The following is a 57,123-nucleotide window of genomic DNA, read 5'->3' as shown; positions in this document are numbered from 1 at the left end:
GTCATCCCCTTCGGGCACTTCGGCGGCATGCCGCTGGACTACACCGTCGTGCCGGGCGGCAACTTCGGCGTGCGGGGCGTCCCGCAGGCGTTCACCGAGGCGATCCTGCACGCCTGGGCCACCGGCCTGGGCGCCGAGGTCCGCCGCGGCTGGGAACTGACCGCACTGACCGCCGGCGACGACGGCGTCGAGGTCCGCGCGAACACCCCCGAGGGCGAACGCACCCTGCGCGCCGCCTACGTGGTGGGCTGCGACGGCGCCCGCAGCGCCGTGCGCACCCTGTCGGGCATCGACTTCCCCGGCTACGAGGCCACCATCGAGATGCTGATGGCCGACGTCACCGACGTGAAGGTACGGCTGCGCCCGACCGGTGAACTCGGCGACGCGGGCATGGTCGTCGTCCTGCCCGTCGGCCCCAACACCACCCGCGTCGTCGTCTTCGAACGCGGCGCGGGCGTACGGCCGACCGCGCAGCCCCCCACCTTCCAGGAGGTGGCCGACGCCTTCAAACGCGTCACCGGCGACGACATCCACAGCGGCAACCCGCAGTGGCTGAGCTACTTCACCGACTCCAGCCGCCAGGCCGCCGAGTACCGCAGGGGCCGCGTCTTCCTGGCCGGGGACGCCGCGCACATCCACATGCCGATCGGCGCGCAGGGCATCAGCGCGGGCGTCGGCGACGCCGTCAACCTCGGCTGGAAACTCGCCGCCGAGATCCGCGGCACCGCCCCCGAAGGCCTGCTCGACACCTACCACAGCGAGCGCCACCCCGTCGCCGCCCGCATCCTGGCCAACACGCTCTCCCAGCGCAGCCTCTACCTCGGCGGCCCCGAGATGGACCCGATGCGGTCGGTCTTCGCCGAACTGCTGGCCTACGAGGACGTCCAGAAGCTCCTGGTCGGCATGGTCACCGGACTCGACATCGCCTACGACACCCCGGGCTCCGGCCACCCGCTGCTCGGCCGGCGCCTGCCGGACCTGAAGCTCACCGCCGGGACGTCCGGCGAGGTGAGCGCCTACGGACTCCTCAACGGCGGGCGCGGCTTCGTCCTGGACCTGCGCGGCGACGCCGCCCTGAGCGCCGCCGCCGAGCCGTGGACGGACCGGATCGACGTCGTCGTCGCACAGGTCCGCCCCGAGGGCGAACTCGCTGACGTCCAGGCGCTGCTGGTCCGCCCGGACGGCTACATCGCCTGGATCGGCGCGGACGGATCCGGGACGGACGGTCTCACGGACGCCCTCGGCCGCTTCTTCGGCACGCCCCGCGACCCCCGCTAGGACACGACGCCCCGCCGGCGCGGGCACTCAACTACTACCCAGGAGGAACCATGCCGTTCATCAACCCCGAAGACGGGCACCTGACCGTCCTCAACCTGTTCAAGACCGACACCCGCGCCCGGGTCGACACCCTCGTCAAGGAGATGAAGGCGATCGTCGACACCGCGGCGTTCCCCGGCTGGATCTCCAGCACGGTGCACCGCGGCGAACAGAACCCGGGAACCGCGAACTTCATCCAGTGGCGCGGCATGCAGGACCTGGAGACCCGCTACAACGACAGCGAGTTCAAGCACCACACCGTCCCGGTCTTCCGCGAGATCACCACCTTCGTCCGCCTGATGCAGACCGAGGTCGACTCCAGCCGGCGCCACCCCGCGCTGGGCGGCGTCACCGAGGTCTCGCCCGGGCGCGACGACTACACGGTCATCGAGATCCTCGGCGTGGACCCCGCCGAGCAGGGCGCCCTGACCGCCACACTGGCCGGCGCCCACTCCTGGCTCGTGGACGTGCCCGGCTACCGCTCGCAGAGCGTGCTGCGCGGCATCCGCTCGCGCAACCTGGAGGGCGGCGAGGGCACCCTGGCCACCGTCGGCGCGGACAACGACTTCGTCGTCGTCTACTCCCAGTGGGACGGCAAGGACTCCTACGACGCCTTCCGCACGCAGGCCGACGCCCAGTGGTCCTCCGCGCGCCGCGGCTTCCAGGACCGGCGCAACTCCCTGATCACCAGCGCCGACTGGAACAGCTACCGCGCCGTGCACACCCGCTCCGCCGAGCAGCCCGTGACGGTCTGACCGTTGCTGAGTCCGTAGTCAGGTCTCAGCCGTCCGGGCATTTCTGCCCGGACGGTCCGTCACATCATCAAAGCGTGAGGGCTTCGATGTGAGGACGGTCTCTCGTTTCTGTCTGCTGCTGTTGCGGCAGGGTTGCGCCACCTGCCCGCCCCCGCCCGGCTTTGCGGCCGGGCGGGGTGGTGCGGGTCTTCCGGTCGGCTCCACGAGGCTTCAACGCCTTGACGGCGTCCGGGTCTCCGGCCACTCCGGTACCCGTTACTGCGGCTGCCGCGAGTGCGGCGAGGTTGTGTGCGGCGTTGGCGTCCCGGTCGATGACCAGGCCGCAGGCGTCGCAGTGGTAGGTCCGGTTGTGCAGCGGCAGTTTGGCTTTCACCGCGCCGCACTCGGAACAGGTCTTGGAGGAGGGGTACCAGCGGTCGGCGGCCACAATGCGGCAGCCGTTCCACTGCGTCTTGCAGGTGAGCTGTCGGCGGATCTCGCCGAATGCGGCGTCGGCGATACGCCGGGCCAGGCACCGGTTGCGGAGCATCCCGGCAATGTTGAGGTCTTCGACCACCACGGTGCCGTACTCGGCCGCCACGGCACTGGTCAGCTTGTGCAGGGCATCTTCCCGAAGATTCGCGACGCGGTAGTGCACCCTGCTACGCGCCTTGTTGGCCTTCTCCCACCGGCGGGACGGCTGCTGCCCGGTACGGCGGTCCGGGCCCCGGCGTCGGGACACGGTACGGGATACGCGGCGCAGCCTTTTCAATGCGGCATCGAGGTGCCGAGGGTTGGACACCTCGCGGATCTCGCCGGTGCTGTCGGCCATGACCGCCAGGGTCTTGATGCCGAGGTCGATGCCGACCGCGACGCCCGGGCGGGCGACCCTCGCCAGGTCACGTTTCACCTCGGCGTGGAAGGATACGAACCAGCGTCCGCGTTCGTGGCGGACGGTGGCGGACAGGATGCGCGCGGTCCCGGCCTGGACACGGGCGAGGAGCCCGGCGACGGGCTCGTGCGTACGGATCGTGCCGAGTCGGGGCAGTGTGACGTGCCGTCCGTCGGCGTCCACCCGGATGGTGCCGGTGGTGAACCGGCAGGACAGGCGCGCCTTGCGCTTCGACTTGAAGCGCGGCGCCCCCATCCGCCGGCCGCACCGCTTGCCGTTCTTCGACTTCGCGTAGTTGTCGAACGCAGCCGACGCGTTCGCCAGACCGGTGGAGTACGCCTCCTTGGAGTTCTCCTCCCACCAGGAGGCGAACCGCGGATCAGTCCTCTTGGCCTCGTTGAACGCCTTGCGCAGCGATGGCAGCGACCACGGCCGCCACTCGGTCAGCTCCGCCCCGGCGACGCCGTACGTCTCCTCGGCCCGGCGCTGCCACCAGGACGCGGTCACCCAGCCCACCGCCCAGTTGTACGCCGCGCGCGCCGCACCGCAGTGCGACCCAAGAGCGGCCTCCTGGGCGGCGTTCGGGTCCAGCGCGAAGCGGTACGCCTGCACCACGAACCCGGGCTGCGGCCGGAACTTCTTCACTCGGCGGCCTCGCCGGTCGCCACGGCCACCGCGCGGGCGGCCCGGTTCTTCGCCGCCCGCGGCCCGTACAGGCGGGCGCACATGGAGGTGAGCACCTCGGTGATGTCCCGCACCAGATCGTCGGCGGTCTCGGCAGGGTCGAGGACGACCAGGCGCCGGCCGGACGCCGACAGCGCGGCCTCCAGGTGCTCGACGCCGAACCGGGCCGGCCGGTCACGGTGCTCGACCACGATCACAGCCGTGTCCGGGTCGGCGAGAAGCCGCTGCAGCTCGCGGCGTCGCCCGTCCAGCCCCGACCCGACCTCGGTCACGACTTCCGCGACGGCCAGGCCAAGTCCGTTCGCGCCGGACACCACCCGCGCGGCCTGGCGATCCAGGTCGGCCTTCTGTTCGGCTGACGACACACGGCAGTACGCCACTACGCGTCCGGACGGCTGGGCGGCAACCTCGTCGACCAGCCACGTCCCGGACGGCGCCTGGTGGACCGGCACGGGCATCTTCCCGTCCCTCACCCACGCCAGGCGGTCTGGTAGCTCACGCGCTGCCAACGCGCCCACTCCGAAAGCTTCACACAACCAAGCTACGTGAGATGCCTGACTTGAGACGACTATGAACAATCAGGAAATCCGTGGCAGTTGTCGCCCCCGCGGACACCGACGGCACGACGAGGCCCCCTGACCGGCACGGTCAGGGGGCCTCGTCGTGCCGTCACCGGCGGCTATCCGGCGATCTCGTTCCAGTGCCACGCGGAGTCGAACGCGGTGACCTCGATGTCCGTGCCACCGGCGACCAGGCCGGCCGCCAGGGTCGTGGCCCCCGCGATGAAGGCGGAGGTTCGGTGCGCCGCCAGCAGGTCCTGCTCGTCGAACGGCAGCCCCTCGCAGCGCAGCAGCCGCAGGTCCATGAACCCGTTGAACCGCTGCCCCAGCACCTGGACCGGCTGCGGACTGCGGACGGTGAAGCGCACCCTGGCCGCGACATGGCCGTTGTGGTGCTGATCGGAGTAGTACGCGATGTCCGGGATCGCCGGCGGCACGAAGTGGTCACGTGCCGCGATCTCGGGAACCTTGGGCAGGTTGCCGACCAGGAAGTGCCAGGAGTTGTACTGCATCCGCGAGGAGATCGCCCACGCGGTGTCGGCCAGCCGGCCCGCCGAACCGCCGAACAGCCGCGCCGCGTCCGGCGAGGGCACCACACAGCAGAAGAAGTGCGGGATCTCCCAGCCGGCGATCTCGGGATACGCCCCCGCGCGCAGCGCCGCGATCAGCGCCGGCAGCGACCGCATCCCGCGGCTCATCGCGAAGTCGGCGTCGAACACCGCCGCCGCCGCGCACACCGTCTCGTGCACCAGGGACTCCAGCCCCGTGCCGAACTGTCCGTGCGCCCCGGCCAGCCAGCCCGGCGAGGACTCCACGCCCGCGGCCAGTTCGGCGAGGGTGTCACCGGTGACGGGAAGCCGCTCGCGCAGGCGCGCGCACACCTCGGCCTCCAGCCGCTCGGCGTCGCTCTTGACCGGACCGGCGACCCGCTCGATCTTGTGCATCAGCGGGCCGTAGATCTCGCGGTAGAGCTGCACGCGCTGCATCAGGTCCCGGCGCCGTACCGCCAGGGACCCGGCGAGCTCGCCGAGCGCGGCCACCGTGTGCGAGGCCGGTTCCGGCACCGGGTCCAGCGCGGGAGCGGCCGCGTTGTAGGCCCTGCGGGTGCGCTCCAGCAGGAGGGCGACGTGGTCCAGCGTGAGCTGGGTGCCGTTCGCCTCCTCGATGCGGGCGTACCCCGCCGAGCGCACCAGCAGCGTCAGGCAGACCACCAGCAGCACATCGCTGTCCGACCACAGCTCCAGCGGCAGCCCGGCCAGACTGCTCAGCGCGCAGTCGGGGTGCCCCGGGGGCAGCGTCTTGCCCGTCAGGGTGTTGGGCCCGCGGAAGTTGGTGTACTGGCGCTTTCCGGCGTAGAGGACGAACGGCGCGGTGCGCAGCGCCGCCTCGACCAGGTCCTGCAGCAGGGCGGCGCGTCCGTCGGGGCCCGCCTGCGCCAGCCACCGGCGGCAGTCGTCCGCCGACTCCTGCCACCGGCCGGCGGCCCGGGCCAGTTCGGTCCGGTAGCCGGCGAGGTCCTCCTCGGACCACGGCACCCGCAGCACGCCGTCGACCAGGTCGGCCTGCGCGCTCAGCGGGCCCTGGGAGGGAACCCGCACGACGACCCGGCCGCTCGTGTCCAGCCCGATCTCGCCGAGGAAGGCGGTGCCGGCGCCGCCGGCCCGGCCGGTGTCGCCGCCCTCGTCGCGCCAGGACCGTCCGGCCAGGGCCTTCAGCGCGGTCTCGGCCTCGACATCCAGCGCCCGCAGCTGGATGTCCGCCGGGACGTGCCCGGCGAGCGTCAGCAGCGTGTCCACGGCCCCCGCCAGGTCCGGCGCGGCACGCGCCTGCTCCCACACCGCCCGGAGCAGGGCCGGGAACCCGGCGTCCCGCACGCCGGTGCCGTCGGGCCCGCCGGTGGCACCGGCGGGCCGGCCGAGCCTGCTGGGCCTGCGGCTCTGCCGCGCCTTGGCCAGGGCCGCCCTGCGGGTGAGGGTGCCGTCCCGCTCGGCGGGCGCCGTCATGCCGGGCCCCTGGCCGTCAGGCCGACGTGGTCCCACATGCGGGCCTCGGTGGCGGTCCACTCCTCGTCCACATAGATGCAGTCGACGGGGCAGACCATCACGCACACCGGGCAGCCCGAGCACAGCTCGGGAACGATCACGACGTTGAGTCCGTCGTCGAAGATCGCCCCGAACTCCGGCGGGCAGCTGCGCAGGCACGTGTCACAGGTGATGCATTCCGACGTCTCGATACGGCGCGGCGGTTTCTTCCAGTTCTCGTCGCGGGACTGCCGCGCGATCCGCTCGGTGCGCTTGGAGGCGGCGGTGGAAGGAGTGTCTTTTACCCTTGGCATGCTGTGCTCACCCTCACCAGTGATGGCCCGTCAGCGGGAGCGCTCGGATATCGCGTCCGAAATGCCGTTCCACAGAACCGTCCTGGCCGCGAGCGCGCGGTCGACGGTCTCCTGGCACTCGGCCCACTTGGCGGCGTCGTCGCCGCACAGGTCGGCGAGCATCTGCATCGCCATCGGCGTGTGCTCCTCGGCGTCCACCTGGATGTGCCGGCGCAGGTAGTCGACGAACGTGGACAGCGAGCCGTGGCCGGCGTTGAGCGCGGCGACCTGGTCGAACATGTCGGGGATCAGGTCCTCGCGGCCGAAGGCGAACGCCGCGGCCTGGCAGTGCACGGGGGAGTGCTCGATGAACTCCCAGGTCGTGCCCACGAATTCGGTCACCGACCGCGGCACGCCCGCCTCCTTCAGCGCGGCCGGGACCGTACGTCCCTGGCGCAGCAGGGCGATGAAGGTGTCGATGCGTGTGGTGTCCGCGCCCGACTGGCGCATGCCGTCGAGGTACAGCTCGAAGTGGCTGATGAAGCCCTCGCCGAGCTCGTCGCTCTCCTCGACCAGGACGATGTCGTTGATGAGCCGGCGGCTGCCGGTGGCGGCGGACGGCAGCCACGGCACCTCCACGCAGGTCAGCCGGCGCTGCAGGGACTTGAGCAGGGACATGAAGTCCCACACCGCGAACACGTGGTGCTCCATGAACGTGACGACCGCGTCCACGCTGTTCAGCTGGTGGTAGACCGGGTGGCCGAGAACCTTCTGACGGGACGGCTCGATGGCTTCCTTGAGCGTCTCGACGCCCGAGTTGGTCCCATCCCATTCGTACCGTGACATGCGGCAACTCCCTTTTCTTCAGGTCTGGTTCGGAGAAATCTGTTCAGAGGTCTGGTTCAGAGGTCTGGTTCAGGGGTCTGGTGGAGAGGTCTGGTTCGGAGAGGTGTGGTTCAAGGCCCGGGCCGGGAGTGGGCCGGTCCGGTGCGCGCCTGCTTTCAGAAGGCGCCGAAGTACTCGCGGTGCTCCCATGCGGTGACCTCGCCCGGCGCGGTCGGGGCGGGCCCGGCCGCGCACCAGGCGTCGAACCGGGCGGCCTCGCTCTCCTTCAGCTTCGTCAGGCAGGAGGCGAGCGGTGCGCCGAGCAGCCGTTCGGCGCTCTCGCTCGCGCGGAAGGCCTCCAGCGCCTCGCGCAGGGTCCGGGGCAGCGGGGCGGGAGCGGGCGCCGTACGGGCGGCTTCGGGGCCGGCGAGCAGCCCTTCGAGGCCGGCGTGCAGCTGGGAGGCGATGGCCAGGTAGGGGTTGGCGCACGGCTCGCCGATGCGGTTCTCGACGTGGGTGGAGCTGCCGCCGCTGAGGACCCGGATCAGGGCGCTGCGGTCCTCGAACCTCCAGTCGACGGCGGTCGGGGCGAGCGTGAACTCCGGGGCCAGGCGCCGGTAGCCGTTGACGGTCGGGACGGACAGCAGGCTGAACTCCCGCGCCCGCGCCAGCAGGCCCGCGATGTAGGCGCGGCCCTCGGCGGAGATGGCGTCCTGCAGGCCGTCGCCCTCGGCGAACAGGTTGAGGCCCGTCTTGGTGCTGGTGACCGACTGGTGCAGGTGCCAGCCGCTGGGGTCGAAGCTCGCCAGGCGAGGCAGGGTCATGAACGAGGCGTGGTAGCCGCGCCGCCTGCACTCCTGCTTGAGCTGGGTGCGGAACAGCAGCATCGCGTCGGCGGCGTCCGCCGCCAGCATCGGGTTGAACGTCGTCTCGAGCTGTCCGGGACCCGACTCGTGCTCGAACGAGCGCAGCGGCAGGCCGAGTTGCTGGAGCATCGCGGCCAGCGGGTCGGCGACGTCGGCGACCGAGTCGTAGGCGCTGTCGAGGTTGAACTGGTAGCCGGGGTTGACCGCCTCCACCTCCGGGGCCGGGCCCTGGAGGCCGAAGCCGTTGCCCGCGTTGCCCACCGGGCCGCCGGTCAGGCGGGTGAGGTACCACTCGACCTCGAGACCGATGACCGGGGACAGGTCCTGGCGGGCGTACTCGGCGCAGACCCGGCGCAGCACGCCGCGCGCGGACAGCGGGTGCGGTGTGCCGTCGCGCAGGTACTCGTCGCCCAGCACCCAGGCGGTCCGCGGCCCGGCCTTGGGCAGCACCTGGAACGTGCGCGGATCGGGGACCAGGACGAAGTCGCCCGCGCCCAGCAGTTCACCGACCCCCACCCCGGCGTCGGCGAGGAAGTCGACGGCCACCGCGTGGCCGGTGTCGAAGAGGAACGGCCCGGCGCTGAAGTCCATGCCGTTGCGCAGCACCGTACGGAACACGTCCGCGGGCACCGTCTTGGACCGGGCCAGTCCGTGCGGGTCGCAGAACACGACCCGCACGAGATCGACCTCCGCCAGCTGCAGTTCGACCTGCTCGGCCGCGGCGGCCTGCCGGTCGTCCCAGAGCCCGAACTCGGCGACGAACGAGGGACGGCCGACGCCGCTCTCGCCGCCGTGCAGGGACCACGACCTGGAAACCATGGTCAACTTCCTTTCACTGTGAGGGCGGGGGGAGTCAGGCTGAGGCCGAGCGCCGTCTCCAGGCGCTCGCCCGCCGAGAGCACGAGAGCGTCCTCGCCGACGCGGCCGACCAGTTGGAGTCCGGCCGGGAGCCCGGCCGGGGTGAGGCCGACGGGCAGCGACAGGGCGGGCTGCCCGGTGAGGTTGAACGGATAGGTGGCCGGCGACCAGGCGAGCCAGCGCAGGTCCCGGGCCGCGGCGGCCCAGGGCGGGGCGATCGCGCCCGCGGCGAACGGCTCGAGGGGGACGGTCGCCATGGCCAGCAGGTCATAGCCCTCCATCACCGAGGCGAGCCTGGTCCGCAGGGCGAGCCGGGTCTGCTCCGCGCGGGCCACCGCGGCCCCGCTGACCGAGCGCCCGTAACGCACGACGGCGAGCCGGCCCTCGTCGCACCACGGCTCGTCCGCGGGCGCGGTGCCGTTCGCCTCGGCGGCGGCGAGGATGTCCACCAGGGCTTCGTAGGGGTCCGGGAACGGGGCCTCGATGCGCTCCACCCGGTGCCCCAGCGCGGCCAGCACCGGCAGGACCTTCTCGGTGGCGTCGCGGACCGCGCCGGACGTCCCCGCGAACTCGATCCAGCCGATGCGCAGCGCGCCGCGCCGCGCGTCGGGCACCGGCGGCGCCGGCACCGACTGGGGGTCGCGGCGGTCGGGACCGGCCAGCACCGCCATCAGCTCACCGACGTCCGCCACACTGCGCGCCAACGGCCCGACATGCGACAGCCGTTCGGCGCAGGGCGGCACGTAGGGGATGTGCCCGAAGGAGGGCTTGAACCCGACCACGCCGCAGAACGCGGCCGGGATGCGCACCGACCCCGCCCCGTCGGTGCCCAGCGAGGCGGTGCACAGGTTCGCCGCGACCGCGGCCGCCGACCCGCCGCTGGAACCGCCCGCCGTCCTGCCGGGCGCCCAGGGATTACGGGTGGCGGGACCCACCCGGCTGACGGTGCTCGCACTCCACCCGTACTCCGACGTCGCCGTCTTGCCCACCACGATCGCGCCCGCCGCCCGCAGCCGGGCCACACAGGGCGCGTCCGCGGCGGCGCGCGGGTTCGCCAGCAGCGATCCCCGCCGGGTGGGCAGGTCCCGCGTCTGGATGAGGTCCTTCACCGACACCGTGACGCCCAGCAGCGGCCGTTCGCGGAAGGCGGCCGCACCGCGACGGGCGATCAGCCGGTCGGCCGCCCTGGCCTCACGCACCGCGCGGGCCCCGGCGACCTCGACATAGGCACCCAGACGCGGGTCCGTCTCACGGATGGCGTCGAGCACGTCCAGCACATGCGCGGCGACCGTGGAATGACCCTCGAGAATAAATTGCCGTGTTTCGCGAATGTTGCGGCAGACCGGCTGCCGGCTCGTGGTTGTGGTGGACTCTGACACGAGACCACTACAAGTCATCGACTGAATTCCGTGCAACTTACGGATTGAGGGTGTTTCATCTGCGCCCGATCCGCAGTTGAACAACAATTTCTTGCGAATGTTTCGGGGCGCCGAGCAGCATGTTTTCCCAGGTAATTCATGCCCGCATATTGCACAGGAGAAGATCCGATGACTCCACGGATGGACAATCCTTCCCTGGTCGTTCCCGGCGCCCTGCAGCCCCTGCTCGACCTGACCGAGGTCATCGGCAAGGTCGGCGTGCCGCAGACGACGCTCGACCTGATCCGGCTGCGCGTCAGCGAGATCAACGGCCGCGCCTACACGCTCCCGGCGGGCCCCGATCAGCCGGCCGGCGTCGACACGCGCCTTGCCCAGGTGGCCGCCTGGCGGACCGAATCCTGCTTCGACGCCGCCGAGCGCTCCGCGCTGGAGATGGCCGAGGCCATCACCTCGATGACCGACCCGCAGGACATGGCACCGGACGAGATCTGGGAGGAGTCCGCCCGCCACTACAACGACGAGCAGCTCGGCGCGCTCGTCATGCACATCGGCCTGGTCAACTTCTGGAACCGGGTCAATGTCGCCACCCAGCAGGAACCCGCGGTCTGGCGCTGAGAAAAGGGGACACCGCACCGTGCTGAAACTCATCAACGCCGGCCTGGGCCGGACCGGCACCACCTCACTGAAAGCGGCCCTGGACCGGCTCGGCCTGGGCCCCTCCTTCCACATGTTCGACATCGTCGGCGACGAAGAACGCCTCACCCGCTGGGAGAAGATCGTCTGCGACGGGCAACGCCCCGACTGGGCGGCCCTGTTCGACGGCTACGACTCCGCGGTCGACGGCCCCTGCGCGGTCTACTACCAGCAGATCAGCCGGGCGTTCCCCGGCGCCAAGGTGATCCTCACGGTCCGCGACGCCGAGAGCTGGTACCGCAGCACCTACGACACGCTGTACCAGTTCGCCCTGCGCAGCATGCAGAACCCGCCGCCGCCCGGATCCCAGCAGGCCCGGCTGTTCCGCGTCACCAGCACCATGGTCTGGGACGGCCTGTTCGGCGGCCGGTTCGCCGACAAGGACCACGCCATCGAGGTCTACCACCAGCACAACGAGGACGTCGTCCGCACCCTGGGCGCGGACAACGTCCTCGTCTACGACGTCCGGCAGGGCTGGGATCCGCTGTGCGCCTTCCTCGGAGTCCCAGCGCCCCGGGAGGAGTTCCCGCGCGCCAACGACAGCGCGTCCATGCGCCGGCGGATCGCCCAGGCGTCCTCCGGAACCGGCCCGGTCCCCACCGGCTGAGACAGCGAGGAGCAAGCGGTGCTGATCTCGGAAATGACGGTCCCCGGCGCCTACCGCGTCCAGCCCGAGCCCCTGAGCGACCGCAGGGGCTACTTCTTCGAATCGGTGAAGGCCAGCGCCCTGCTGGCCGACAGCGGCTGGGACTTCGCGGTCCGCCAGGTCAACTACTCGGTCTCCCGGCGCAACACCCTGCGCGGCATCCACGGCACCAAAGTCCCGCCCGGCCAGGCCAAGTTCGTCACCTGCGTACGCGGCAGCGCGCTCGACATCGCCGTCGACCTCCGCGTGGGCTCGCCGACGTTCGGCCACTACGACGTCACCCACCAGAGCCCGGAGACGGGAACGGCCGTCTACCTGCCCGACGGCGTCGGCCACGCCTTCCTCGCCCTGACCGACGACACCTGCATGAGCTACCTCTGCTCGCAGGAGTACGAGCCGGGAACCATGATCGACGTCGACGCGCTCGACCCGGCGCTCGCCCTGCCGTGGGACCTGAAGGAACCGCCGATCCGCTCGGACAAGGACGCCGCGGCCCCCACCCTGGCCGAGGCGGCCGCGGCCGGCCTCCTGCCGACCTTCGAACAGTGCCTGCCGTTGCTGGGGGCCCTAGAGGCTCTCAGTATTCCGGGCGTTTCTGCCCGGAAGGTCCGTCGCATCACCAAAGCGTGAGGGCTTCGGTTTGGGTACGGTCTCTCGTTTCTGCCTGCTGCTGGTGCGGCAGGGTTGCGCCACCTGCCCGCCCCCGCCCGACTTTGCGGCCGGGCAGGTTGGTGCGGGTCTTGTGGTCGGCTCCACGAGGCTTCGACACCGCTGGGGTGTCCGGGTCTGCGGCCACTCCGCTACCCGTTGCTGCTGCCGCGAGGGCGGCGAGGTTATGTGCGGCGTTGGCGTCCCGGTCGAGGACCAGGCCGCAGGCGTCGCAGTGGTAGGTCCGGTTGTGCAGCGGCAGTTTGGCTTTCACCACGCCGCACCCGGAGCAGGTCTTGGAGGAGGGGAACCAGCGGTCGGCGGCCACGATGCGGCAGCCGTTGCGGCGGGTCTTGTAGGTGAGCTGTCGGCGGATCTCGCCGAATGCGGCGTCGGCGAGATGCCGGGCCAGGCGCCGGTTGCGGAGCATCCCGGCAATGTTGAGGTCTTCGACCACCACGGTGCCGTACTCGGCCGCCACAGCACTGGTCAGTTTGTGCAGGGCGTCTTTGCGGAGGTTCGCGATGCGGTAGTGCACCTTGTTGCGTGCTTTGTTGGCCTTCTCCCACCGGTGGGACGGCTGCTGTCCGGTACGGCGGTCCGGGCCCCGGCGGCGGGACACGGTACGGGAGGCAAGGCGCAGCTCCTTCAATGCGGCATTGAGGTGCCGAGGGTTGGACACCTCGCGGATCTCGCCGGTGCTGTCGGCCATGACAGCCAGGGTCTTGATGCCGAGGTCGATGCCGACCACGACGTCCGGGCGGGCGACACGCACCAGGTCGCGCTTCACCTCGGCCTGGAAGGAGACGAACCAGCGGCCCCCGCTCGTGGCGGACGGTGGCAGACAGGATGCGTGCACTCCCGGCCTGCAGGCGGACCAGGAGCTTGCTCGTGGGATCGTGGACGCGGATGGTTCCCAGCCTGGGCAGAGTGACATGCCGACCGCCGGTCTCGAGGCGGAGGGTGCCGGTGGTGAACCGGCACGACAGACGCGCCTTCCGTTTCGATTTGAACCGCGGCATTCCCGCCGCCCGCCCTCGCCGCTTGCCCTGCTTCGACTTCGCGTAGTTATCGAACGCGGCGGCGGCGTTCGCCAGCCCGGTGTTGTAGGCCTCCTTGGAGTTTTCCTGCCACCAGGACGCGAACTTCGGGTCGTTGTGCTTGACGGCGTTGAACGCCCTGCGCAGCGAGGGCAGCGACCACGGCCGCCACGATGTCAAACCTGCCTCGGTAATCCCGTAGGACTCCTCTGCCCTGCGCTGCCACCACGCCGCCTCGACCCAGCCCACAGCCCAGTTGAATGCCGCCCGCGCCGCGCCGCAGTGCGACCGCAGAGCCCGCTCCTGGGCGGCGTTGGGGTCCAACGAGAACCGGAACGCCTGCACCACAAACCCGGGCTGCGCCTGGAACTTCTTCACTCGGCGGCCTCACCGGTCGTCACGGCCACCGCTCGGGTCGCCCGGCTCTTTGCTCCGCCGCCCGTACAGGGGGGACACATCGAGGTCAGCACCTCGGTGATGTCCTGCACCAGATCGTCAACGGTCTCGGTCGGGTCAGGACGACCAGCCGTTTTGGAGTTGAGCACCTCGAAGCCGCTCTGTCGGCGTCCGGCCGGCCCACGGGCTGGACGGCGTCTGCCGCCCACTCGGAAAGCTTCACGCAAATCAAGGTAACAACTGAGAAGAGAAGGCTGAGACTCACTGATGGATCCGCATCAGTTGTTAGCTACACCGGGTCTCCGTACTGCTGAACAGCGCGGCCGGTCGCATCGACGGATGACACCGAGCCCTTCGCGGTCGAAACCAGGCAGAACGGCAGTCGGCGTCCGCGGACGCTCGCTGCCGTTCTTCGTCGTTGTCCGTCTCTTCGCTGAGGACCTCACCCGCCGCCGTTCATCCGGGCTCCCGGCCCAGGGTGTGCTCGCGGATGCGGGCCATCAGGGCGGCCTGGCGCAGCAGTTCGTGATGGTGCGCCGCCCGCAGGCCCGGATCGCGGACCGCGTCGTGGAAGGCGGTGAACACCCCGAGGAACTGGTCGGAGGCCGGGGCGGTGATCCGGGTCTCGCGGTCCCGCTGCTGCAGCCGCAGCACCGGACGGGCGCTCGGCGAGGGGGTGAACGCCCACTCCAGGACCAGACGCCCCTCGCTTCCCCACAGGTCGTACGTCGAGCGGTAGCTGTGGGACAGGCCGAAGGAACAGTTCGCGGTGACACCGGCGCCGTCCCGCAGCAGCGCCACCCCGGACACGTCCACGCCCCGCTGCGGATCGAACGTCAGATCCGCCCCCAGTACCTGCGTCCGCGGCCCCAGATACTCCTGGGCCGCCCGCACCGGATAGCAGCCGACCTCCCACAGCGCCCCGCCGCCCAGATCCGCCTGGTACTTGATCCCGGCCGGGTCGGTCGGCGGAATGCCGAACACGCCGTTGTAGGACCGCAGTTCCCCGATGGCCCCGTCCGCCAGCAGGGACCGCGCCTGCTCGTGCTGGGGATGGCGCAGGAACGCGAAGTTCTCCATGACGAGCAGCCCGAGTTCCTCGGCGAGCGCGATCAGGGACCGGGCACTGTCCTCGCGGGGTACCGCCGGCTTCTCGAGCAGGACATGCTTTCCCGCCTCCAGCGCCCGGCGCGCCCACCGGGCGTGCTCGCTGTTGGGCAGCGGGATGTAGACCGCGTCGATGTCGGGCAGTTCCAGGAGCCGCTCGTACCCCGCGACGGCCTTGCAGCCGGCCCGGGCCGCGACGCCCTCGGCCTTCTCCCGGCTGCGGCTCGCGACCGCCACCAGACGGAACGGCGACTCCTCGATCGCCGGGAGGGCCCGCCGCACCGCGATGTCGGCGCACCCGATGATGCCTATACCGGCCCTCTGCTCGGATTCAAGAACGGGTGTCAGATCTTCGATGTTCACAGGCCCACCTAAAAGACGACAGAAATTCGCATGCCTGAACCGGGATAAGGCCAGCCTGAGTAAACGGCACCGGGTTTGTCAACATTCACGCCATTCGCGGTCCCGTGACATCCGGGGAGGCTTTTGAACGTGTGTTACCCCAATATAAAGTGCGGACATCGCCTAATGGGCACGAAGTCACTGAGGAGGCGCCACGGTGAAGGGCATCATCCTGGCCGGCGGCAATGGCACGAGACTCCATCCGATCACGCTCGGTGTCTCGAAGCAAATGCTCCCGGTTTACGACAAGCCGATGATTTACTACCCGCTCTCGGCCCTGATGCTGGCGGGAATCACGGAGATCGAGATCATCACCACCCCCGACGACCTGGAGATGTTCCGCCGTCTGCTGGGCGACGGCTCCTGGCTCGGCATCTCCCTGACCTACGCGGAACAGGACAAGCCCCGCGGGCTCGCCGACGCGTTCCTGGTCTCCGCGGACCACATCGGCGACGACTCCGTCGCCCTGGTCCTGGGCGACAACATCTTCCACGGCTACGAATTCGGGCCCATGCTCCAGCGGGCCGCCCAGAACATCGAGGGCTGCGTCCTGTTCGGCTACCCGGTGCGCGACCCCGAGCGCTACGGCGTCGGCACACTCGACGGCCAGGGAAAACTCATCGCCCTCGAGGAGAAGCCCACCCAGCCGCAGACCAACATGGCGATCACCGGGCTGTACCTCTACGACAACCAGGTCGTGGACATCGCCCGGCAGTTGCGGCCCTCCGAACGCGGAGAGCTGGAGATCACCGACCTCAACCGGGTCTACATGGAACGGGGCGAGGCCACCCTGATCCCGCTCGGCCGCGGCTTCGTGTGGCTGGACACCGGAACCCACGACGCGCTGATGGAGGCGGGGGACTACGTCCAGGTCCTCGAACACCGCCAGGGCGTACGCATCGCCTGTCTCGAAGAGATCGCCTGGCGCATGGGATACATCGACCAGGAGGCCTGCTACCGGCTCGGAAGCCGCCTCTCGAACTCTTCCTACGGGCAGTACGTGATGGAAATGGCCCAGGCGGGCTGAGGACGAACGCCACCCCGGAACACCGAAATCCGCCCCCTCACCGGAAGAAGTGCACGCGATGAAATTCCTGTTCACCGTCGGCGGCAGCCAGGCGGCCGTCTTCGGCGTCGCCCCCCTCGCCACCGCCGCACGCAGCGCGGGCCACGAGATCCTCCTCGCCGCCGACGAACCCCTGATGGCGGCCGCGCAGTCCGTCGGCCTGCCCGCCGTCTGCATCACACCCGAGCGCATGCGCTACGGACAGGACGCCCTGACCGCCGCCGGCCGCCTCGACGCCCTGCTGGAACTGACCGGGCAGTGGAGTCCCGACCTGGTCGTCGGCGGCCTCTCCCACGTCCCCCGGGTGCTCGCCGCCCGCCTCAAGGTCCCCTACGTCCGCCACATATGGCACATCGCCCCGATGGCCCGCCGCGACCGCACGGCCGTGGCCGAACTGAAGCCGGAACTGGAACGCCTGGGCCTGGCCGAACTGCCGCCCCCCGACCTCTTCATCGACCTGTGCCCGCCGTCCCTGCGCCCGCCCGGCGCCCCCGCCGCACAGTCGATGCGCTGGGTCCCCCGGGTGAGCCAGCGCCGGCTCGAACCGTGGATGTACACCCGCCCCGCCGGCCGCCGCCGCGTCCTGATCACCGCGGGAACCCGCAACCTCATGCTCGACACCCCGGGCAGCTCACTGCGCACCCTGGTCGAGGAACTGACCGGCGCGGGAGCCGAGGTCCTCATCGCCGCACTCCCCGAGGCCGCCGAACAGTTCGGCTCCCAGCTCGGCGACGTCCGGATCGGCTGGATCCCCCTGGACGTGGTCGCCCCCACCTGCGACCTGGCCGTCCACCACGGCGGCGCGACCACCGCCATGACCCTCATCAACGCGGGCGTGCCCCAGCTGATCATCCCCGACAACGGCTACGGCAAGGCCGTCGCCCAGTCCATCAGCGACTTCGGCGCCGCCGTCATGGTCGACCGGCACCGGCCCGAGCCCGGCCGCAGCCCCGACGAGATCACCGCCGCCGGCTGCCACGCGATCCTCTCCGACCCCCGCTACGCCGAGCGGACCCGACTCCTCGCCGAGGAGAGCGCGACGCTGCCCACCCCCGCCGAGGTCCTGCGCGGCATCGAGGCCCTCGCCGCCCGCTGAACCGGAGCGCGGCCGGCCGGTTCCCCGGCCGGCCGCATTCGCCTGCCACGCGCAACGCCCGGGCACGCGCAGCGCCCGGGCACGCGCAGCGCCCGAGCACGCGCATCACCCACGCGCATCACCCACGCGCATCACCCACGCGTATCGCCCAGTCACATCGCCCACGCACATCGCCCTGGGACCGCGGAGAAACTCTCCGCGGTCCCAGGGCGATGGCGCTCAAGCCGCTGGACGGACCCGCCGTCAGATCAGAGCCTCCAGCCGGGGCACGATCTCGGCGGGCGTGGGAAGCGTCGAGATCTCCTTGGCGAGGAACTGCGTCCGCTCGGTGTAGCTCGGGTTCTCCAGCAGCTCCCGGCACGCCGCCGCGATGACCTCGCCGGGCGCCTTGTCGGGCTCCTGCGCCTGCGGCCACAGCGTCTTGCCGGCCCCGAAGCCGCTGATGGCCTTGGCGATGGCCTCGCGGTGGTAGTTCGGCGGGAACTCCGGCGGGTTCTCCGGGATGATCAGCTGCGGCACGCCGTTGGCCATCAGCGTCGTGGCGGTGGTCGCGCCGCCGTGATGGACCGCCAGATCACAGGTGGCGGCGGCGACATCGATCGGGATCCAGCCCACCCGCGCGTCACCCAGCTGCTCGCCGAACCGCTCGGCCGCGCCGGGGGAGGCGGCGATCAGCACCTCGGCCCCCAGTTTGCCCAGCTCGCTCACCAGCAGCGGCATCGACCAGCCCGGCTCACGGAACATCAGGCTGCGGAACCCCGAGGTGATCAGCACGCGGCGGCGGCCCTCGGGACGGGTGTACATCCAGCGCTCCAGCCGGCGCTGCGGGTTGGAGGGGATCCAGCGCAGCGACTGCGCGGCGGGGTCGTGGGCCGGCCGCAGCGACGGAGGCGTCGAGTCCAGCAGCAGATCGGGCTTGAGCAGCCCGTCCACGCCCAGGCGCTCCAGCTCGGGCCGCAGCTCCTCCTCGGCGCCGGGGTCGATGCCGGTGAGCGGGATGCCCAGGTACTCGACCTGACGCACGTAGGGGACCTTGAGGTGCGCGGCGAGCAGCATCGCCGCGTAGCTCTGCGAGCTGCCGACGACCACGTCCGGGGTCCAGTCCTTGGCCAGCTCCAGCAGGGACTTCACCCCCGCCAGACCCATCTGCGCGAAGCCGCGGCCCTGGCCGAACATCTCCTGGTCGCCCAGCTCCCGCGGGAACCGCAGGCCCTTGCCCGGGTTGGTGATCCGCATGAAGTGCCGGATCGGATCGACGGTGAAGCAGAAGGTGGGAAGTCCGATGGCCTCCGCGGTTTCCACCCACGGCTCGTGGGCGGCCAATATGACCTGATGGCCCGCGTTCCGCGCGGCCGTCGCCAGCGGGGCAGCGGCATAGTAGGTGGCCTGGCTGCCCGTGGTTATGAACAGGATTTTCATGGCACTCCGGATGCTTTTCGTGGACGCGGCCTGACGCATTGACGAACATCACCGATGGTCCGCAACGCGCCCTTTCTCTGTCAAACATCCTCAAATGGCAAGCCCGTTCAATTGCGGATTCCGCGCAGTTGAACAAGACATATGACGGCCCCGTTCCGGGCCCTCGCCGTGGCAACATCGAACATTGCGCGGCCCTTGGTGTCCGATCATCATGAGGTCGGAACGTGCGGCGAGGAAGTCCCTGAAAACGGATACCGAAAGTCGGTGGCACCCATGAATACCCTGATCTACAACGCCCGAATGGCGCTCCGTGACGTCATGGAAGTGAATATCTTCACGCAGGGAAACGACAAGGTCTATCTGACCGTTTTCCCCGAGCTGGTCTGGGAGGGCTCCAAGGAGACGCAGTCGGACAAGGTCATCCGGTCCGTCATCGACCGCCTCCACGACATGGACCTGGACGTCGCCGGCGGTGAGGACGCCGTCCGCACCCTCCTGGACTCCGGATCCGTGGAGATCATCCGCAAGGCCGCCTGAAACCGGTGCACCGGGCCCGCACACCCCGTGCGCCCGGTGACCCGATTCCTTGACGAGGAGGTACCACGGCCGTGATTTCCCGCTACGCCCTGCCGGAGATGGCCGAACTCTGGTCCGACCAGGCCCGCTACACCACCTGGGCCCGGGTGGAGGTGCTGGCCTCCGAGGCGCAGGCGCTGCTCGGCCGGGTCCCCGACGCCGCCCTCGCCGACATCCGCCGGGCCGAGGTGCCCTCGGCGGCACGCGTCGCGGAACTCGAACGCGAACGCGACCACGAGATCCTCTCCTTCCTCGCCGCCTTCTGCGAGGACCTGCCCGACGACTCCGCGCGCTGGGTGCACCTGGGCATGACGAGCTACGACCTCGTGGACACCGCCCTGGGCCACACCCTCGCCCGGGCCTGCGACCTTCTGACCGGCGCCGCCGGCCGGCTGCGCGGGGCCCTGGTGGACAAGGCGACCGAGCACTGGGACACGGCGTGCATCGGCCGCACCCACGGCATGCACGCCGAGCCCACCACCTTCGGCCACAAGCTCGCCGGCTTCGCCTTCGCGATCGACCGCTCGGTGCGCCGGCTGACCGACGCACGCGAACAGGTCGCGGTGGGAACCATCTCCGGCTCCGTCGGCACCTACGCCCTGATCGACCCCTTCGTCGAGGAACACGTGTGCGCGGCCCTGGGCCTGGGCGTGGAAGAGGCACCCAGCCAGGTCGTTGCCCGCGACCGGCACGCCCAGCTCGTCCAGGCCGTCGCGACCCTCGGCGCCTGCGTCGAGCAGATCGCCGTCGAGATGCGGCTGCTGTCGCGCACCGAGGTCCGCGAGGTGGAAGAACCGCGCACCGCCGCCTACCAGGGCTCCAGCGCCATGCCCCACAAACGCAACCCGACCACCGGCGAGCGATTGACCGGGCTGGCCAGGCTGCTGCGCGGATACGCCGGGACGATGCTGGAGAACGTGGCACTGTGGCACGAGCGGGACCTGTCGCACTCCTCCGTCGAACGGGTCGTCCTGCCGGACGCGTTGACCGTCGCGCACTACCAGGTGAGCGCGGCCACCGACCTCGTACAGGGACTGCAGGTCTTCCCCCACCGGATGCGCACCGCGATCGACGCGACCGGCGGACTGGCCTACAGCTCGGCCGTCCTGGCGGACCTGCTGGAGGCCGGCAGCGAGCGCGAGCGCACCTATCGCACGATCCAGGACGCCGCCAACGGCGAGGACTTCCTCGCCGGCCTGCGGGCCCAGGGCATCGAGACCGGCCCGCTGGAACCCGAGCGGTTCCTGACCCACCACGACGTCATCCACAAGCGATTGGACAAGCTGCGTGAGCTGGAGCATTGAGCGGGAGAACGGATCCGACCTCGACCTCGCCGACGTGCTGCGGGTCTACGAGGAGTCGGGCCTCGGCGAACGCCGGCCCGTCCAGGACACCCAGCGCATGGCCGCCATGGTGCGCGGCGCCAACCTGGTCATCACCTGCCGCGTCGACGGCGAACTGGTCGGCATCGCGCGCAGCGTCTCGGACTTCTCCTACGTGACCTACCTGTCCGACATCGCCGTCGTCCGCGCCTACCAGCGCACAGGCATCGGCCGGCAGCTCATCGACGCGACCCGCAAAGAGGCCCCCCAGGCCAAGATCGTCCTGCTGTCGGCCCCCGCGGCGGCCGACTACTACCCGCACATCGGCTTCACCGCCCATCCCTCCGCCTGGGTCCTCAACCCCTGAACCCCTGAACGGCCCGCCCCGACCCGGATGCCCGCGCCGCCCCACCGGCGCGGGGCGTTGGCAGGTCCGGGTCCGCGCACAAAAACCCCTGTGCGCCGGCTCGCACACCTCTGCGATCATCCCCGGATGGCGCACAGTCTCGAATCGCTGGTCATCCGGCACACCCACCGCCTTTCCTCCCCCAAGGGCTCCGCCGGTCAAGGAGCCGGTGCCGCGCGGCAGTTCGACGCGGCGCTGACCTCCGTGGGCTTCAAGCTCTCGGCGGAGCTGCTGGAGCGGTTGTCGGGGCTGTCCGAGGACGCGGTCGTGCACACCGCCAGGCGGACGCTGCGCACCGTGAGCGAGATGGTGGGCGACCACGTCCGGCACAACGTGTACTTCATCGACTTCCCGGCGAACGTGCCGGACACCGAAGAGTTCTGGATGAGCTGCGTGGCGAAGGCGCTCGGCGACGAGACGTCGCGCGAGAACGTGCTGACGCAGCTGGCGCACGGGGTGCTGGACCTGCTCAGCCTCCCCACGTACGGCCGTTACCAGCACACCTACGAGGAGATGCTCGCGGCGCAGGACGAGCTGATCGCCTCGGCGGGCGACCGGGTCACCGTCCTGCATCTCGGCCGGGACCTGGACGACGAACTCACCGGCCTCTACCTGGCCCTGGCCGGCAGCACGACCCCCCTGGGCGAGGACGACCTGCGCGACCTCAAGGCCCTCGCCGAGCAGTGCGCGCTCGGCCCCCAGCCGGAGGCGATCCCGGTCCGGGAGAACCGGGCGGTCGTCAACGAGGCCCGGCTCGGCGTCGGGGCGGACCTCCTCCTCGACACCGTCACCGATGTGCTGCGGCTGGCCTGCGCGCTGTCGGGCGGCGACGTGACGCTGCAGGAGCCGACCCGGTTCCGGGCGCTGTCGCGGCCGCTGCGCCGGGCGCTGCTCGCGGGTCTGGACGCCGTGGTCGCGGCGAACCCCGCGAAGCTCGCCGATGTGCACGCGCACCGCGAGCCCTTCAAGCGGCTCGGCGAGCGTCTCCACCCGCACGAGTACCCGCGCTGGCCGCACGCCGCCGACGTGTTCGCGGTCGCTCGGGGCGAGAAGGAGGCACGGTCCTTCGACAGCCGGGTCGAGAAGCTGCTCGACGAGTTCGACGTCCTCGGTGCGGTGAAGCTGCTGACGTCCGCTCCCGGCAAACTGTTCCGCGCCCTGGACCTCCTGCTGCGCATCGCCGCCGACCAGGACGAGCGGGACGCGGTGGTGGCCGCCGCGGTGCGGGTCGCTCCCGACGTCTCCGGCCGGGTCGTGCTCTCGGTGCGCGAACACCTCCACAACCGGGAGCGGGAGAGCGACGAACCCCGCATCTTCGTCAACCGCCGGGGCCGCGCATGGGTGACCCCCGACTTCCGGCCGCCGGTACCGGCCGCGGACCGCGATCGTCTGATCGCCGCCCTCGACGCCGAGATGCGCCGCCGGCTCCCGGCGCCGGGCCGGCTGCTGCTCGACCCCGACGTCCTCGACGTGGCGCTTCCGCTCAGCGGCCGGGCGACCGCGGCCGGGCTCGGCGTACTGCCGCGAGGCTCGGTCTCGGCGGTCGACGGCGAACAGCTGCGCTTCTTCGTGTACTGGAAGGAGACCGAGGACCGGACCGACTACGACCTGTCCGCGCTGCTTCTTCACGCCGACTACAGCACCGATGCCTGGCTCTCCTACACGTCCCTCACGGCCGTCGGGGGCAAGCACTCGGGCGACATCACCGAGGCGCCCGACGGGGCCTCGGAGTTCATCAACCTGTCCCTGGACCGGGTGCGCAGCACCTTCATCGTTCCGCAGGTCAACATCTACGCCGGCGAAAACTTCGAGGAGGTCGAGGAGTCGTTCTTCGGCTTCATGCTGCGCGACGGTGAGCACAAGGGCCGGCCGTTCGAGCCGCGCACGGTGCGGATGAAGTCGGAGCTGCGCGGGGTGGGCCGGGTGGCGCTGCCGCTGGTGTTCCGGCGCGGGGACGACGGCCGGTGGCGCGCGAAGTGGCTGCACCTGTATCTGAAGGGCATCTCGTCGGCCAACCGGGTCGAGGAGAACCAGGTGTCGGTGTCGAAGGTGGTGCGCGCCATCGTGGAGCGCGAGCAGCTGACGGTGGCCTACCTGATCGACCTGATGTCCGGCGACACCACGGACGTGGACCTGTGGGACGGCGAGCCGGTCCCGGACGAGCCCGTGACGTACATCGGCCTGGAACGTCCCGAGGGACTGCACCCGGACTCCCGGATCATCACCCTCGAAAATCTGCGCGACTTGATTCCGGGCTGAGTGCTAGCGTTGCCGACGGCGAGGCCATGAAAGGGCTTCCTTCTCATTCCTTTCCGAAAACGAGTTCTTTCGCTTTCCTCGCCGTCGACTTCGACTGGGAGGCGCCCGCGTGGCGCCTCCCAGTCTTTTTGTGTGCGCCGGGTCGCGTCGTCAGCGGTCCGAACGGCCGACAGCCCTTGGTGCGCGGCCCGCAGCACCCGGTCAGTGATGGTGGCCGCCCGCGTTCAGATGGGCGGCGGGGCTGACCACCAGGGGGCGGACCATGTGCTGTTCGTGCTCCAGCATGTGGCAGTGGTGCACGCCCCGGCCGACGACGGGGAAGCGGACCGCCACGGTGACCAGTTCGCCCGGGGTGCCGTTCGGGCCGGGCGTGATCTGGCCGGCCGTCCCCACCCGGACCGTGTCCTTCTCCCCGCGTTCGTGCGGCTCCAGTTCGGCCGCCGCCTTGAACGCGATCGGCCGCGACGAGCCGCGGGTGACCCGGTCGAACCCGGTGATGTCGTAGTTCTCCCGGGACAGCACCTGGAAGTGCGCCAGGTGGATGTGCATGGGGTGGGGGGAGGCGGCGAGGTTGAGGTACTTCCAGATCTCCACCCCCTCGTGCGCCGCGGTGAACGTCGCGCCGTCGTCGTAGGCCATCGCCGTCCTGCGCAGCGTGACGAGCGTGCCGTCGGCGTCCTTGACCTGGACGATCCCGGCGGCGGGCAGGGTGACGTCCTGCGCGTCGGTCTCCTCCATCTCCCACAGTTCGGGCATGTTCTGCGTGCCGGGGCCCACCAGCACCACCCAGCGCGGGGCCTGGTCGTGCGGCAGGTCGTGGTGGCCGACCCGGGTGAAGGTGGGGGAGAGGACCTCGGGCAGCGTGAACTTGGCCGAGGGCCTGCGGTCGGCGACACGGAACTGCATCACATCGGGTTCCAGCAGGTCGTTGCGCTTGTTGGACTCGCCCGGCGTGACGCCCTGCAGCGTGTTGACCAGCTTGAGGGTCTGCCCGCGGAACGCCTGGAAGTCGACCAGGACGTCGGCGCGTTCACCGGGGGAGAGGTTGAGCGCCCCCTCGACCGCGAGCGGCTCGCCGAGCAGCCCCTGGTCGGTCCCGATCACCTTCAGCGCTCCCGCCACGGGCCGGCCGTCGGCCAGCAGCATCAGCCGGTAGATCCGGGAGTTCGCGGTGTTGACGATCCGGAACCGGTACCAGCGCGGGTCGACCTCCAGATGGGGCCAGATCACCCCGTTGACCAGGGTGTAGGGGCCCGCGTGCGGGCGCATGAGGCGCTGCGCGCCGACCATCTCCACCTTGTGCAGCAGCCGGCCGGTCGGCGCGCCCGAGGCGTCCGTGTCGAAGTTGCGGTCGCTGAGGATCAGCGGCACCTCGTGCCGGCCGCTCGGCAGGTCCAGCGCCCGTTCCTCCGCGTTGCGGGTGATGAACAGGCCCGCCAGGCCCGCGAACACGCTGAAGCGGCTCACGTGGTGGGTGTGGTCGTGGTACCAGAGCGTGCCGGCGGCCTGGTCGTTCGGGTACGCCGACAGCTGGACGTCGCCGGGAGCCAGCAGGTTCTCCATCCAGCCGTCGTTGCCGCCGCCGGTCAGCATGCCGTGCAGGTGCACCGCGGCCCACGGCTCCAGGCCGGCCACCCCGGACACCTCCTGGCAGCCCTGCGTGCCGGGGTAGTTGGACAGCGGGTCGGGGGAGGGGCCGGTGGCCAGTCCGAAGTCGACGGCGGTGACCGGCAGAGTGCCGGTCAGACGGTTCTCCCACGCGACCCGGAGCCTGCGGCCGCGGACCGTCTCGATCGTCGGACCGGGGTAGGCGCCCTCGTACGTCCACATCCGCACCGGCGGGAGCTGCGAGTGCACGGTGATGTCGGCGGTGCGCATCCGCACGGTCAGCTCGTCGTGGTCGCCGCGCTCGCGCGGGCGCAGCACCGGCGGCATCCGCAGCGGGTCGGTGAACTTGGTCAGCCCCAGCCCGGCCGCCGACGGCTCGGGCCCGCCGGGGGCCGCGCCGACGGGCGAGGCGAACACGGGCGCGGATCCCACCAGGGCGCCCAGGCCCGCGACGGCTCCGCCCCGCAGCAGCGTACGACGGTTGACTCGGGGCCCCTGGGGCCGCTCCGGTATACCGGCAGATGCAGTCTCCATCCCCGCGACGTTAGGGACGGCCGCTCCATAGAAGCTCGAACTCCGCTCCAGCACAGGCCTGCCGGCCCGCTCTACAGCGCGGCGGCCCGCTCTAGAGGGCGGCCATCTCCGTGTCCCGGTGCACCAGCGCGGTGTAGCGGCCGCCGAGGGCGAGGAGTTCGTCGTGGGTGCCGCGCTCGGTGATGCGGCCCTGCTCCAGCACGATGATCTCGTCGGCGTCGCGGATGGTCGACAGGCGGTGGGCGACGGTGATGGTGGTGCGGCCCTCGCTCGCCGCGTCGATGGCCTTCTGGACGGCCCGCTCGGTATGGGTGTCCAGGGCGCTGGTGGCCTCGTCGAGGACCAGGACCGGCGGGTCGCGCAGGATGGCCCGGGCGATGGCCAGGCGCTGCTTCTCCCCGCCGGAGAACCGGTAGCCGCGCTCGCCGACCACCGTGTCGTAGCCGTCGGGCAGCGACATCAGATAGTCGTGGATGTGCGCGATCCTCGCGGCCGCGACGAGTTCCTCGTCGCTCGCGTCGGGCTTGGCGAAGCGGAGGTTGTCGGCGACCGTGGCGTGGAAGAGGTAGGTCTCCTGGGAGACGACGCCGACCGCGGCGGCCAGCGTGTCGAAGGACAGGTCGCGCACGTCGACGCCGTCGATGGTGACGGCGCCGGCCGTCGCGTCGTACAGCCGCGGCACGAGATAGCTCAGGGTGGTCTTGCCCGAGCCGGTCTCCCCGACGATCGCCAGGCTGCTCCCGGCGGGCACGCTCACGTCGATCCCCTCCAGCGTCGGCCGCCCGGCCCCCGCGTAGGAGAACCCGACCCCCCGCAGACGCACGTCGCCCCACAGCGCGGCGGGGACGACGGGATGCCGCGGCTCGGCGACGTCGACGGGCAGGTCCAGGTACTCGAAGATACGGGCGAACAGCTCCAGCGAACTCTGGATGTCCAGCCCGATGGTCAGCAGCCGCTGCGCCGGCCGGAACAGGGTCTGCTGCAAGGTGGTGAAGGCGACCAGGGAGCCCAGCGAGATCGCCATCCGCCCGCCGTGCGCGGTCAGTCCCGCGACCCAGTAGATGACCGCGGGCATGGACGCCATCACGATCCAGATCGTCGACTGGTACCACAGGCCCGCCGTGCTCGCCCGGACCTCGATGGCGGTGAGCTTGCGCGACTGCGCGGCGAAGGTGTCGGTCAGCGAGCGGGAACGGCCCATGGTGTGGCCGAGCATGATCCCGCTGACCGACAGCGACTCCTGCACCATCGAGGACAGGTCGGCGAACTGGCGCTGCCGGTCACGGGTGATGGCGCGCCGCTCGTCCCCGACGTGCCGGCTCACCCACACGAACGCCGGGAGCATCACCAGGGAGGCGATCGTCAGCCGCCAGTCGAGGATGGTCATGGCGGTGGTGGTGGCGATGACGATCGTCAGGTCGGAGACCAGCGCGGTGGCGGTGGTCGTCACGGTGACCTGCATCCCGCCGATGTCGTGGGCGATGCGGGACTGCACCTCGCCGGTGCGGGTGCGGGTGAAGAACGCCAGCGACATGCGCTGCAGATGCGCGTACACGGCGGTGCGCAGATCGTGCATGACGAGCTGGCCGACCTTGGCGGAGACATGGGTCTGCCAGACGTTGAACGAACTGGTGGCGATCGACACGACGATCATGCCGAGGGCCAGCAGCGACAGCAGACCGGTCCGGCCCTGCGGCAGCGCCACGTCCATGATCGCGCGGATCAGGAACGGGTTGACGAGGGAGACCAGGGACGAGCCCGCGACCAGGAACGCGACGAACAGCAGGTTCTTGCGGTAGGGGCCGAACAGCCCGAGGATGCGTCGCTTCTGCACGGGCGGTAGAGCCGTGCCCGACCCGGTGGTGGTCACCTGGCCTCCTTGTCGTCTCTTCGGTGATGGTCAGTCGGTGGAGCGCAGGACGAGGGCGGAGTTGAAGCCGCCGTGACCCCGCGCCAGGACGAGCGCCGTGGACACGGGGGTGTGCCGCGGCGCGGTGACCAGGTCGAGGCCGTAGCCGGGGGCGGGCGTGACGTTCGCCGTCGGCGGGATCACCCCGTCCCGCATGGCCAGCAGGGCGGTCGCCACGTCCAGCGGGGCCGCGCCCGAACCGAGCCGCCCCGTCATGGTCTTGGGCGCGGTGACGGGGACCGCCCGGTGCCCGAAGACCGCGGTGATCGCGTCCGCCTCGGTCCGGTCGAGCTCGGGGATGCCGGCCGCGTCGGCGAAGACGACGTCGATCTGGCCGGGCGACAGGCCCGCGTCGTCCAGCGCGATCTCGACGGCCTTGCGCAGCGCGGGCTCGCGCCCGCTGCCCGGACGCGGGTCGAACGTGGATCCGTAGCCGCTGATCTCGCCGTAGATCCGGGCGGCACCGCGCCGGCGGGCGGCGTCGGCGTCCTCGAGGATCAGCAGGGCTCCGCCCTCGCCGGGCACGTATCCGCTCGCGTCGGCGTCGAAGGGGAGGTAGGCCCGGTCCGGGTGTTCCTCGCGGCTCAGCTTCCCGGTGGTGAGCTGGGCCGCCCACCCCCAGGGGCAGATGGCGGCGTCGACCCCGCCGGACAGGATCAGATCGCTGCCCTTGCGGACCAGACGGCGGGCGTGCGCGAGGGCGTCCAGGCCGCCCGCCTGGTCGGAGACCACCACGCCGCTGGGGCCGCGCAGACCGTTGCGGATGGAGATCTGGCCGGTGTTGACGGCGTAGAACCAGGCGAAGGACTGGTAGGCGCTGACGTACTGGCTGCCCTTGCTCCACAGGTTCTGCAACTGGTCCTGGCCGAACTCGAAGCCGCCGCAGGTGCTGGCGGTCATCACGCCCATGCCGAGGGTGTCCGCCTCGCGCGGGCTCACCTCGGCGTCGGACAGGGCGTGGTCGGCGCCCACCAGGGCCAGCTGGGTCATCCGGTCGGTCTGCGGGACGAGCCGGCTGGGCAGATGGTCCTCGACCGTGAACCCGTCGATCTGCCCGGCCAGTTTGGACGGGTAGCTCTCCGGATCGAACCGCGTGATGCGACCGATGCCGCTCCTGGACGCCCGGGTGGCGTCCCAGTAGTCCTCCACGCCGCAGCCGTTGGGGGACATGATGCCGATACCGGTCACCACCACCTGGGAACTCATGCCGCAGTCTTCCTGTCCGGTCGGGCGAGGACCATCGCGCTCTGGAAGCCGCCGAAACCGCTGCCGACGGTCAGCACCGTGTCTGTGCGCCAGTCGCGTGCGGTCAACGGCACGTAGTCGAGGTCGCATTCGGGGTCGGGATCGTGCAGGTTCGCCGTCGGGGGCACCACGTTGTTCTCCATCGCCAGGACACAGGCGGCGATCTCGATCGAGCCGATCGCGCCCAGCGAGTGGCCCACCATCGACTTGATCGAGCTCATGGGGACGCGGCGGGCGTGCTCGCCGAGGCTGCGCTTGACGGCGCTCGTCTCGTGCCGGTCGTTCTGCTTGGTCCCCGAACCGTGCGCGTTGACGTAGTCGACCGCGCCCGGATCGATCCGCGCCTCGTCCAGCGCCGAACGGATGGCCTCGGCCATCTCCTTGCCGTCGGGACGCAGGCCCGTCATGTGGAAGGCGTTGCAGCGCGAGGCGTATCCGGCGACCTCGGCGTACACATGGGCACCGCGCCGCAGCGCGGCCTCCCGCTCCTCCAGGACGAACATCGCCGCGCCCTCGCCCAGCACGAACCCGTTGCGGGTGCGGTCGAAGGGCCGCGAGGCGTGCTCGGGATCGTCGTTGCGCGGCGTGGTCGCCTTGATCGCGTCGAAACACGCCATGGTGATCGGCGAGATCGGGGCGTCCGCGGCACCGGTGATCATCACCTCGGCCGAGCCGTCGCGGATCAGTTCGGCCGCGTAGCCGACCGCGTCGATGCCCGAGGTGCAGCCCGTGGACACCACCGTCGAGGGCCCCTCCGCGCCGACCGCCCAGGCGACCTCCGCGGCGAACGAACTCGGCACGAAGTAGTTGTACAGATGCGGGACGGCGTAGGTGTGGTCGACGAGATCGAGCCGGCCGCCGTCACTGACGACCCGGTACTCCTCGTCGAGCCCCATCGTCGCGCCCACGGCACTGCCGACGGCCACCCCGATGCGGTGCGGCGCGAAGCCCTGCAGGTCCAGCCCGCTGTCCCCGAGCGCCTCACGGGCCGTCACCAGGGCGAACTGCGAGGCCCGGTCGGTGCGCCGGATCTCCTGCGGACCGAGCCCGTGCTCGAAGGGATCGAAGTCGATCTCGGCCGCGACCCGGGACCGGAACGGCGACGGGTCGAAGAACGTGATCCCCCGGGTCGCGGTGCGGCCCTCGCTCAGCAGACTCCAGAAGTTCTTGGCCCCGATCCCGCCCGGCGCCGCCACCCCGATCCCGGTGACGACCACCCGCCGGCCGCTCACGCCGACTCCCAGGTGTAGAAGCGGCGCGCCATGGCGTCCGCGGGGGAGCGCCAGGTGGCCGGGTCGTAGGCGTCGATGAACGGCTTGAGGTCCTGGCTGATCCGCACGAACCGAGGATCGGCCTTCGCCTGCTCGATCAGCTCCCCGCCGTTGTCGTCGTCGAAGTCCTGAAGATGGAAGTACAGACCGTTGAACATGAAGAGCTGACGTCGCCGGGTCCCCATGCGATGCGGCATGTCGGTCTCGTCGAAAGCGCCGAAAAGCCGAGCCACATCGGCACTCGAACGAGAATCCATCTTGGCCACTATCAGATTGCTGTGCACTCGACCGCCTCCTCGAGGATGTGCTGCGCCTACAAGTACTTGACCAGTGCCGTCCATTCGGCGAGCTCCTCCTCCGACAAAGGCGGCAGGCAAGGCTGTTCAGTGAAAGGGAGCCCGGGATTCGCCCAACCGGGCGGCGGATACATGGCATTCCACGCGAACCCCATCCACATCAGGCCCTCGCCGAGGCTCTTCCCTATGGATCTCATGGCGGACCTGCGCCTCGCCCGCATCTCAATCTCCACTTCGCCGGGAAACCGTCTGCTGCCACCTTGGGTGGCCCTCCTCAAGAGGAAACCGGCAACGCGTCGAATGCCGCTGGAAGGAATGTGAAGTTCCGCTCGCGCCGTTCTCGAGCGGAACCCGAGAAAACGGCCGGCCGTATTTCGCACCGGCCCGGACAGAGCAAGGGGACGGCTCCCCGCAGGAGCCGCCCCCTCTTCCGCCGCCGCGGACCGGCACAGCCGGAACGAACAACCCGGCCGCCGTACGGGCTTTCCGCCCACCCCGACTGCCGTGCGCCCGGCTGTCGTACGAGACTGCCGCACACCTCGACTGCCGTACGCCCGGACCTCGCGGGACCGACGCACACCTCAACTGCCGTGCGCCCGGCTGTCGTACGAGCCCGACGCCCGTCCCAACCGCCGTGCGTCCGACTGCCGTACGGTGCTGCCGCCCACCCCAACTGCCGTGCACTCGGCCGTCGTGCGACACCGCCGCACACCCAACTGCCCTACGCCCGGCCGTCGTACGGGGCCACCGCACCCGGCGGCGACAGCTGGCCGGGTGCACCGCCCGGCGCCCCCGGGCAGGCCGGCACGATGCACCCTCACCCCACCCGAGAAGCGTCAACTCACCTGACCGACAACACCGTTGCCCGGCCGTGCGGCGCGGGCGGACCGCCCAGCGCGTCCAGCCGCCGCAGGTCCAGCGGCGAGGGACGGCGGTCCAGCCGGGCCGCGAGCAGCCCCGCCGCCCGCTCGTACGCACCCCCCGAGACCAGGGCGTACAGCAGGGTCTCCTCCACCACCTCGTGCTGGGCCCTGCTGGCACCCACCCGGGCGACCAGCGGCAGCAACGGCCCCAGCCGCAGCACCGCTTGGGGCCAGTTGCGGCGGACCACGTCCGTCAGCGCGTCGCACAACGGCGCGATCACCAGCGCGAACACCTCCCGGCCGTCCGCCAGCGCGTGCGCCCGCAGCCGCCCCAGCCCCTCGAGATCACCGGCCGCCGCCCAGGCCAGCGCGGCGTGCAGGGCGGCGAACCCCGTCGCGGGCGCCTCCAGCCAGTCCCGGGGTGCCGCCTCCAGCAGCTCCCCGAGCGGCAGCCGGCCGCTCCAGCTGCCCGTCATCCGCGCCCGCCACAGCAACGAGGCCGAGTCGACCAGCAGCCGCCCCCCGCTGACCTGCGAGGCCACCAGCTCCCGGTCGTAGCGGCGCAGCAGCGCCGAACGGTCCTCCAGGGTCAGTTCGTGCAGCGCGGCATGCCAGGACAGATGGGAACGGTGGCCCGCCCCGGCCCCGTGCCGGCCCATCCACTCCTCCAGCCAGGCCAGACCGGCACGGTGCTCACCGGTCTCGTAGAAGACGTGCGCCCGGGCATGGACGGCGTGGCCGGCCGCGGGATGCGCGGCCAGCGCCCGCACGGCCAGCGCGTCGGCCTCCTGCCAGCGCTCCTGCTCCTGGCGGACGAATGCCAGCTGCCCCAGATACCACCAGTCCTGCCCGTAGACGCCGGACAGCCCCTCGATCAGCGCCCAGGCCTCCTCGGCGCCGGTGACACCGTTGAAGGAGACGGTCGGCACCGCCGCGCTCACCGCCAGCGCGTCGCGCGGATGGGCGGCGATATGACCCAGCAGCGCCGCCTTGCCCTGCTCCTCGGTGCCGCGCAGCCGGGCGTCCACCGCCGCCACCAGGCTGCGCTCGCGATCGTCCGCCCGGCGGGACGCGGCACGGTGGGCGGCCGCGAGCGCCGCGGGCACGTCCACAGCGCCCCCGCACTCGTGGCCGAGCAGCGCCAGCGTCGCATGACCGACGGCGAACCCCGGATCGGCGTCGACCGCCTCGCCCAGCAGTGCCGCCGCGCCGGAGCGGCCCGCCAGAATCCGTTCCAGCGCCTGCCCGTACAGTCCTGCCGCCTCGGCACCCGTGCTCAGCCGCAGGCCGTAGCGGTCCCGCGGCCCGGACACCCGGCGCCCGGCGAGCGCCGTGAGCACCCGGTCGGCGACCTGTGCGGCCTGCGCGCGGATCTCCGGGATCGCGGTGCTCTCCAGCAGGTTCCCGCGCCGCGCGGCCCCGATCGTCCACAGCCGCAGCGCCGGGGCGCCGTCCGCCGGCAGCAGCCGCCCGTCGCCCGAGGTGTCGAATCCCAGGCCGGCGGGGCCGGTGCGGGCGTGGCCGCGGTCCAGCAGGCAGCGCACCAGCGGATCGCCCGTGCGCCGCAGGTCGGTCTGTGCCCCGGTGCAGTTGACGACGGCGCCGACCCGCAGCGTCCGGCCGTCGCTCAGCCGCACCACCACCACGCCGTGGTGGGGCACCGCGTAGACCACCTCCGCGGCGCCGGTGAGCAGCCGGCCCGAGGCCCGCAGCGCGCGGATCGTGGCCGCCGTCCTGGGCGCGATGCGGTGGCGGTGAACCTCCCAGGCCCGCAGGTCCTCGGTGAGGAACCGCTTCCGGTCGGCCGCCGACAACTGCTGCCACAGCGTGGCCGTGACCGCGCGCAGCCCGTCCATGCCGGGCCGCCAGTCGCCGCAGGCCCGCCGGGTCGCGGCCAGGTGCCGGCGTACGTCGCGGCGCAGCGTGTCCAGCCCGTGCGAGCCGTCCAGGCGCGGCGGCTTCGCGGGCGGGGCGGGGTCGGCCAGATGTTCCTGGGGGACCAGTCCGTGCCGGGACACCGCGTGCACCACCCGGTCCGGCCGGGCCAGCGTGAGGGCCACGTCGGCCATGGTCAGACCCGTGCCGACCAGCAGTACGTCGCCCGCCCGGTCCAGGGCGTCCAGCGCGCCCGGCGCCCAGGGATCGGCGACGAAGTGCCCCGACGCCCGCAGTTCGGTGCCGGCCCAGTCCTGGCCCGGCAGGAAATTGCCCAGCGCGAGCACCGCCGCGTCCACCCGCAGCTCGTCCCCGTTCGAGAGCCGCAGCGCCGTCCCGGCGCCCTGCTCGCGGGCGGCGACGACCCGTTCGCGCACCCGGTGCAGGCGCCCGCGCCGGCATTCCCGGACGCTCTGTTCGAGGACCTCGGCCAGATACCGCCCGTACTCCTGGCGGGGCACGAACTCACCCGCGGCGGCGTGCGGGTCGCGGCCGGTGAGCCAGCGCAGGAAGTGCCCGGGGTCGTCGGGGAAGGCGCTCATCTTGCCGGCCGGCACATTCAGCAGATGACGCGGATCACCGGTTCCGTAGGCGACACCGGGGCCGGCCGCCTCGGCCGGGTCGACCAGCCATATCTCGACCGCCCGACCGGCTCTCTCGGCCTGGCGCAGCAGCTGAACCACCGTCAGCGTCCCTGCCGCACCGGCTCCCACGACGGCGATGCGGCGCGTGGCGGAACTCCAGCTCATTGATCTCACTCCCTGATGGGTTCGGCTTCAGCGGGCATCGGACCCCGTCCCCTTTTGTCGTGGCCCCTCGCCGGCGCCGGCGCCGGCGCCGGCGGTCGCGAAGGCCTCGCCCGCCATGCCGGCGGTGAGGGTCGTGCCGTCGGCCGGGTCGATCAGCAGGAACGAGCCGGTGCGGCGGTTGGCGGTGTACGCGTCCAGGGCCAGCGGCTCGGCGGTGCGCAGCACCACTCGGCCGATGTCGTTGACCTTCAAGGACGGCACGCCGTGGCGCTGTTGCAGTGTGTCGGTGTCGATCCGGTACGAGAGGTCCTCGACCACCGCGCGGACCGTGCGGGTGGTGTGCTTGAGCAGCACCCTGGCGCCGGCGCGCAGCTCACGTTCGCTGAGGTGGCAGACGTACGCCCCCACGTCCCGGGTGAGCCGCGGGGCCGCGTCCCGGGCCGCGATCAGGTCGCCGCGTGCGACGTCGAGGTCCTCGGCCAGGCGCACGGTCACCGACTGGGGCGCCCAGGCGATCTCCCGCTGTTCGCCGAGCACGTCGATGCCCGCGACGGTGCCGGCGCGCCCGGACGGCAGCACCGTCACCCGGTCCCCGACCCGCAGCACTCCGGACGCCAGCTGGCCCGCGTAGCCGCGGTAGTCGCGATGCTCGCCGCGCTGGGGGCGGATGACGTACTGGACGGGGAAGCGGGCCGGGTCCCGGTCCGGGGCGCTGCCGACCGGGACGCTCTCCAGGTGTTCCAGCAGGGTCGGCCCGCCGTACCAGGGCATCCGGGCGGAGGGCCGGACCACGTTGTCCCCGGCCAGCGCGGAGACCGGGATCACCACGACGCGTCCGATGCCCAGGCCGGCCGCGTAGGAGGTGAACTCCGCGGCGATGGCGGCGAAGACGGACTCCTCGTAGGAGACGAGGTCCATCTTGTTCACGGCCAGCACCACGTGCGGGACACGCAGCAGCGCGGCGACGGCCGCGTGGCGGCGGGTCTGCTCCACCACCCCGTGGCGGGCGTCGACCAGGACGACGGCGAGCTCGGCGGTGGAGGCGCCGGTGACCATGTTGCGGGTGTACTGCACATGCCCGGGGGTGTCGGCGAGGACGAACCGGCGCCGGGCGGTGGCGAAGTAGCGGTAGGCGACGTCGATGGTGATGCCCTGCTCGCGCTCGGCGCGCAGGCCGTCGGTCAGGAGCGCCAGATCGGGCGCGTCCTGCCCGCGGTGCGCCGAGACGCGCTCGACGGCCGCCAATTGGTCGGCGAGCACCGACTTGGAGTCGTGCAGCAGCCGGCCCACCAGCGTGGACTTGCCGTCGTCGACGGATCCGGCGGTGGCGAAGCGCAGCAGCGAGGTGGCGGCGGCCCGGGAAGCGGTGGTCATGGCTAGAAGTACCCCTCGCGCTTGCGGTCCTCCATGGCGGCCTCGGACATCCGGTCGTCGGCGCGGGTCGCACCGCGTTCGGTCAGCGGGCTGGCGGCGATCTCGGCGATGATGTCCGCGTTCGTGGCGGCGTCGGAGTCGACGGCGCCGGTGCAGGACATGTCGCCGACCGTGCGGTAGCGCACCAGCCGCCACTGGGAGCGTTCGTGTTCCCTCGGGCCGCCCCAGTCGCCGGCGGCCAGCCACATGCCGCCCCGGTCGAACACCTGGCGCTTGTGGGCGTAGTAGATGTCCGGCAGGGCGATGTCCTCGCGCTCGATGTACTGCCACACATCCAGCTCGGTCCAGTTGGACAGCGGGAAGACCCGCACATGCTCGCCGGGCGCGTGCCGGCCGTTGTACAGCGACCACAGCTCGGGGCGCTGGCGGCGCGGGTCCCAGGCGCCGAACTCGTCGCGCACCGAGAAGACGCGTTCCTTGGCGCGGGCCTTCTCCTCGTCCCGGCGGCCCCCGCCGAACACCGCGTCGAAGCGGTGCGCGTCGATGGCGTCCAGCAGCGGCACCGTCTGCAGCGGGTTGCGGGTGCCGTCCGGGCGCTCGCGCAGCCGGCCGTCGTCGATGAAGTCCTGGACGCGGGCGACGTGCAGGCGCAGGCCGTGCGCCGCGACCACGCGGTCGCGGTGCTCGATGACCTCGGGAAAGTTGTGCCCGGTGTCGACATGCAGCAGCACGAAGGGAACCGGTGCCGGCCAGAAGGCCTTCAGCGCCAGGTGCAGCATGACGATGGAGTCCTTGCCGCCGGAGAACAGGATCACCGGCCGCTCGAACTCACCGGCCACCTCCCTCAGGACATGCACCGCCTCCGCCTCCAGCATGTCCAGATGCGACAGCGCGAAGGCGTCCTCGGGCACCTCGACCACGGGCTGGTTCGCGGGCATCACGCAAGACCCCTCTCGGCCAGGAAGGCATGCAGCTCGGCGGCGGACTCGGCCACCGACCGGTGCCGTGTCTGAATACGCAACTCCGGGTCCGCCGGCGCCTCGTACGGGTCGTCCACGCCGGTCAGTCCCGAGATCTCTCCCGCGGCCTGCCGCGCGTACAGGCCCTTCACGTCCCGCTCGCTGCACAGCCCGAGGGGCGTGGCGACATGGACCTCCAGGAACTCGGTGTCACCGGCGGCGTGCTGCTGTCGTACGGCGGCACGCGAGGCGGCGTACGGCGCGATGACCGGTGCCAGCACCAGCACGCCGTGCCGGGCCAGCTTCTGTGCCACGAACCCGATCCGCGTCACGTTCGTGTGCCGGTCCTGACGGCCGAACCCCAGCCCCCGGGACAGGTGGGCGCGGACCTCGTCACCGTCGAGCACCTCGACCCTGCGCCCGTCGGCACGCAGGCGTTCGGCCAGCGCACGGGCCAGGGTGGTCTTGCCCGCGCTGGGCAGCCCGGTCAGCCACACCGTGGCACCGCGCTCACAAGGGCCGTCCGCGGACAGGGCCACCGCGGTGACCTCGGCGGCCGGGGCGTCAGCTGTGCTCACGTGATGCTCTCCCGAAAGTGAGATGGGAACACGAACGACGAACGGTCGACGACGGATGCCGGGCCCGTCAGGAGGTGGCGAACTCGGCCAGGGCGCGGCCCAGTACGTCCATGTCGATCCGGTGCCAGGAACCGGGCAGTTCGAGTCCCCGGCCCTCGGGCAGGGCCTCCGCGGTCGCCTGCGCCGCGGCCCGCAGCCACTCGCTGGTGTGGTCGCTGTTGAGGACCAGGGCCGGCGTCCGGTACCCGGCCAGCCGCTCCGCCGGGACGCTGTGGTCGCCGCAGATCGCGGTGTCGTAGACGAGGGTGTGGGCGTTCGCCTCGTTCACCGCCCAGATCGGGCCCCGGCGCCACTCCGCGACGGTGTCGGGCGTGAGCCCCAGGAAGCTGCCGAGGAAGTACTCCACGGCCTCCTCGCGCCGGTCCTCCTCCAGGAGCACCCGCAGCGTCTTGGTGATGTTCCACGGCGGCCTGGGGAAGGGTCCGACACGGAAGAACGGCTCGTGCAGCGCCAGCCTCGTGATCGGCACGCCGCCCAGGGCCGCCTCGAGCGCGAGGTTGGCGCCCGTGGACCCGGCGAACACCGCGGCAGAGCCGCCGGCTTCCTGGATCACCGCCTCCAGGTCCTCGACCTCCCGCTGGACGGCGTACGCGGGGGAGTCACCGCTCTGCCCGCGCCCGCGCCGGTCGTAGACATAGGTGGTGCAGTGCGGCGCCAGCTCGGGAACGAGCGCGTCGAAGATCGTGTGATCACGGAACGCGCCGTTGAGCAGCACGATCGGCGGCCCCTCACCGGTCTTCTCGTAAGCGATCGTCGTGCCGTCCCGGGAAACGACCTTGCGCATCACGCACTCCTCACGCCGAACGGAGGTGCTCTCACCTCACCGCATGTCGAGATTTTCGAGCGGCGTGGTGGACCACCGGTCGAGGACCGGTCGCGGGATCCATGAACCCCAGGACAGCCGGACGGCCAGGACGGTGGTGCGCAGGGCGCCGGTCCGGCTGCGGGCGTCGGGCGGCGCTGCGCGGGTTGCAGCATCCACGCTCAGGGACCCTTATGGGTTTGACGCAATGATTACGTCATTATATTGTTCGGTGATGCTCTTCCCTACGCCGGATCTCACCGAGACGGATCGCCAGGTCCTCGACCAGATCGACCAGATGCGCGAGACGTTGAGGCACAGCGTGCGGACCTCGTCGACGAAGTGGACGGCCGGCCTGCGGAAGTTCCTGACCGCGGATGCTGTGGCCGCCTCGAATTCCATCGAGGGCTTCAAGGTGGCAACCGTCGACGTCGAGGACCTCATGGAAGGCGAGAGCGAGGTCGACATCTCGGAGGAGAACCGGGAGGAGACCCTTGCCTACCAGCGGATGATGACGTACATCCAAACCCTCCACGACGCCGAGGACTTCTCCTACAGCAAGGGCATGCTCAACGGCCTGCACTGGATGCTGCAGGGGCACCGGCACAGCGCTCGCCGCCCGGCGGGCCAGTGGCGCAAGGGCCCCGTCTACGTCACCGACGCCCGCGACCCCAGCATCGCCGCCTACACCGCCCCCGATGCCCAACTCGTTCCCGACCTGATGCAGGAACTCGTCGACTGGCTCAACGAGAACGACGATACGCACGCCCTGGTGCGGGCCGCGATGGCCCACCTGCACCTGGTCTCCATCCACCCCTGGGCCGACGGCAACGGCCGTATGTCCCGCTCCCTGCAAACCCTCATGATTGCCCGGGAGTCGGTCCTCGCGCCCGAGTTCTCCTCCATCGAAAGCTGGCTCGGACGCCCGGGCAACACCTGGGAGTACTACCGCGAACTCAATGACCGCGGCAGCCACTACCAGCCCGATCAGGACGTCGCCGGCTGGATCCGCTTCAACCTCACCGCCTACCACCAGCAGGCCCAGACGGTCCAGGGCCGACTAGCCCGCTCAGGCCGTGTCTGGAACGCCCTCGCCGACTTCGCCGACAGCAACGGCCTGGACGAACGCACCATCACAGCACTTCATGACGTCGCCATGGCCGGACGCGTGCGCCGCGCCCGCTACCAGCATGCCGAAGTGCTCAGCCTCCAGCAGGCTCAACGCGACCTGCGCGAGCTCACAACCGCCGACATTCTCCAGCCCGTCGGCCGCACCCGGGCCCGCTATTACACAGCGGGCCGGCAGTTCCCCCAGGACGCCATCGACATTGCCCAGACCCCGATGACCCTGACGCACCCCTACCGTCGCTGACGAGGCCGGGCCAGGCACGCTCCGCGGACCGGACCGCCGTGAACGCCGCCGGAGGACACCTCGGCGTTTGACGTCGAAGTGAGCCGAGCCGACCGCGCGCCACGGACGAGATCACGCGGAACGGGAGAGCTGTTCGCGCACCCATTCATGACCGGGATTGACATACGGACGGCCCGCCACGACGACGGTCGGCACGGTCTCGTTGCCGTCGTTGGCCGCTCGCACCACTGCCGCCCCGGCCGGGTCGCGCCAGATGTCGACCCAGTGCAACCGGCGGGCGTCACCGCCCAGCCGGATGCGCAGCCGCAGACAGTACGTGCAGCCCGGCCGCCAGAACACGACCGGCCGGCCGTCGACGGCGCTGCGGCGCTCCGCCTCCAGCGCACCGACCGAACGCGGGAAGATCAGAGGCGAGTTCACCCCTGCGAGCAGCACGAACACCAGCAGGAGTGCCACGGCTGTGCCGGGTTCCCCCTTGAGGGCCGATGCCGTGGCAACGGCCGAGCCGAACAGCACAAACAGCATCGGCAGGATCCAGGCGCGCATCACGATGACGCAGGCTACCGATGAGCCGACAACGGTCCTGCCCCGAGGCACGGCACACCCGAGACGAGACAGTCCGTTCGCCCACCACCTCTGCTAACCCGGGCCCGCGTCCGCCGCGGGAGGAGCGCGAGCGGCGGACGCCGGCCCCGGCCGGTCGTGCCGGGGAGGAGGACCGGGGCGCCGTGGTCCCCGCTGCCCCGGCGGGCAGGGTGCGAGCCCTTGCCAGGAGACCCGTACTGGGCTGTTCGCGTGCATGGACGCGCCACGCGGTGCGGGCGCTGCGGGCAGGCCTGCGGGGGCTGCTAGCTTCATGATCGATCCGCCGGTGGCCGCCCGGCTCGTGGGTGAGCCCGAACGTCAGGGCGTGCGTGGGGAGGGTGCGGTGACGGACAGGAGAAGTTCCCCCGAGGGGCCGGCAGTTGCCCCTTTGAGGCGTCGCACTCTCCTGGCCTCGGCCGCGCTGGCGGTCGGCACCCCCGTCGCGACGGCCGCCGCCGCTTCTGCCCCGCAGCGGCCGGAACCCGGACGGCTTCCCCCGCCGCAGAGCGGGACCGCGGTACGTCTGGTCGCCGTTCCGCACCAGCACCGCGACGTCGACTGGCTCAGGGCGGCCCTTCAGGCCGCTGTGGAGATCGAGATCGCCACCATCCCGCCGTATCTGTGCGGCTGGTGGTCCGTCAAGGACCGCAAGAGCGACGTCGCCCGGGTGATCCAGCGCATCGTCTTCGACGAGATGTACCACCTCGGAGTGGTCTGCAATCTGCTCGTGGCCCTGGACGGGCGGCCGCGCATCAAAGAGGGGGCACCCGTCTATCCCGGCCCGCTGCCGGGCGGGGTGCACCCCGGGGCCCGCGTGTACCTGTCGGGCCTGACCCCGGCGCTCGTGCACGACGTGATGATGGCCATCGAGGCCCCCGCGGCACCGGTCACCGGCAGCGTGGACGACCCGCTCAGCATCGGCGTCTTCTACGAGGAAGTACTCAAGACGTTCCGGACCGTCGGACCCGAACTGTCGACCCGCCGGCAGCTGAACGAGCGCATCGGCGGAGACCTTCTCGAGCCGGTCGCCACCCTCGACGACATCGAGCACGCGATCGAGATCGTCCGCGAGCAGGGCGAAGGCACCTCCAGCTCTCCCGCCGACGCTCCGGGCGATGACCATGTGGCGCACTACTACGCCTTCGCCGAGATCTACTACGGCCGCCGGCTGCGCGAGACCGAGGAGGGCTGGCAGTTCACCGGAGCTCCCGTGCCCTTCCCCGACGCACGGCCCATGGCCAGGGTCCCGGCGGGCGGCTGGGACCAGCCTCCCCCCGAGGCCCAGCGGCTCCTGAGCGCCTTCGACAGCACCTACACCGCCGTGCTGGAAGCACTCGATGCGGCGTGGGCCGACGGCGGCCCCGACAGCCTGAACACGGCCGTGCGCACCATGCGCCGACTGGAGAGCCCCGCTGTGGAGCTGATGGAGATCCCGATCTCCGGAACCCTGGAGACGTACGGCCCGCAGTTCCGCCCGAGCTGAACACAGGCCACTGCCCGCGGGCTTCCTGCCCCCCGGCACCGCCGCGGAGAGGACCGGCGATGCTCATCGACGGCCAGTGGTACGAGTTCCGCGGGATGCCGGGATGCCGGGATGCCGGGATGCCGGGGTGCCCTGTGCCGGCAGCCTTACCGCGCCGCCCGGCCCGTCGCGCAACTCCTCCCGGAACGTGCCGCGTCAGGCGGCACCGCCAGGTGGGCCGGAGATAGCGAGCAGCGCGGCGCGCGCGGCACCGCACAGCGCGTCGTCCTCGGGAACGGAGCGCCAGGTTCCGTGCCGGACGGGCCGCTCGTCGGTGTCGAGGAACGCCCTCAGGACGGGCCCCGCGGGGGCGGCGTCCGCGCCCATGTCGGCCAGCAGCTTCACCGTTTCGACGACCGCCGGATAGGCGCCGCCCCGTTCGGCGAACGGGGTGATCGCCCGGACGAGGACCGGGACGACCTCGTCGGCCCGGCCGGTGATCCGCCACAGCGCCTCGCCGACGCGCAGCGGCAGCCAGCCCGTCTGGTGCTGGGGCAGGAGCTCGCGCAGCCGTGCGGCGTACGGGGCGCCCGCCCGCCCCAGTTCCCCCAGCAGCACCGCGGCACTCTCGCGGCCGTACAGCTCGCCGAGCTGCGGAAGCAGCAGATCGAGTGCGGGCCCGCGGTCGCCGGTCAACCGCCCGTAGGCGAGCGCCAGGCAGCGCGGCGCGAACGACTGGCCCGCGGGCGGGTTGCCGAGCAGGGCGCGCAGCCGTTCCCGGGGCACCGCCTCGGCCGCGGCCGGCCCGATCGCGGCGAGGGCGTCCAGCGCCCACACCGCGGCGTCGGTGTCCAGCAGGCCGAGCAGGTCCGGGATCGCGGGGGTGGCCGCCGTACCCCATGACTCCAGCAGCTGGCACAGAGCACGGCGTTCGTCGAGGGTGGAGGCGGCGGCGAGCCGGGCGCGCACCGGGGGCAGCAGCACGTCGGCGTGGGCGCCGAGTCCTCCGGCGACCTCGTTCAGGCTCAGCTCGTACGTCCACCAGCCGTCGGCGTGGGACGCGTGGTGGGCGAACCCGGTCCGCGCCTCCCTCAGACGCCGCGCCAACGGGGCTACGCACCGCACGTCACCGAGCCGCGACAGGGCCCAGAGCGCTTGCGACCGGGCGGGCAGATACGCCTCGCCCTCGCCCTCGTCGTCCCTCACCATGGCCGCCAGCGCGTCCGCCCAGGGGAGAGCGGCGTGCCCGCACATGCCCAGGACCCGGGCGGCGAAGAGCCTGTTGTCGGGCTCGGGGTCGGACAGCGAACGGGCCACCGCCGGCAGCAGCTCCGCGACGGCCGAGCGCCGGGCGCTGAGCTCCTGGGCGGCCACCTGCAGCGCGCCCGCCCGCACGGCGGGGTCCCGGTGCCCGAGCAGCCTGCGGGTCGCGTCGGCCCGGCCCGCCCGGTCCGCTCCCAGCAGGCCGACGGCCCAGACGACCGTCGCCTTGACCGCCCCGCCGTCCGGCCGCCACGTCGCCGGTTCACTGCCGGACAGCACCTCGGACACCGTCCGCGGGTACGCGGCATCGTCCTGCCCCGGCAGCGCGCGCCGCAGAGCCTGTACGGCGACGAGGCGTACGGCAGGGTCGGCCGCGTCCATGAGGTGTCGCAGCCAGCCCAGGGACGCGCCCCGCTGTTCACCGGCGTGAGCGGTCAAGGAGCCGACGGAGTCGATGAGTTGGAGCCGCGTCCGCGGATCGGGTTCCACGCCCCACCGGTCCCGCAGGGCAGCGATCGCCTCGTCGGCCCGGCGGTGGGCCTCGGCGAGGGCGTCGGCGACGGCGATGCGGTTCACCGCCACCGGGTCGTCGAGCAGCGGCAGCAGGTCCGGCACCGCCAGGTCCCACGCGGCGGCCCAGCCGGGGGTCACGAAGCGGGGTTGGGCGGTGTTCCCTGCGCCGGCCAGGGACCCGACGAGGTAAAGGAGTTCGCCGCGGACGTCCGCGGCGATGGCCGGGTCCGCGGCGGCCGCGACGACGTAGGGGAGAGCGGCCGGAGCCGAGGAGTAGACCCCGCCGCCCTGATGGTGGACGTGGGTCAGCAGATCATCGGCAGCGGCGGCGGCCTTCTGCGGCCGGTACAGATCCCGCAGCATGCCGGGCACGTCCCCGGCCGCCCCGTAGGCATGCCTGAGCGCCGGCCAGTCCACGGCGTCGAGCCGCGCGAGAGCATCGCTCACCGGTGGCTCACCCCGACCCGCCCCGCGACCACGAAGAGGACAGGAGAGCCACCGTCGCGGACGACCGGCCCCTGGTGACCCACGCCGTTCCACAGCCCGCTCCGGACCCGCCCGTTGTCCTCACCGCCCAGACATGCGAAAGCGGCGGCCAGCCCGCCGGAACGTCTCACGATCATGACACCGGATCCTTTCAGGCCCGGACCCCCACAACCATTCTCCCCGGCACCCGCACCGCCCCGGCACCGAAGCCGTCCGGCCCGCACCGGCTGAGTACGATCACCCACGCCGGTCTGAGTACACGAGCGGTTGCCCGCCGCGCACGCCGTCGGAAGGGTGGAACCCATGCGCCGACTGCTGCTGCTCGCCCCGCTGTTGCTGTTCACCGCCGGCTGCGGAGTGGTGCAGTCCTCCAACGACGAGGCGACGGACGCCGCACGGGAGGTGGCCCGGAACGCGGGCGAGCGGCTCTACGGCCAGCGGCCGCGCACGGCGGAGGAGGTCGGGCGCTCCGCCTCCAACATCGACGGGGTGGAGGTACTGCGGCTGACGGGTACCTCGACACACGACGGAGACGGCATCGATGTGGTCGTCCGCACATCCGGCTCGGCGTACAGCAGAGGGCTCGACCCTCAGGAGGTCGTCGTACAGCGCTGCTTCGCGGTGCGGGTGTCACCCAAGTCGCAGTGGAGTGAGGATCCCCGCGACGTGGACTGCCCGGACGGCCCTCCACTGACCTTCGCCCCGCCACCCGAACCGCCCCGGCTGCCCTACGAGGAGCTCCGCACGAAACTTCCCCGGGTGCCGCAGGGCGGCCGGGCGGACGAGGCCGAGGTACGCCGTAGCCTCGCCGCCCTGGATCTGGATCCGGCGATCCGTACCGAGGTGAAGGCGGACGGCGGCCGGGTCGGCGTTCTCCTGTCGGTGAAGGGCAACGGCTTCGACGCGCAGGACTGCCTTCTTGCCCGCGTGGGCCCCGGCGCCACCGAGGTGTGGGTGCCGCCCCGGATCCAGCGGATGCCCGGAGAGGGCGGCTGCACCGTCGGCAACGCCCTGGACCCGAAACCGTCACCGCACTGACGGGATGCCTGACTCACTCGGGCCACGGGCCCGCGGGAGCCAGGCACCCCGTTCAGGATCGGCAGCCGGGGTGAAGCGGCGCGACCACCGCGAAGCGCGCCGGGTCGCACCAGGGCGATCCGTACCGGCTGTGGGACAGCACCACCACACCCCAGCCAAACCTCAGGCCGGCCACCCCGATCAATCGCGGGTCAGCCCGCCGGCCGCGGAACATGTTCACCGCCTGCGCCCCACCACCCCCGCGATGTCACATCCGGCGGGGCTGTCTCGTCCCAGATCTCGGAGAGGGACTTCAACAGCAGGAGGGTGATGGTCATGCGGGTGTTCGTGGCGGGCGGGACCGGGGTCCTGGGGCGGCGGCTGGTGCCGCAGCTCGTGGCGCGCGGCCACCAGGTGACGGCCACGACGACGAGCGCGGCCAAGCTCGGCCTGGTGGAGCGGCTGGGTGCCGGGGCGGTGGTGATGGACGGACTGGACGCGGTGTCCGTCGGTGAAGCGGTGGCGGCAGCCCGGCCGGACGTGATCGTGCACCAGATGACCGGGATCTCCATGGCGCACGCCGGCAAGCCCGACCTGAAGCACTTCGACCGGTGGTCCGTCCCCACCGTCCGGCTGCGCACCGAGGGGACGGACCACCTGCTGGCCGCGGCCGAGGCGACCGGCGTCCCCCACTTCGTCGCGCAGGGCTACGCGAACTGGAACGGCATCCGCGAGGGCGGATGGGTCAAGACCGAGGACGATCCGCTGGACCTGCACGAAGGGACGGCCGCGCACACGGCGATGGCGGCGCTGCGCCACGTCGAGGACACGGTCGGCGCGGCCGGCGGCGCGGTGCTGCGCTACGGCGCGTTCTACGGTCCCGGTGCCAGTGACGACCAGCTCGTGCTGGTGCGCAAGCGGCAGTTCCCGCTGGTCGGGGACGGCACCGGCTACGCCTCCTGGATCCATCTCGACGACGCGGCGAGCGCCACCGTCCTGGCCGTCGAGCAGAAGGCGAGAGGAGTGTTCAACATCGTCGACGACGAGCCGGCCCCGGAGAGCGAGTGGCTGCCCCATCTGGCGGCGTGCGCGGGGGCGAAGCGGCCGATGCGGGTCCCGGTCTGGCTGGCCCGGCTGCTGGCCGGGCCGGTGGTGGTGACGATGATGACCGAAGGCCGCGGCTTCTCCAACGCCAAGGCCAAACGGGAGCTCGGCTGGCAGCCGCGCTATCCGTCGTGGCGGCAGGGCTTCCAGGAGGCGCTGGCGTGACCCGCACCGAGGAGTTCGAAGAGCTGCGGCCGCTGCTGTTCTCCATCGCCTACCGGATCCTGGGCAGCGTGAGCGAGGCCGAGGACGCCGTCCAGGAGACCTGGCTGCGCTACGAGCTGTCCGCGACCCGGCCCGCGTCGGTGAGGGCGTTCCTGTCGGCCGTGGTCACCCGGGTCTCGATCGACGTCCTGCGCTCGGCCCGCCTGCGACGCGAGGAGTACGTCGGGCCGTGGTTCCCCGAGCCACTGCTCACCGACCCCTACGAGGACCCGCAACAGTCGGCGGAACTGGCCGACTCGCTGTCGATGGCGTCCCTGCTGCTGCTGGAACGGCTCTCCCCGCTGGAGCGGGCGGTGTTCGTGCTGCGGGAGGTGTTCGCCTTCGGCTTCGCGGACATCGCCTCGGCGGTGGGCAGGTCGCAGGCGGCATGCCGCCAGCTCGCCGTGCGGGCGCGTCGCCACATGGACGCGGGCCGGCCCCGGTTCGAGGCCGACCGCAAGGAACGGGAGGAACTCGCGGAGCGGTTCTTCGACGCCGTCCGCGAAGGCAACGTCGAGGGCCTGCGGAAACTGCTCGCCGCCGACGTGTCGATGCTCGGCGACGGCGGCGGCAAGGCCCCGCAGTGGGCCAGGGGATTCACCGGCGCCGACGCCGTGTCCCAGGTGCTCGCCACCCTCTTCCCGCCGTTCGTCCGGATCGGCGGCATCGTGGAACCGCACCAGGTGAACGGTCAGCCGGGCGCGATCTTCCGCGACCGGGACGGCAAGGTCCTCAACACCTGGACCCTCGACATCCTCGACGGGCGGATCCAGACGATCCGCACAGTCAGCAACCCCGACAAGCTCGCACACGTGGGCCCCGTGGCGGACGCCTGGGCGGTCCTGCGCGAGACACAGCAGTTCCTTGCGGACGCGGACTGACCCGAAGCGCTCACCGCACTCCAGACCTGCTGCGCCGGGCGCCGTCGGTCCCCGGGGGCCCGGCGCAGAGACAGGTACCCACCGCATCGCGGACAGCCAGGTATTTCGACACGGCGGCCCCGGACCGCTCGGGGAAGCACCACGGACGGCAACGGCTTGCCGCGCCCCACCAGAGACCAGGCAGCGACAGACCCAGCGCACCACAACCAGAACCAGAAATAGAACCAGAACCAGAACCAGAACCAGAAATAGAACCAGAACCAGAACCAGAAATAGAACCAGGCCCAGGACCAGCACAGGAGAATCGGACATGACCAGGATCGGCATCATCATCGGCAGTACCCGCCCCGGCCGCCACGGCGACCGGGTGGCCTCATGGGTGCGGGACCTGGCGGCCGAACACGCCGGTGGCGCCGCGGAGTTCGAGCTCGTGGACTTGAAGGACTACGCGCTGCCGCTGCTCGACGAGCCCGTGCCCGCGGCCATGGCGCCCGGCCGGCAGCCGCACACCCGGCGCTGGGCCGAGCGGATCGGCCCGCTGGACGCCTTCATCGTCGTCACCCCCGAATACAACACCGCCCCGCCCGCCGCCCTGACCAATGCCATCGACTACCTCTACGAGGAATGGGGCGGCAAGCCCGTCGGCTACGTCGGCTACGGCATCTTCGGCGCGGTCATGGCGGTGCAGAAACTGCGCGCGCAGGCGGGCCCGCTGCGCATGGCGGACATCGGACCTCAGGTGGCACTCTCGCTGCGCGAGGACTTCGTGGCCTTCACGGACTTCCGGCCGCAGGACCTGCACGTGGCGCAGGTCCAGGAACTGGTCGACGAACTGCTGGCATGGGCGAAGGCGCTCGGCCCGCTGCGCGCAGCTTCCCGGGCCGCTGCCTGAACGGGAGCGGTCTACCGGAGCCGGGGACGCCGTGGTCAGCGAGGCCCGGGTTCTGCTCCCAGGAAGATGTACCGATACAATCCGTAGTACCGTGTGTATCGGTAGATCCGGACCGCAGCGGAGGAGCCCGACATGCCAGCAGCAGGGGAGGCTGAACGCGCCCCGAACGTTGCCAGGGCTGTGTGGGAAGCTGCCGGCGCACGGGCCAAGTCTGAGGGCCTGCCCCTTATTTGGGTCATGAGCCGCGCTCTCGCCGAGTACGCCGCCGGGACACTGCCTCTGCCCCGTAGCCTTACCAGCACCAAGGCGGGCAACCGTCGCGGCCGCAGTGTGTTCGCGACAGATGAGGTGTGGTCCGGCGCCGACGAGCGACGTGTGAAGGATGCGGTCCGCTCGATGTCCGCGCTCTGCGAGATCTTGTTGGACGCCTACGCTCGCGGCGACATTCATCCCTACGCCCGCATGGTCACCACCGCCCAGCGTGAGGTCCTGGCCGCGTCACAATCGACTGAGGGCGACGCCTCCTTGGGCACGCTGCCTGCGTCCGTAGCTGCCTGACACGCCCGGCCATCGCGAAGGAGAGCCTGCATAGTGAGCACTTCCACCGTCGGGATGCGGGGATCGGTTCCTCCTATGCCTGATCGCACTCCCAAGGCGCTGCGCGCGGCCATCGCACAGCACACGCCCAAGCTTCTGCCCGACTTCGACCGCAACTGGCGCGAGAAGATCGCCGACGCCTACGACCTCGCCCCCGTCCCCGCTTTCATGGCCCGCTGGTGGGCAGAATTCGCCCTCGCCCGAGACCCCCGGCTGGAGGCCGAGGTCCACCGCCTGGAAGACGAGGCATCCCAGGCCACGGACAACGCCCACGCCAAGAGTCTCGTGGAAGAGGCCGGGCGGCTGCGCCGCGAGGCGAGCAAGGCGGAACCCGGCCAGTGACAGACGGATTCATGGGTCCTCCCTGGCAAGCTGACTGGACCAAGGAAGCCGAAGACAACAGAAATGCCCTCCCCGCAGCGGCCCGCGCTCTGGTTGACGCTGCTCGTGCCGAGCTTGTCATTGCGAAGGACCCGTACTTCCGGGGCGTCGACACGGCCGCAGACCTTCCTGTCGGCATGAGCGTCGAGCCCGTCCAGTCCACCCGCCCCGGGGGAGCCCACGTCGTGTACTTCGACCACGGCCGAGGATGGCTGCGGTATGTCTTCACGCCCCGCACGGCCGACCCGCAGATCGTCATCGACGAGTGCGTCTGGCAGTAGGTCGGAGCACCTGGCTCTGCCCACGAGAACGGGTGGCTCAAGTTCTGTGATCGGCAACTTTGGGCTGTTCGGCGAGAGAACTAACAGGGGGTCTTCCTGAGGCCCGAGGCGGCATGAATGCGGCTGATGCTCTGTCGCCACTTCGGTCATCGGGGTGTCTCATCCCAGCCTTGGCGTCCTGGCCGACCAGTCGCCCCAAGCGGAGCTGCGGCTGGGTCAGGTGGTGAGGGTCCTCGGAGCGCGGTTCAGGTGGTGGGTCGCCAGGCGGCTTCGGCGGTCTGGATGTCGGGGTGGCAGGGGAAGACCTGGTCCAGGCCGACCATGCGGAAGATCCGGCTGATGTGGTCGGGGACCGCGGCCAGGGCGACGCCCGCGTCGGTCGCCAGGGCGTGGTTGCGGGCCGCGATCAGGACGGTGATGCCGGTGGAGTCGCAGAAGGTGAGGCCGCCGAGGTCCAGGACGAGTTGCCGGCCCGGTTGCAGGCCGAGGCCGGCCAGTGTGGTGCGGACCTGGTCGGCGGTGTGGAAGTCCAGTTCTCCGGCGAGTTCGATGACCACTCCTGTGGGGGTGGTGCGGCTGTGGAGGGTCAGGTGCTGTGTCACTGCCGCTCTTCCCTGGGGGGTCGGGGCACGTGGATGGCCAGGACGGCGGTGTCGTCGTCCACGCCGGTGCCGAAGGTGTCGAGCAGGTCGCGGATCGCGTCGATGGTGTCCGAGGCGGTGGTGGGCGCCAGACCGCGGGCGAAGTCGAGGAGGGCGTCGTCGCCGTATCGGTCGGCGCCGGCGTTGATGTGGGCTTCGGTGAGCCCGTCGGTGTGCAGCAGCAGGGTGTCGCCGGGGGCCAGGTGGACGGTGGTGGTGGCGATGTGGGCGTCGGGCAGGACGCCGATGAGCTGTCCGCCGGGGGTGTGCAGATAGTCGGCGGTGCCGTCGGCGCGCATCAGCAGTGCGGGGGGATGACCGCCGCTGGCCAGGGTGATGTGGAATCCGCCCCGCTCGTGGTCGGGGGTGAGCAGGCCGAAGACGACGGTGCAGAAACGGGGGTCGGTTCCGTTGTACTCGTGGTTGAGGACCGTGTTGAGGTTGTCCAGGACGGCCGCCGGGTCGGGGTCGTAGACGGCGGCGGCGCGCAGCGTGTAGCGGACCAGGGAGGTGACGGCCGCGGCGGCGGCGCCCTTGCCGCAAACGTCGCCCAGGAACAGTCCCCAGGTACCGGCGGCCAGGGGGAACAGGTCGTAGAAGTCGCCGCCGACCTGGTCGACGGAGGCGATGTGGTAGTGCGCGGAGACCTCCAGTCCGGGCACGTTCGCCAGCGCCGGCGGGAGCAGCGTCTTCTGCAGGGTGGTGGCCAGCCGCTGAAGGCGCTCGCGCTCCAGTTCGGCCTCCTTGCGGGCGCGCAGCAGCTCGGTCTCGTAGGCGCGGCGGTCGCGGGCGTCGAAGAGGGTGGTGCGGATCAGCAGCGGCTGCCCGTCGTCGCCCGTTTTCACGGTCGAGGTGACCAGGACCGGGATACGGGAGCCGTCTGCGGCCTTGAGCTCCAGGGCGATGCCGCTGATCTCCCCCTGCATCCGCAGCAGTGGCGCGAAGTGGGTCTCGTGGTAGATCCGGCCTCCGACGGTGAGCAGGTCGGAGAAGTGCTTGCGGCCCAGAAGGTCGTCGCGCCGGTAGCCGAGCCAGTTCAGCAGGGTCGTGTTGACCTTCGCGATCCGGCCGTCCAGCAACGTGGACAGGTAGCCGCAGGGCGCGTGCTCGTACAGGTCCTCGGCGCTGTCCTCCAGCAGTGCCGAGAACTGCGCCTGCTCGTCCGCCGTCCCGCCCGTCCCGCCCGGCCCGTCGGGTCTGTCCGCGCCGCCTTCGCCGTGGCTGTCGGTCTCGCACATCAAGCGGCGGCCCCCGCGAACGCGGCGATCGCCGCGGCGGTCTCCTCGGGGGCGGCGAGCTGCGGGCAGTGCCCGGTGGCGTTCAGCGTGATCAGGCGGCTTCCCGGGATCTGCGCGTGGACGAACGCACCCACCTCCGGTGGGGCGATCGCGTCGCTGGAGCACTGGGCCACCAGGGTGGGCACCTCCACCGCCGCGAGGTCGGCGCGGTTGTCCGACAGGAACGTCACCCGGGCGAAGACGCGGGCGATGGCCGGATCGGTGCGGCAGAAGCTGTTGGTCAGCTCCTCGCCCAGTTCCGGCCGTTCCGGGTTGCCCATGATGACCGGTGCCATCGCACCCGACCAGCCCAGGTAGTTCGCTTCCAGCGACTCGAGCAGTTCCTCGATGTCCTCGGCGCTGAATCCGCCCCGGTACCCGGTGTCCGGGTCGTCGACGAAGCACGGTGAGGGCGCCAGGAGCACCAGGCCGGCGAACGCCTCGGGGTCCCGGGCGGCGGCCAGTACTCCCATCATCGCGCTCACCGAATGGCCCACGAACGTCACGGGACCGAGTGCCAGTTCCCGGCACAGCTCCAGCACGTCGTCCACGTAGCCGTCCAGGGTCGCGTACCGCTCCCGGCTCCACGCGGACAGATCCGACCTCCCCGCTCCGACATGGTCGAAGAGGACGACGGTGAAGTCGCGCTCCAGGGCCGGCACCACCAGCCGCCACATGTTCTGGTCGCACCCGAAACCGTGCGCCAGCATCACCACCGGAGCACCGGCCCGCCCGGTCACCGTCACGTGGTTCCTGCGCCGCACATCCATGCGACTCATCCTCGCAGACCCGCCCGACAGGGTTCTTCAGCGTCCTGGCCGCGTCCAGGATGCTCTCCTCCGCGCCGCTGCACGCGGTTCCGGTCGTCGTGATTTCTTGTGCTGTGGTCGTGGGGTCGCTGTCCCTCCTCTGTCCGGGCGGCCGTCTCGCGGCTACGCAGGCCGTTGCGGTGACGGCGCCCGGGTCCCCGGATTTCCCGGGGGCTGACGCGGCCCGGCTCGGTTGCCGGAGGTGTACCGGTCCTGGCCGGGTCTGTTGTTGGCTGTGGTGAAAGAGGGGTACTCGGGGCGCAGGTCGAGCAGGTGGCCTTCCCTGCTGGGGACTGACTCGGCTCAGGTTTCCCTGGTTCGGCCACTTGTGCTGGGGAAACCGTCCATCTGTTGCACCCGCCTGGCGGCGCCTGGCCTGCGGCAGAGCAGGACGGCGGCAGGGGGGGGCAGTGGACTGCGGTTTGGTGTTTGTGGCCCCGGATGAGGGGCACACGGGAATTCGTGCTTCGGACCGAAGGCGCACGCCCTGCGGGGATCTCGACCTCCCTGCCTGCTGCGATCCTTCGGCGGCCATGCAGATCTCCCGCACGGCGAACCCCCTGGCAGACACTGTTCAGGCCGTGCTCGGTATCTGCTTCCGGGCCCGTCCTGAACCCCGCGTTCAGGAGCGATTGCCGTGCTCACCGATATGACCCCGAACCGTCCGCAGGTCGACAGCACCTCTACCCCTGCCCTTTCCGCCGCACGCCGCACCCATGACGAACCCCCCCGATCCGCCGCCCTCTTCGAGCGACTGGTGGAACTCGAGCAAGGGCCGGAACGCGACGCCGTCCGCGACGAGCTGGTGAAGGCCTGGCTGCCCATGGCCCACCGCATCGCCGGCCGTTTCCGCGACCGCGGCGAAGCCCTGGAAGACCTGCACCAGGTAGCGGCCCTCGGACTGGTCAAGGCCATCGACCGCTTCGATCCGGCCCGGGGGGCCTTCGAGAGTTACGCCGTTCCGACCATCACCGGCGAGGTGAAGCGGCACTTCCGGGACCGGACGTGGGCCCTGCGGGTGCCCCGCCGGGTGCAGGAGCTGCGCAACCGGGTACGTCTGGCACGCCGCGACCTCACTCAGCGCCCCGGCAGCCCCGAACCCACCCCCGCCGACATCGCCGCTCATACCGGCCTCACCGAGGAAGAGGTCGTCACGGGCCTGGAAGCGCTGGAGAGTTACAGCACCCTCTCGCTGGACGCCGCACTGGCCACCGCCGACGACGGATACAGCCTCGCCGACACTCTGGGCATCACCGAATCCTCCTACGACGTCGTCGTCGACCGGGAGGCGGCCCGTAAGGCGCTGCGCCGGCTCCCGGAACGCGAGCGGACCATCCTCTACCTGCGTTTCTTCGAGGACATGACGCAAAGCCGCATAGCCGACCAGCTCGGCTTCTCCCAGATGCACATCTCCCGGCTCATCGCCCGCAGCTGCGCCCACGTACGCAGTGAGGTGCTGGGGGAGTGCGAGTGTCCCACCGGCTCCGGCAGGGCCTCCGCCGCGTAAGGGCTCTGCCGATGAGCCGGGTGGCCGCTTCCCCAAGTCCCACACACGATGTCAGGACAGTTCACACGAGGCCCCAAGCCTCAGCCCCAAGGAGTTGCACCGATGCTGATGCCCCTCCCCGCCACTCTGCGCCGGCTCGTCGCGGAGTACGAGACGCTCCTCGCCGCGGAAACGCTCGGTGGAGCGACGCCGCCCAGCCAGCGCCTGCGCGACCTCGCCTACACCCTGTGCGTGTCCACCGGGACTCGCGAGATCGCCGACGCCCTCGACACCGCCCGCTCCTACCTGGCCAGGACAGCCGTCGCACCCGCCGCCGGCTCCGCTGCGGCCATGAGGCCCGGACCCGGACGCCGGGCAGGCGCCGCATCCCCTAAATCGGCAGCCGTTGCAGCCGGTTTCCACCGCGATGCCGGTGAACCGTCTGCCGGCCGGCGTGATCTCACCCTGCGCCCGGGGCACCGGCCCACGGCGCCTGTCACGAGCGCAGGAAAGGGAAGCGGAGAATGAGGATGAGGTGGTGGACATGATCGAGCGTTCCGTGATCGTTCACCCGCCCACGAAGGGGGCCGGCCGACCGGTCTGGGTGGACGGAAAGTCTGCAGGCACGGTCCGCAGCCTCCGTGCGCTGACCGAGCTGCTGCACCGAGAGGGGTTCGAGGGCCTGGACGAGATCGACGTGGCCGAACTGCCGATCATCGAGTGGCACGGAGGAGGGCCAGAAATCTGGACACCTTGGGCCCATCCCTGGCCAGCCAGCGGGCAAAGACAACCTGACCCGCGGTGACGAGCGCGGTGCACGGCTCGCATCACCCGGCCCTGCCCGGCGTGCCCCGCCATGCACCCGCCTCCCCGCCCATGTGGCCCGCCGCCATGCACCGCCTACGGCGCCGCACAACAATCCAGTCCGGCTCCACAGAAGCTGCCTGCCCTGTTGTGTGCCGGGCCGGAGTTCGCAGCACATGGCGGGTACCCACAGCGTGATCGAGGCCGTGCTGGCAACCGGGAGGGATGCGGGGCGCGGGCCAGAAATGGAGAGGGCGCAAGGCCCCGCCCTGGCACCGGCATCCGCCCGGCCGACGAGATCTCCCTCTTGAACCCTCCCTGGGCCATGAGCCCGCCCCGTCATCGAAGGAAAGGGCAGTCATGCGTATGGGTCGCCGTTCGACGCTCACCCGCTGGCAGCGCTGGCGCTCCGGGCCCACCCTGCGCATTCCGCGCGGGGCGGACGACGTCGAGAACGCCAACCGCAGGTTCCTGCTGTACGGCGTCATGCCGCTGTGGTTCGTCCCGGCCGTCGCCGACTGGGTGATGCACCGCCGCTCGGACATCGAACACACCAGCGGCGTACAGGAATCAGCGGTCCACGCCCTCATGATGACCGAGGCCGGCATCCCGGTGGTCGCGGGCCTGACCGCCAGGGTCAACCCGCTGGTCCTCTCGCTCATGGGCGGCGCGGCCCTCGCACACGGAGCCACCGCACTGTGGGACGTGTCGCTGGCCACCGACAAACGTGAAGTGCGGCCCGTTGAGCAGCACATCCACAGCTTCCTCGAAGTGCTGCCCTTGACCGCCGCCGCCTTCACCACATGCCTGCACTGGGACCAGGTCCGAGAGACCCTGAAGGGCGGCGGCCGCCCCGACAACTGGAAGCTCCTGCCCAAGCAGCGCCCGCTGCCGGCCAGCTACCTCGGCGCGATCGCCGCCGGCGTCGGAGTGTGTGTGGCCCTGCCGTACGCGGAAGAGATGATCCGCTGTATACGGGCCCGCCGGAACCGTGACAGCGATGACCTGCGGTCGTGACAGGCCTGCTCCTCTGCTGCTGCGGGCGGAGAAGGACCCCGGTCTCAGCTCGGTGCAGATACCGGCAAACAGTTTCCCGCAGGACCCCAGCCGGTGAACCGTTCCGCGATGTAGCCGGGATTGATGCGCGAGCAGCACGAACGCCGGCAGGAGTACCGCGGCTTTGCCGAGGTCCCCCCTTGAGGACCAGCCCCGTCGCAACGCCTGAGTCGCCCAGCACGAACGGACACCATCGGTGTGTCCCCGCCGAACAACCATGCGCATCCCATGACCGATAATGATCAAGGAAATGGGGTGTTTTGATGACGGTCTTCCAGTGCCGCAATTGCCACCGTGCAGCAACGCCGATGCTCATTGAGCGGCCTCTGCCGGGTCCTGATGGGGATGAAGGGTGGTACCGGCCGGAGGCGTCCCCCTCGGACGAGCGCGGGCATTCCACTGAACCCATCGTGCGGATGCCTCCGGGGACGTTCGCCGTCGACCCCGAGCCGTCCGGCCCGCCGTACGTACTGGACGAGTCGTCCGGCTTCCTGGTGGAGTCCGGGCCGAGCGGCACCATCGTGCTCCATCCCGGCGACGGCCCGGGACTGGAGGCGCACCCCGACATCGCTATGCGCCGCGGCTACTGCTGTGGGATGGACGGCGAGTGGGGGCCCAACCTGGTATGCACGTGCGGCGCGGTCATCGCCACCGTTTACTCGGACTGTTATCAGGTCCAGGAGATACGACTGCAACCCGACGCGGTCGAGCGCTGCGATTGACCGGCAGGAGGGTTGTGCCTGTGCTGTACGGGCACTCGGCTGGTGAAACTGCGCGGAGGTACTGAGATGAGTGCCGGAGAGAAAGCCAAGGCAAAGGCCGAACAGGTAGCCGGAAAGACCGTGCGGAAGGCTGCCCACGCGATGCACAAGAACACCCTCGAGGCCAAGGGCGCCGCCCTCGAAGCACGCGGCATGATGCGGGGCGCGAAAGAGAAGACCAAGGGCTCCATCAAGCGCTGACAGCATCGTGCCGGTGAGTCACTGTGGACGCCGTCGCCGAAATCCGCCTGGCGGCGCGCGTCGGCACTCGTGTGCGCGGGCGACCGTGATGCGGGCCTTGGCCCGGTGGTTGCTGCCCTCCGCCCTTGGCCTTGCGGCGTGCAGTGGTGGCTGCGCGGCCGTTGGGAGTCGTGCGGTCGCAGGAGGGTGATCGATCCAAGATGCCTGAGTCTTCCACGGCCTGTCCCTGACGCGCAGAGCCGACATCACGCCCGGCGACCCGGTGGAGCACCGTGCCTTCCCACGAGGCTGCCCAGCCAGCCGAACAGGAAGCCGGCGGGAATCGACACGAGGACGACCGTCTGCAGGGGGAACCAGTCGATGCGCCACTCAGGGAAGAGGGCCAAGGGGTTGCCGGAGAAGACGGGGCTGCAGATCTGTAGTCCGACGGCGCAGAGCAGGCCGCCGTACAGCGTGCAAAGGAGCCCGGCCCGGGTGTAGCCGCTCCAAAAGACGGAGTACACCAGCGCCGGAAGCAGGCAGGAGGCCGCCACCGCCAGGGACATCGCCGTCAGGAACAGGACGTTCCATCCCTGGACCCAGACCGCCAGCACGATGCACAGCGCACCGACCCCGGCGGACGCCAGGCGAGCGGCGGCCACCTCCCGGCCCTCGGTCGTGCGCCCGCGGAGCAGCGCCTTCGTGTACAGGTCGTGGGCGATCGCTCCTGCAGCGGCCAGGGTGATGCTCGCCACCGCGGCCAGCGTGGTGAGGAACACCGCGGAGGAGACCAGGGCGACGAGAAGTGCCCCGTTCGCGTCGGCGGACGCGCCGCCCGCCAGTTCGCCGGTGAGCAGCAGCAGGGCGCTGTTGCCTCCGGGATCGGCGGCGATGATCGTGGGTGCGCCGACCAACGCGGCGGCCGCGAAGCCCATCAGAGCTGTCATGAGGCAGAAAGAGGCGACGATGCCGATCGTATGGCGCACCGTACGGCGCGCGATGGCCGCGTCGGGTGCGGTGCTCAGTTGCAAGGCAACGTGTGGAAGGCACGCCACACCCAGCACGATGGTGATCATCAGGCCGATGAAGTCGAGCGTGCCCGCCCCGTCGCTGCTGCCGGCGTAGCGGAGGCCGGGACGCGTATAACCGGCGGGCCGGCCGCTGCCCTGTCCGGCTGCGTCGATCAGCGCATCGGTGTTCCAGTGAAAACGATGGAGCAGCACAGCTGCCACCGTCAGGGCCGCGCCGAGCAGCACCACCGTTTTGATCGCCTGAATGACGACCGTGCCGCGCATGCCGCCGAACGCCGTGGCGCAGACGACCAAGGCGCCGATCATGACGATGGCTGTCCTCTCGGCGCCGGGCCCGGTCATTCCCAGCAGC

Annotated in this window: 53 protein-coding genes and 2 pseudogenes (2 of these 55 only partly in view); 26 read left to right on the top strand and 29 right to left on the bottom strand. The window is 71.1% G+C overall.

Features of this window, described 5'->3' with window-relative positions:
* Together OG788_RS01680 and OG788_RS01675 are read left to right on the top strand one after the other, a co-directional pair.
* A protein-coding gene (locus tag OG788_RS01680; protein ID WP_406368640.1) for an FAD-dependent monooxygenase crosses the window boundary here: on the top strand, positions 1-1,278 show its 3' portion. It extends 210 nt beyond the left edge of the window; 1,278 of the gene's 1,488 nt are visible here — the last part of the coding sequence; the start codon falls outside the window, past its left edge; it ends in the stop codon at positions 1,276-1,278.
* A gap of 50 nt (positions 1,279-1,328) precedes the next feature.
* The gene (locus OG788_RS01675) at positions 1,329-2,072 is read left to right on the top strand and encodes an antibiotic biosynthesis monooxygenase (RefSeq protein WP_406368638.1); all 744 of its coding nucleotides are present in this window, start codon (positions 1,329-1,331) and stop codon (positions 2,070-2,072) included.
* Between the two features lie 67 nt (positions 2,073-2,139).
* On the opposite strand, the gene tnpB is transcribed toward OG788_RS01675, so the two are convergent.
* The 7 genes and pseudogenes from tnpB to OG788_RS01640 form a co-directional block, all read right to left on the bottom strand.
* A complete protein-coding gene (tnpB, locus tag OG788_RS01670; protein ID WP_406368636.1) occupies positions 2,140-3,588 on the bottom strand; it encodes an IS607 family element RNA-guided endonuclease TnpB in 1,449 nt (482 codons plus the stop codon).
* Positions 3,585-4,159 (bottom strand): annotated as a pseudogene (locus OG788_RS01665) (IS607 family transposase). Before OG788_RS01665 ends, tnpB begins: the two are co-directional and overlap by 4 nt.
* A gap of 147 nt (positions 4,160-4,306) precedes the next feature.
* Entirely contained in the window at positions 4,307-6,190 is a 1,884-nt protein-coding gene (locus OG788_RS01660; protein WP_406368635.1) for a hypothetical protein, read from the bottom strand.
* The gene (locus tag OG788_RS01655; RefSeq protein ID WP_356470612.1) at positions 6,187-6,522 is read right to left on the bottom strand and encodes a 4Fe-4S dicluster-binding protein; all 336 of its coding nucleotides are present in this window, start codon (positions 6,520-6,522) and stop codon (positions 6,187-6,189) included. The genes OG788_RS01660 and OG788_RS01655 overlap by 4 nt, the downstream gene beginning before the upstream one ends.
* A gap of 30 nt (positions 6,523-6,552) precedes the next feature.
* Positions 6,553-7,347, bottom strand: a complete 795-nt coding sequence (locus OG788_RS01650; protein ID WP_351544518.1) for a DUF3050 domain-containing protein — start codon at positions 7,345-7,347, stop codon at positions 6,553-6,555.
* Positions 7,348-7,502: 155 nt separating this feature from the next.
* Positions 7,503-9,011: a glutamine synthetase family protein gene (locus tag OG788_RS01645; RefSeq protein ID WP_356757366.1), complete on the bottom strand. Its 1,509-nt coding sequence runs from the start codon at positions 9,009-9,011 to the stop codon at positions 7,503-7,505.
* A 2-nt stretch (positions 9,012-9,013) separates the two neighbouring features.
* On the bottom strand, positions 9,014-10,429 hold the full coding sequence (locus tag OG788_RS01640; RefSeq protein WP_406368633.1) for an amidase: 1,416 nt from the start codon (positions 10,427-10,429) through the stop codon (positions 9,014-9,016).
* Between the two features lie 168 nt (positions 10,430-10,597).
* Between OG788_RS01640 and OG788_RS01635 the strand changes: the two genes are divergently transcribed.
* Genes OG788_RS01635 through OG788_RS01625 form a run of 3 tightly spaced genes read left to right on the top strand, consistent with a single transcriptional unit; the run spans position 10,598 to position 12,398 of the window.
* On the top strand, positions 10,598-11,044 hold the full coding sequence (locus OG788_RS01635; protein ID WP_351544530.1) for a carboxymuconolactone decarboxylase family protein: 447 nt from the start codon (positions 10,598-10,600) through the stop codon (positions 11,042-11,044).
* 19 nt (positions 11,045-11,063) lie between these two features.
* The gene (locus OG788_RS01630; RefSeq protein WP_406368631.1) at positions 11,064-11,729 is read left to right on the top strand and encodes a sulfotransferase family protein; all 666 of its coding nucleotides are present in this window, start codon (positions 11,064-11,066) and stop codon (positions 11,727-11,729) included.
* An 18-nt stretch (positions 11,730-11,747) separates the two neighbouring features.
* On the top strand, positions 11,748-12,398 hold the full coding sequence (locus OG788_RS01625) for a dTDP-4-dehydrorhamnose 3,5-epimerase family protein (RefSeq protein WP_406368629.1): 651 nt from the start codon (positions 11,748-11,750) through the stop codon (positions 12,396-12,398).
* Here the strand turns inward: OG788_RS01625 and OG788_RS01620 are convergent.
* From OG788_RS01620 to OG788_RS01610, 3 genes and pseudogenes are all read right to left on the bottom strand, one after another.
* The gene (locus tag OG788_RS01620; RefSeq protein WP_406368628.1) at positions 12,385-13,275 is read right to left on the bottom strand and encodes an RNA-guided endonuclease TnpB family protein; all 891 of its coding nucleotides are present in this window, start codon (positions 13,273-13,275) and stop codon (positions 12,385-12,387) included. The genes OG788_RS01625 and OG788_RS01620 overlap by 14 nt on opposite strands.
* A gap of 472 nt (positions 13,276-13,747) precedes the next feature.
* Positions 13,748-13,801 (bottom strand): annotated as a pseudogene (locus OG788_RS01615) (hypothetical protein); the annotation flags it as partial.
* Positions 13,802-14,308: 507 nt separating this feature from the next.
* A complete protein-coding gene (locus OG788_RS01610) occupies positions 14,309-15,322 on the bottom strand; it encodes a Gfo/Idh/MocA family protein (protein ID WP_406368626.1) in 1,014 nt (337 codons plus the stop codon).
* A 196-nt stretch (positions 15,323-15,518) separates the two neighbouring features.
* Between OG788_RS01610 and rfbA the strand changes: the two genes are divergently transcribed.
* Positions 15,519-16,388, top strand: coding sequence for a glucose-1-phosphate thymidylyltransferase RfbA (gene rfbA, locus OG788_RS01605; protein ID WP_356757361.1), 870 nt, complete (start codon positions 15,519-15,521; stop codon positions 16,386-16,388).
* Positions 16,389-16,446: 58 nt separating this feature from the next.
* Complete coding sequence (locus OG788_RS01600) at positions 16,447-17,523, top strand: nucleotide disphospho-sugar-binding domain-containing protein (RefSeq protein ID WP_351544548.1); 1,077 nt, start codon at positions 16,447-16,449, stop codon at positions 17,521-17,523.
* 243 nt (positions 17,524-17,766) lie between these two features.
* Here the strand turns inward: OG788_RS01600 and OG788_RS01595 are convergent, their stop codons facing one another.
* Positions 17,767-18,942: a glycosyltransferase gene (locus OG788_RS01595; protein ID WP_266766225.1), complete on the bottom strand. Its 1,176-nt coding sequence runs from the start codon at positions 18,940-18,942 to the stop codon at positions 17,767-17,769.
* Positions 18,943-19,215: 273 nt separating this feature from the next.
* Here OG788_RS01595 and OG788_RS01590 point away from each other — a divergent pair, with 273 nt between their 5' ends.
* The 4 genes from OG788_RS01590 (at position 19,216) to OG788_RS01575 (ending at position 23,505) form a co-directional block, all read left to right on the top strand.
* On the top strand, positions 19,216-19,479 hold the full coding sequence (locus OG788_RS01590; RefSeq protein WP_266766313.1) for a hypothetical protein: 264 nt from the start codon (positions 19,216-19,218) through the stop codon (positions 19,477-19,479).
* A gap of 71 nt (positions 19,480-19,550) precedes the next feature.
* Positions 19,551-20,822, top strand: coding sequence for an adenylosuccinate lyase (gene purB, locus OG788_RS01585; RefSeq protein WP_406368624.1), 1,272 nt, complete (start codon positions 19,551-19,553; stop codon positions 20,820-20,822).
* Positions 20,806-21,207, top strand: coding sequence for a GNAT family N-acetyltransferase (locus tag OG788_RS01580; protein WP_266766223.1), 402 nt, complete (start codon positions 20,806-20,808; stop codon positions 21,205-21,207). Before purB ends, OG788_RS01580 begins: the two co-directional genes overlap by 17 nt.
* 126 nt (positions 21,208-21,333) lie before the next feature.
* Entirely contained in the window at positions 21,334-23,505 is a 2,172-nt protein-coding gene (locus OG788_RS01575) for a TerD family protein (protein WP_406368622.1), read from the top strand.
* A 201-nt stretch (positions 23,506-23,706) separates the two neighbouring features.
* Here the strand turns inward: OG788_RS01575 and OG788_RS01570 are convergent, their stop codons facing one another.
* The 11 genes from OG788_RS01570 to OG788_RS01520 form a co-directional block, all read right to left on the bottom strand.
* A complete protein-coding gene (locus OG788_RS01570) occupies positions 23,707-25,647 on the bottom strand; it encodes a multicopper oxidase family protein (protein WP_406368620.1) in 1,941 nt (646 codons plus the stop codon).
* Between the two features lie 91 nt (positions 25,648-25,738).
* Positions 25,739-27,517 (bottom strand): ABC transporter ATP-binding protein, encoded by a 1,779-nt coding sequence (locus tag OG788_RS01565; protein ID WP_406368618.1) that lies wholly within the window; start codon positions 27,515-27,517, stop codon positions 25,739-25,741.
* A 30-nt stretch (positions 27,518-27,547) separates the two neighbouring features.
* Complete coding sequence (locus tag OG788_RS01560; protein ID WP_406368616.1) at positions 27,548-28,762, bottom strand: ketosynthase chain-length factor; 1,215 nt, start codon at positions 28,760-28,762, stop codon at positions 27,548-27,550.
* Positions 28,759-30,033, bottom strand: coding sequence for a beta-ketoacyl-[acyl-carrier-protein] synthase family protein (locus OG788_RS01555; protein ID WP_351544568.1), 1,275 nt, complete (start codon positions 30,031-30,033; stop codon positions 28,759-28,761). Before OG788_RS01555 ends, OG788_RS01560 begins: the two co-directional genes overlap by 4 nt.
* Positions 30,030-30,356, bottom strand: a complete 327-nt coding sequence (locus OG788_RS01550; protein WP_266766217.1) for a TcmI family type II polyketide cyclase — start codon at positions 30,354-30,356, stop codon at positions 30,030-30,032. Before OG788_RS01550 ends, OG788_RS01555 begins: the two co-directional genes overlap by 4 nt.
* A gap of 853 nt (positions 30,357-31,209) precedes the next feature.
* Positions 31,210-33,915: an FAD/NAD(P)-binding protein gene (locus OG788_RS01545; RefSeq protein WP_406368614.1), complete on the bottom strand. Its 2,706-nt coding sequence runs from the start codon at positions 33,913-33,915 to the stop codon at positions 31,210-31,212.
* 27 nt (positions 33,916-33,942) lie between these two features.
* Entirely contained in the window at positions 33,943-35,289 is a 1,347-nt protein-coding gene (locus OG788_RS01540) for a sulfate adenylyltransferase subunit 1 (protein ID WP_406368613.1), read from the bottom strand.
* Between the two features lie 2 nt (positions 35,290-35,291).
* Positions 35,292-36,227, bottom strand: coding sequence for a sulfate adenylyltransferase subunit CysD (gene cysD / locus OG788_RS01535; RefSeq protein WP_351544588.1), 936 nt, complete (start codon positions 36,225-36,227; stop codon positions 35,292-35,294).
* On the bottom strand, positions 36,227-36,787 hold the full coding sequence (gene cysC, locus OG788_RS01530) for an adenylyl-sulfate kinase (RefSeq protein ID WP_351544672.1): 561 nt from the start codon (positions 36,785-36,787) through the stop codon (positions 36,227-36,229). The genes cysD and cysC overlap by 1 nt, the downstream gene beginning before the upstream one ends.
* A 106-nt stretch (positions 36,788-36,893) precedes the next feature.
* Positions 36,894-37,670: an alpha/beta fold hydrolase gene (locus tag OG788_RS01525; RefSeq protein ID WP_406368612.1), complete on the bottom strand. Its 777-nt coding sequence runs from the start codon at positions 37,668-37,670 to the stop codon at positions 36,894-36,896.
* A gap of 36 nt (positions 37,671-37,706) precedes the next feature.
* On the bottom strand, positions 37,707-37,868 hold the full coding sequence (locus tag OG788_RS01520; RefSeq protein WP_406368610.1) for a hypothetical protein: 162 nt from the start codon (positions 37,866-37,868) through the stop codon (positions 37,707-37,709).
* A gap of 55 nt (positions 37,869-37,923) precedes the next feature.
* On the opposite strand from OG788_RS01520, the gene OG788_RS01515 reads away from it, so the two are divergent.
* Entirely contained in the window at positions 37,924-39,060 is a 1,137-nt protein-coding gene (locus OG788_RS01515) for a Fic family protein (RefSeq protein WP_406368609.1), read from the top strand.
* Positions 39,061-39,171: 111 nt separating this feature from the next.
* On the opposite strand, the gene OG788_RS01510 is transcribed toward OG788_RS01515, so the two are convergent.
* On the bottom strand, positions 39,172-39,609 hold the full coding sequence (locus OG788_RS01510) for a glutaredoxin domain-containing protein (protein WP_406368607.1): 438 nt from the start codon (positions 39,607-39,609) through the stop codon (positions 39,172-39,174).
* A gap of 424 nt (positions 39,610-40,033) precedes the next feature.
* On the opposite strand from OG788_RS01510, the gene OG788_RS01505 reads away from it, so the two are divergent.
* On the top strand, positions 40,034-41,128 hold the full coding sequence (locus tag OG788_RS01505; protein ID WP_406368606.1) for a ferritin-like protein: 1,095 nt from the start codon (positions 40,034-40,036) through the stop codon (positions 41,126-41,128).
* Between the two features lie 195 nt (positions 41,129-41,323).
* Here OG788_RS01505 and OG788_RS01500 read toward each other — a convergent pair whose 3' ends face one another.
* Positions 41,324-43,330 carry a hypothetical protein gene (locus OG788_RS01500; protein ID WP_406368604.1) on the bottom strand — a complete coding sequence of 669 codons (2,007 nt, stop codon included), beginning with the start codon at positions 43,328-43,330 and terminating at the stop codon, positions 41,324-41,326.
* Entirely contained in the window at positions 43,327-43,506 is a 180-nt protein-coding gene (locus tag OG788_RS01495; RefSeq protein WP_406368602.1) for a hypothetical protein, read from the bottom strand. The genes OG788_RS01500 and OG788_RS01495 overlap by 4 nt, the downstream gene beginning before the upstream one ends.
* A 166-nt stretch (positions 43,507-43,672) precedes the next feature.
* Here OG788_RS01495 and OG788_RS01490 point away from each other — a divergent pair, with 166 nt between their 5' ends.
* The 7 genes from OG788_RS01490 to OG788_RS01460 all read left to right on the top strand — a co-directional run bounded on the left by OG788_RS01490 (position 43,673) and on the right by OG788_RS01460 (position 48,726).
* Positions 43,673-44,407, top strand: coding sequence for a translation initiation factor IF-2 (locus OG788_RS01490; RefSeq protein ID WP_406368600.1), 735 nt, complete (start codon positions 43,673-43,675; stop codon positions 44,405-44,407).
* A gap of 309 nt (positions 44,408-44,716) precedes the next feature.
* Positions 44,717-45,655 carry an NAD(P)-dependent oxidoreductase gene (locus OG788_RS01485; protein WP_351544613.1) on the top strand — a complete coding sequence of 313 codons (939 nt, stop codon included), beginning with the start codon at positions 44,717-44,719 and terminating at the stop codon, positions 45,653-45,655.
* A complete protein-coding gene (locus OG788_RS01480; protein WP_406368599.1) occupies positions 45,652-46,575 on the top strand; it encodes an RNA polymerase sigma-70 factor in 924 nt (307 codons plus the stop codon). The genes OG788_RS01485 and OG788_RS01480 overlap by 4 nt, the downstream gene beginning before the upstream one ends.
* Before the next feature lie 310 nt (positions 46,576-46,885).
* A complete protein-coding gene (locus OG788_RS01475) occupies positions 46,886-47,467 on the top strand; it encodes an NADPH-dependent FMN reductase (RefSeq protein WP_406368597.1) in 582 nt (193 codons plus the stop codon).
* Between the two features lie 237 nt (positions 47,468-47,704).
* Positions 47,705-48,025 carry a hypothetical protein gene (locus OG788_RS01470; RefSeq protein ID WP_406368596.1) on the top strand — a complete coding sequence of 107 codons (321 nt, stop codon included), beginning with the start codon at positions 47,705-47,707 and terminating at the stop codon, positions 48,023-48,025.
* A 75-nt stretch (positions 48,026-48,100) separates the two neighbouring features.
* Positions 48,101-48,406, top strand: a complete 306-nt coding sequence (locus tag OG788_RS01465; RefSeq protein ID WP_406368595.1) for a DUF6247 family protein — start codon at positions 48,101-48,103, stop codon at positions 48,404-48,406.
* A 176-nt stretch (positions 48,407-48,582) separates the two neighbouring features.
* A complete protein-coding gene (locus OG788_RS01460; protein WP_351134917.1) occupies positions 48,583-48,726 on the top strand; it encodes a hypothetical protein in 144 nt (47 codons plus the stop codon).
* A 245-nt stretch (positions 48,727-48,971) separates the two neighbouring features.
* Here OG788_RS01460 and OG788_RS01455 read toward each other — a convergent pair whose 3' ends face one another.
* From OG788_RS01455 to OG788_RS01445, 3 genes are read right to left on the bottom strand one after another with little or no spacing between them, the layout of a single operon-like run.
* Positions 48,972-49,328 carry an STAS domain-containing protein gene (locus tag OG788_RS01455; protein WP_406368593.1) on the bottom strand — a complete coding sequence of 119 codons (357 nt, stop codon included), beginning with the start codon at positions 49,326-49,328 and terminating at the stop codon, positions 48,972-48,974.
* The gene (locus OG788_RS01450; protein WP_406368592.1) at positions 49,325-50,605 is read right to left on the bottom strand and encodes a PP2C family protein-serine/threonine phosphatase; all 1,281 of its coding nucleotides are present in this window, start codon (positions 50,603-50,605) and stop codon (positions 49,325-49,327) included. The genes OG788_RS01455 and OG788_RS01450 overlap by 4 nt, the downstream gene beginning before the upstream one ends.
* On the bottom strand, positions 50,605-51,414 hold the full coding sequence (locus tag OG788_RS01445; protein ID WP_406368591.1) for an alpha/beta fold hydrolase: 810 nt from the start codon (positions 51,412-51,414) through the stop codon (positions 50,605-50,607). Before OG788_RS01445 ends, OG788_RS01450 begins: the two co-directional genes overlap by 1 nt.
* 676 nt (positions 51,415-52,090) lie before the next feature.
* Between OG788_RS01445 and OG788_RS01440 the strand changes: the two genes are divergently transcribed.
* From OG788_RS01440 to OG788_RS01415, 6 genes are all read left to right on the top strand, one after another.
* Positions 52,091-52,960 carry a SigB/SigF/SigG family RNA polymerase sigma factor gene (locus OG788_RS01440; protein WP_406368589.1) on the top strand — a complete coding sequence of 290 codons (870 nt, stop codon included), beginning with the start codon at positions 52,091-52,093 and terminating at the stop codon, positions 52,958-52,960.
* Positions 52,961-53,062: 102 nt separating this feature from the next.
* Entirely contained in the window at positions 53,063-53,467 is a 405-nt protein-coding gene (locus OG788_RS01435; protein ID WP_406368588.1) for a DUF5133 domain-containing protein, read from the top strand.
* A 10-nt stretch (positions 53,468-53,477) separates the two neighbouring features.
* Positions 53,478-53,744 carry a hypothetical protein gene (locus tag OG788_RS01430; RefSeq protein ID WP_406368587.1) on the top strand — a complete coding sequence of 89 codons (267 nt, stop codon included), beginning with the start codon at positions 53,478-53,480 and terminating at the stop codon, positions 53,742-53,744.
* Positions 53,745-54,109: 365 nt separating this feature from the next.
* Positions 54,110-54,760: a diguanylate cyclase gene (locus tag OG788_RS01425; protein WP_406376644.1), complete on the top strand. Its 651-nt coding sequence runs from the start codon at positions 54,110-54,112 to the stop codon at positions 54,758-54,760.
* A 455-nt stretch (positions 54,761-55,215) separates the two neighbouring features.
* On the top strand, positions 55,216-55,521 hold the full coding sequence (locus OG788_RS01420; RefSeq protein ID WP_406368585.1) for a hypothetical protein: 306 nt from the start codon (positions 55,216-55,218) through the stop codon (positions 55,519-55,521).
* 66 nt (positions 55,522-55,587) lie between these two features.
* Entirely contained in the window at positions 55,588-55,761 is a 174-nt protein-coding gene (locus OG788_RS01415; RefSeq protein WP_351544654.1) for a hypothetical protein, read from the top strand.
* A gap of 245 nt (positions 55,762-56,006) precedes the next feature.
* Here OG788_RS01415 and OG788_RS01410 read toward each other — a convergent pair whose 3' ends face one another.
* Positions 56,007-57,123, bottom strand: the 3' portion of a protein-coding gene (locus tag OG788_RS01410) for a cation acetate symporter (protein ID WP_406368583.1). 479 nt of this gene lie beyond the right edge of the window; the window shows 1,117 of its 1,596 coding nt (coding positions 480-1,596); the start codon falls outside the window, past its right edge — the gene reads right to left on this strand; it ends in the stop codon at positions 56,007-56,009.

Origin of the sequence: Streptomyces sp. NBC_00647, assembly GCF_045207245.1 — a bacterium.
In the GTDB taxonomy this organism is placed as follows: domain Bacteria; phylum Actinomycetota; class Actinomycetes; order Streptomycetales; family Streptomycetaceae; genus Streptomyces.
The sequence above is the reverse complement of the archived record's forward strand: the minus strand, read 5'-3'. Positions and strand labels throughout refer to the sequence as shown.

Coding starts and splice junctions, on each gene's coding strand:
- OG788_RS01675 (WP_406368638.1), top strand. CDS start 1,329: ATGCCGTTCATCAACCCCGAAGACGGGCACCTGACCGTCCTCAACCTG.
- OG788_RS01660 (WP_406368635.1), bottom strand. CDS start 6,190: ATGACGGCGCCCGCCGAGCGGGACGGCACCCTCACCCGCAGGGCGGCC.
- OG788_RS01655 (WP_356470612.1), bottom strand. CDS start 6,522: ATGCCAAGGGTAAAAGACACTCCTTCCACCGCCGCCTCCAAGCGCACC.
- OG788_RS01650 (WP_351544518.1), bottom strand. CDS start 7,347: ATGTCACGGTACGAATGGGATGGGACCAACTCGGGCGTCGAGACGCTC.
- OG788_RS01645 (WP_356757366.1), bottom strand. CDS start 9,011: ATGGTTTCCAGGTCGTGGTCCCTGCACGGCGGCGAGAGCGGCGTCGGC.
- OG788_RS01635 (WP_351544530.1), top strand. CDS start 10,598: ATGACTCCACGGATGGACAATCCTTCCCTGGTCGTTCCCGGCGCCCTG.
- OG788_RS01600 (WP_351544548.1), top strand. CDS start 16,447: ATGAAATTCCTGTTCACCGTCGGCGGCAGCCAGGCGGCCGTCTTCGGC.
- OG788_RS01595 (WP_266766225.1), bottom strand. CDS start 18,942: ATGAAAATCCTGTTCATAACCACGGGCAGCCAGGCCACCTACTATGCC.
- OG788_RS01590 (WP_266766313.1), top strand. CDS start 19,216: ATGAATACCCTGATCTACAACGCCCGAATGGCGCTCCGTGACGTCATG.
- OG788_RS01575 (WP_406368622.1), top strand. CDS start 21,334: ATGGCGCACAGTCTCGAATCGCTGGTCATCCGGCACACCCACCGCCTT.
- OG788_RS01570 (WP_406368620.1), bottom strand. CDS start 25,647: ATGGAGACTGCATCTGCCGGTATACCGGAGCGGCCCCAGGGGCCCCGA.
- OG788_RS01560 (WP_406368616.1), bottom strand. CDS start 28,762: ATGAGTTCCCAGGTGGTGGTGACCGGTATCGGCATCATGTCCCCCAAC.
- OG788_RS01545 (WP_406368614.1), bottom strand. CDS start 33,915: ATGAGCTGGAGTTCCGCCACGCGCCGCATCGCCGTCGTGGGAGCCGGT.
- OG788_RS01540 (WP_406368613.1), bottom strand. CDS start 35,289: ATGACCACCGCTTCCCGGGCCGCCGCCACCTCGCTGCTGCGCTTCGCC.
- cysD (WP_351544588.1), bottom strand. CDS start 36,227: ATGCCCGCGAACCAGCCCGTGGTCGAGGTGCCCGAGGACGCCTTCGCG.
- OG788_RS01525 (WP_406368612.1), bottom strand. CDS start 37,670: ATGCGCAAGGTCGTTTCCCGGGACGGCACGACGATCGCTTACGAGAAG.
- OG788_RS01515 (WP_406368609.1), top strand. CDS start 37,924: ATGCTCTTCCCTACGCCGGATCTCACCGAGACGGATCGCCAGGTCCTC.
- OG788_RS01495 (WP_406368602.1), bottom strand. CDS start 43,506: ATGATCGTGAGACGTTCCGGCGGGCTGGCCGCCGCTTTCGCATGTCTG.
- OG788_RS01490 (WP_406368600.1), top strand. CDS start 43,673: ATGCGCCGACTGCTGCTGCTCGCCCCGCTGTTGCTGTTCACCGCCGGC.
- OG788_RS01485 (WP_351544613.1), top strand. CDS start 44,717: ATGGTCATGCGGGTGTTCGTGGCGGGCGGGACCGGGGTCCTGGGGCGG.
- OG788_RS01475 (WP_406368597.1), top strand. CDS start 46,886: ATGACCAGGATCGGCATCATCATCGGCAGTACCCGCCCCGGCCGCCAC.
- OG788_RS01470 (WP_406368596.1), top strand. CDS start 47,705: ATGAGCCGCGCTCTCGCCGAGTACGCCGCCGGGACACTGCCTCTGCCC.
- OG788_RS01465 (WP_406368595.1), top strand. CDS start 48,101: ATGCCTGATCGCACTCCCAAGGCGCTGCGCGCGGCCATCGCACAGCAC.
- OG788_RS01460 (WP_351134917.1), top strand. CDS start 48,583: ATGAGCGTCGAGCCCGTCCAGTCCACCCGCCCCGGGGGAGCCCACGTC.
- OG788_RS01450 (WP_406368592.1), bottom strand. CDS start 50,605: ATGTGCGAGACCGACAGCCACGGCGAAGGCGGCGCGGACAGACCCGAC.
- OG788_RS01445 (WP_406368591.1), bottom strand. CDS start 51,414: ATGGATGTGCGGCGCAGGAACCACGTGACGGTGACCGGGCGGGCCGGT.
- OG788_RS01435 (WP_406368588.1), top strand. CDS start 53,063: ATGCTGATGCCCCTCCCCGCCACTCTGCGCCGGCTCGTCGCGGAGTAC.
- OG788_RS01425 (WP_406376644.1), top strand. CDS start 54,110: ATGGGTCGCCGTTCGACGCTCACCCGCTGGCAGCGCTGGCGCTCCGGG.
- OG788_RS01420 (WP_406368585.1), top strand. CDS start 55,216: ATGCCTCCGGGGACGTTCGCCGTCGACCCCGAGCCGTCCGGCCCGCCG.
- OG788_RS01415 (WP_351544654.1), top strand. CDS start 55,588: ATGAGTGCCGGAGAGAAAGCCAAGGCAAAGGCCGAACAGGTAGCCGGA.